Source organism: Psychrobacter sp. PL15 (assembly GCF_035984995.1).
Taxonomy (GTDB): Bacteria; Pseudomonadota; Gammaproteobacteria; order Pseudomonadales; family Moraxellaceae; genus Psychrobacter.
In genome coordinates this window covers 1-57671 of the sequence record NZ_JAXCIB010000001.1, presented here as the reverse complement: position 1 = coordinate 57671, position 57671 = coordinate 1, and the positions used below count along the sequence as shown (strand labels likewise).

At 42.8% G+C, this 57671-nt stretch carries 42 protein-coding genes; 24 read left to right on the top strand and 18 right to left on the bottom strand.

Going from position 1 to position 57671, the window contains the following annotated elements; translation table 11 throughout:
• Window positions 1-196 precede the first annotated feature (196 nt).
• Together RCH20_RS00210 and RCH20_RS00205 are read right to left on the bottom strand one after the other, a co-directional pair.
• A complete protein-coding gene (locus tag RCH20_RS00210) occupies window positions 197-1261 on the bottom strand; it encodes a porin (protein ID WP_327192171.1) in 1065 nt (354 codons plus the stop codon).
• 617 nt (window positions 1262-1878) lie between these two features.
• The gene (locus RCH20_RS00205; RefSeq protein ID WP_327192170.1) at window positions 1879-4077 is read right to left on the bottom strand and encodes a malate synthase G; all 2199 of its coding nucleotides are present in this window, start codon (window positions 4075-4077) and stop codon (window positions 1879-1881) included.
• Window positions 4078-4706: 629 nt separating this feature from the next.
• Here RCH20_RS00205 and RCH20_RS00200 point away from each other — a divergent pair.
• On the top strand, window positions 4707-5444 hold the full coding sequence (locus RCH20_RS00200) for a tRNA-(ms[2]io[6]A)-hydroxylase (protein WP_327192169.1): 738 nt from the start codon (window positions 4707-4709) through the stop codon (window positions 5442-5444).
• A gap of 415 nt (window positions 5445-5859) precedes the next feature.
• Here the strand turns inward: RCH20_RS00200 and RCH20_RS00195 are convergent, their stop codons facing one another.
• From RCH20_RS00195 to mtgA, 6 genes are all read right to left on the bottom strand, one after another.
• Complete coding sequence (locus RCH20_RS00195) at window positions 5860-6390, bottom strand: GlcG/HbpS family heme-binding protein (RefSeq protein ID WP_327192168.1); 531 nt, start codon at window positions 6388-6390, stop codon at window positions 5860-5862.
• A gap of 558 nt (window positions 6391-6948) precedes the next feature.
• Window positions 6949-7494: a hypothetical protein gene (locus RCH20_RS00190; protein WP_327192167.1), complete on the bottom strand. Its 546-nt coding sequence runs from the start codon at window positions 7492-7494 to the stop codon at window positions 6949-6951.
• 173 nt (window positions 7495-7667) lie between these two features.
• A complete protein-coding gene (locus tag RCH20_RS00185) occupies window positions 7668-7964 on the bottom strand; it encodes a hypothetical protein (protein ID WP_327192166.1) in 297 nt (98 codons plus the stop codon).
• Window positions 7965-8037: 73 nt separating this feature from the next.
• Complete coding sequence (locus RCH20_RS00180; protein ID WP_327192165.1) at window positions 8038-8208, bottom strand: hypothetical protein; 171 nt, start codon at window positions 8206-8208, stop codon at window positions 8038-8040.
• Window positions 8209-8763: 555 nt separating this feature from the next.
• Entirely contained in the window at window positions 8764-11010 is a 2247-nt protein-coding gene (gene ppk1 / locus RCH20_RS00175; RefSeq protein ID WP_327192164.1) for a polyphosphate kinase 1, read from the bottom strand.
• A 190-nt stretch (window positions 11011-11200) separates the two neighbouring features.
• A complete protein-coding gene (gene mtgA / locus RCH20_RS00170; RefSeq protein WP_327192163.1) occupies window positions 11201-11887 on the bottom strand; it encodes a monofunctional biosynthetic peptidoglycan transglycosylase in 687 nt (228 codons plus the stop codon).
• A 480-nt stretch (window positions 11888-12367) separates the two neighbouring features.
• Between mtgA and RCH20_RS00165 the strand changes: the two genes are divergently transcribed.
• The 5 genes from RCH20_RS00165 to RCH20_RS00145 all read left to right on the top strand — a co-directional run bounded on the left by RCH20_RS00165 (window position 12368) and on the right by RCH20_RS00145 (window position 18439).
• Entirely contained in the window at window positions 12368-12694 is a 327-nt protein-coding gene (locus tag RCH20_RS00165; protein ID WP_327192162.1) for a glutaredoxin family protein, read from the top strand.
• A 471-nt stretch (window positions 12695-13165) separates the two neighbouring features.
• A complete protein-coding gene (locus tag RCH20_RS00160) occupies window positions 13166-14926 on the top strand; it encodes an L-lactate permease (protein WP_327192161.1) in 1761 nt (586 codons plus the stop codon).
• Window positions 14927-15184: 258 nt separating this feature from the next.
• Entirely contained in the window at window positions 15185-16393 is a 1209-nt protein-coding gene (locus RCH20_RS00155; RefSeq protein ID WP_209956632.1) for an alpha-hydroxy acid oxidase, read from the top strand.
• Between the two features lie 98 nt (window positions 16394-16491).
• A complete protein-coding gene (locus RCH20_RS00150) occupies window positions 16492-17529 on the top strand; it encodes a rhomboid family intramembrane serine protease (protein ID WP_327192160.1) in 1038 nt (345 codons plus the stop codon).
• A 94-nt stretch (window positions 17530-17623) separates the two neighbouring features.
• Window positions 17624-18439 (top strand): MipA/OmpV family protein, encoded by an 816-nt coding sequence (locus tag RCH20_RS00145; RefSeq protein WP_327192159.1) that lies wholly within the window; start codon window positions 17624-17626, stop codon window positions 18437-18439.
• 89 nt (window positions 18440-18528) lie between these two features.
• Here RCH20_RS00145 and fumC read toward each other — a convergent pair whose 3' ends face one another.
• Complete coding sequence (gene fumC / locus RCH20_RS00140; RefSeq protein ID WP_327192158.1) at window positions 18529-19932, bottom strand: class II fumarate hydratase; 1404 nt, start codon at window positions 19930-19932, stop codon at window positions 18529-18531.
• Between the two features lie 144 nt (window positions 19933-20076).
• Between fumC and RCH20_RS00135 the strand changes: the two genes are divergently transcribed.
• Both RCH20_RS00135 and RCH20_RS00130 read left to right on the top strand, forming a co-directional pair.
• Window positions 20077-20775, top strand: a complete 699-nt coding sequence (locus RCH20_RS00135; protein WP_327192157.1) for a 5-formyltetrahydrofolate cyclo-ligase — start codon at window positions 20077-20079, stop codon at window positions 20773-20775.
• Window positions 20776-20821: 46 nt separating this feature from the next.
• A complete protein-coding gene (locus tag RCH20_RS00130) occupies window positions 20822-21106 on the top strand; it encodes a hypothetical protein (RefSeq protein ID WP_327192156.1) in 285 nt (94 codons plus the stop codon).
• 69 nt (window positions 21107-21175) lie between these two features.
• Here RCH20_RS00130 and RCH20_RS00125 read toward each other — a convergent pair whose 3' ends face one another.
• Entirely contained in the window at window positions 21176-22537 is a 1362-nt protein-coding gene (locus RCH20_RS00125; protein ID WP_327192155.1) for a Na+/H+ antiporter family protein, read from the bottom strand.
• A 349-nt stretch (window positions 22538-22886) separates the two neighbouring features.
• Here RCH20_RS00125 and lon point away from each other — a divergent pair, with 349 nt between their 5' ends.
• Complete coding sequence (gene lon, locus RCH20_RS00120) at window positions 22887-25499, top strand: endopeptidase La (RefSeq protein ID WP_327192154.1); 2613 nt, start codon at window positions 22887-22889, stop codon at window positions 25497-25499.
• Between the two features lie 128 nt (window positions 25500-25627).
• Here lon and RCH20_RS00115 read toward each other — a convergent pair whose 3' ends face one another.
• Window positions 25628-28243 (bottom strand): SDR family NAD(P)-dependent oxidoreductase, encoded by a 2616-nt coding sequence (locus RCH20_RS00115; RefSeq protein ID WP_327192153.1) that lies wholly within the window; start codon window positions 28241-28243, stop codon window positions 25628-25630.
• Between the two features lie 577 nt (window positions 28244-28820).
• On the opposite strand from RCH20_RS00115, the gene RCH20_RS00110 reads away from it, so the two are divergent.
• Entirely contained in the window at window positions 28821-30668 is a 1848-nt protein-coding gene (locus RCH20_RS00110; protein ID WP_327192152.1) for a long-chain-acyl-CoA synthetase, read from the top strand.
• 824 nt (window positions 30669-31492) lie between these two features.
• Complete coding sequence (locus RCH20_RS00105) at window positions 31493-32050, top strand: superoxide dismutase family protein (protein WP_209956623.1); 558 nt, start codon at window positions 31493-31495, stop codon at window positions 32048-32050.
• Between the two features lie 117 nt (window positions 32051-32167).
• Here the strand turns inward: RCH20_RS00105 and topA are convergent, their stop codons facing one another.
• Both topA and RCH20_RS00095 read right to left on the bottom strand, forming a co-directional pair.
• Complete coding sequence (topA, locus tag RCH20_RS00100; protein WP_327192151.1) at window positions 32168-34840, bottom strand: type I DNA topoisomerase; 2673 nt, start codon at window positions 34838-34840, stop codon at window positions 32168-32170.
• 345 nt (window positions 34841-35185) lie between these two features.
• On the bottom strand, window positions 35186-35794 hold the full coding sequence (locus tag RCH20_RS00095) for a hypothetical protein (RefSeq protein WP_209956621.1): 609 nt from the start codon (window positions 35792-35794) through the stop codon (window positions 35186-35188).
• Between the two features lie 243 nt (window positions 35795-36037).
• Between RCH20_RS00095 and RCH20_RS00090 the strand changes: the two genes are divergently transcribed.
• Window positions 36038-36562 (top strand): DUF2799 domain-containing protein, encoded by a 525-nt coding sequence (locus RCH20_RS00090; protein ID WP_209956620.1) that lies wholly within the window; start codon window positions 36038-36040, stop codon window positions 36560-36562.
• 353 nt (window positions 36563-36915) lie between these two features.
• On the opposite strand, the gene RCH20_RS00085 is transcribed toward RCH20_RS00090, so the two are convergent.
• From RCH20_RS00085 to RCH20_RS00075, 3 genes are all read right to left on the bottom strand, one after another.
• Window positions 36916-37317, bottom strand: coding sequence for an ExbD/TolR family protein (locus tag RCH20_RS00085; protein ID WP_327192150.1), 402 nt, complete (start codon window positions 37315-37317; stop codon window positions 36916-36918).
• Between the two features lie 152 nt (window positions 37318-37469).
• Window positions 37470-38186 carry a MotA/TolQ/ExbB proton channel family protein gene (locus RCH20_RS00080; protein WP_327192148.1) on the bottom strand — a complete coding sequence of 239 codons (717 nt, stop codon included), beginning with the start codon at window positions 38184-38186 and terminating at the stop codon, window positions 37470-37472.
• A gap of 106 nt (window positions 38187-38292) precedes the next feature.
• Window positions 38293-39324, bottom strand: coding sequence for an energy transducer TonB (locus RCH20_RS00075; RefSeq protein WP_327192147.1), 1032 nt, complete (start codon window positions 39322-39324; stop codon window positions 38293-38295).
• 534 nt (window positions 39325-39858) lie between these two features.
• Between RCH20_RS00075 and RCH20_RS00070 the strand changes: the two genes are divergently transcribed.
• The 4 genes from RCH20_RS00070 to RCH20_RS00055 all read left to right on the top strand — a co-directional run bounded on the left by RCH20_RS00070 (window position 39859) and on the right by RCH20_RS00055 (window position 44260).
• Window positions 39859-40929 carry a siderophore ABC transporter substrate-binding protein gene (locus RCH20_RS00070; RefSeq protein WP_327192146.1) on the top strand — a complete coding sequence of 357 codons (1071 nt, stop codon included), beginning with the start codon at window positions 39859-39861 and terminating at the stop codon, window positions 40927-40929.
• 89 nt (window positions 40930-41018) lie between these two features.
• Window positions 41019-42122, top strand: a complete 1104-nt coding sequence (locus RCH20_RS00065; RefSeq protein ID WP_327192145.1) for an ABC transporter permease — start codon at window positions 41019-41021, stop codon at window positions 42120-42122.
• Window positions 42123-42412: 290 nt separating this feature from the next.
• Window positions 42413-43459, top strand: a complete 1047-nt coding sequence (locus tag RCH20_RS00060; protein ID WP_327192144.1) for an iron chelate uptake ABC transporter family permease subunit — start codon at window positions 42413-42415, stop codon at window positions 43457-43459.
• A gap of 42 nt (window positions 43460-43501) precedes the next feature.
• Window positions 43502-44260 (top strand): iron ABC transporter ATP-binding protein, encoded by a 759-nt coding sequence (locus tag RCH20_RS00055; protein WP_327192143.1) that lies wholly within the window; start codon window positions 43502-43504, stop codon window positions 44258-44260.
• Window positions 44261-44446: 186 nt separating this feature from the next.
• On the opposite strand, the gene RCH20_RS00050 is transcribed toward RCH20_RS00055, so the two are convergent.
• Window positions 44447-46567 carry a TonB-dependent receptor domain-containing protein gene (locus RCH20_RS00050; RefSeq protein WP_327192142.1) on the bottom strand — a complete coding sequence of 707 codons (2121 nt, stop codon included), beginning with the start codon at window positions 46565-46567 and terminating at the stop codon, window positions 44447-44449.
• Window positions 46568-47402: 835 nt separating this feature from the next.
• On the opposite strand from RCH20_RS00050, the gene RCH20_RS00045 reads away from it, so the two are divergent.
• Window positions 47403-48809 (top strand): uracil-xanthine permease family protein, encoded by a 1407-nt coding sequence (locus RCH20_RS00045; RefSeq protein ID WP_209956616.1) that lies wholly within the window; start codon window positions 47403-47405, stop codon window positions 48807-48809.
• Window positions 48810-48939: 130 nt separating this feature from the next.
• Here the strand turns inward: RCH20_RS00045 and RCH20_RS00040 are convergent, their stop codons facing one another.
• On the bottom strand, window positions 48940-49614 hold the full coding sequence (locus RCH20_RS00040; RefSeq protein ID WP_209956615.1) for a TetR/AcrR family transcriptional regulator: 675 nt from the start codon (window positions 49612-49614) through the stop codon (window positions 48940-48942).
• A gap of 403 nt (window positions 49615-50017) precedes the next feature.
• Between RCH20_RS00040 and uraD the strand changes: the two genes are divergently transcribed.
• The 7 genes from uraD to RCH20_RS00005 all read left to right on the top strand — a co-directional run bounded on the left by uraD (window position 50018) and on the right by RCH20_RS00005 (window position 57450).
• Window positions 50018-50539 (top strand): 2-oxo-4-hydroxy-4-carboxy-5-ureidoimidazoline decarboxylase, encoded by a 522-nt coding sequence (uraD, locus tag RCH20_RS00035; RefSeq protein WP_327192141.1) that lies wholly within the window; start codon window positions 50018-50020, stop codon window positions 50537-50539.
• A gap of 142 nt (window positions 50540-50681) precedes the next feature.
• Window positions 50682-51050, top strand: a complete 369-nt coding sequence (uraH, locus tag RCH20_RS00030) for a hydroxyisourate hydrolase (RefSeq protein WP_209956613.1) — start codon at window positions 50682-50684, stop codon at window positions 51048-51050.
• Window positions 51051-51266: 216 nt separating this feature from the next.
• The gene (locus tag RCH20_RS00025; protein ID WP_327192140.1) at window positions 51267-52556 is read left to right on the top strand and encodes a urate hydroxylase PuuD; all 1290 of its coding nucleotides are present in this window, start codon (window positions 51267-51269) and stop codon (window positions 52554-52556) included.
• 172 nt (window positions 52557-52728) lie between these two features.
• Entirely contained in the window at window positions 52729-54222 is a 1494-nt protein-coding gene (locus RCH20_RS00020) for an NCS1 family nucleobase:cation symporter-1 (protein WP_327192139.1), read from the top strand.
• 292 nt (window positions 54223-54514) lie between these two features.
• Complete coding sequence (puuE, locus tag RCH20_RS00015) at window positions 54515-55495, top strand: allantoinase PuuE (protein ID WP_327192138.1); 981 nt, start codon at window positions 54515-54517, stop codon at window positions 55493-55495.
• A gap of 276 nt (window positions 55496-55771) precedes the next feature.
• Window positions 55772-56314 carry an ureidoglycolate lyase gene (locus RCH20_RS00010; RefSeq protein ID WP_209956609.1) on the top strand — a complete coding sequence of 181 codons (543 nt, stop codon included), beginning with the start codon at window positions 55772-55774 and terminating at the stop codon, window positions 56312-56314.
• A 299-nt stretch (window positions 56315-56613) separates the two neighbouring features.
• Window positions 56614-57450, top strand: coding sequence for a bifunctional allantoicase/(S)-ureidoglycine aminohydrolase (locus tag RCH20_RS00005; protein WP_327192137.1), 837 nt, complete (start codon window positions 56614-56616; stop codon window positions 57448-57450).
• The last annotated feature ends 221 nt before the right edge of the window (window positions 57451-57671 follow it).

Genomic DNA, 57671 nt, shown 5'->3' with positions numbered 1-57671 from the left:
TACTCTATCGGTAATTGGTAAAAGAGGATTTTACTAAAAATGTGCTATAAAATATAGGGCAAAACTCAAACTTGCTTAAAATTCGAGGTTTTAACCTTGGTCTATTATGACATGCTGAGGGTTTAAAAGGGTCATAACAAAAAAACTCACCCCGAAGGATGAGTCTTTTAGCATACTAGTTATATATAGATTTGATTTAGAAGATGTATTCTAGACCGCCGCCAACTGCAAATAAATCATAGTCAGCACCGTCAAGATCAGCTGAGTTTTGACCGATATAAGCATGAGCAATCATGTTTGGCTTATAAGTATATTCACCGCCTAAGACGATCTGATCAGAATCGACGTTATCAAAACCTCTTACGTTAGTAGTATCGTTGTACTGAAGGTAAACCGCTGCTGGTTTTGCAAAGTTGCTTAGGCCCATTTTAGCGCTTAGCATTAAGCCTTTTTCTTTTTCAGAACCTCTAGAGGTATCATCAAAATTAGTGTTATTAAAATCGAAAGGCATTGCAGGACCATCAAAGTCAGCTACTTGATATAAAGCGCCTACCGTTATTGGGTAAGGAACAAACTTGCTCATATCTACAGTAGCGGTGCCACGGATGAGCTCACCATTTAGGTTCACATCTTTGTCATACGCCAAACCAAATGTGATACCTTTGCCTGCATCAAGCATTGCTGAAGCAGCAAAGCCGCTTTCACTATTACCACCGCCATCCATATCTTCATCAGCCTTATACATAAGGGCAACATCTAATGGTATACCGTTGTATCTAGGCGCTTTCCAGATAACTGAGTTATTACGGCGGCCACTATCGGTCATATTGATACCGTTTTCATTTTCCTCAAGCTCATTCGCGCCTTGATTATCCCAAAAACCACTACCAGAGGTAAGCACGTTGTTTACGTAGTCAAGAACTGAGGTGTTACGACCAAAGCGGAATTCACCGTAACTTTCGTTCTTAAAGCCTAAAAAAGTATCACGGCTTTGAAAGTTTCTATCTGAACCATCAACAGCAACGCCATACTCTAACTGATAGATAACATCAGTATTAGCCGTTATCGCTTCAGAGCCCTTGAAACCAATACGTGAAGAGTTTGAGTTGATTTGTACCGCGTCTTCATTATTGCCTCGAACTTCATCATCTACATCAACGTAATCCATTGTAACGAATGCTTTACCATATACAGTCGGTGCTGCGTTGGCTGCAGATACAGATAGAGCCGCGATTGCTGTAGCTAAAAGTAGTTTTTTCATGGGTAGATCTCCACTTTACAATTTTAGTAATGAACCCGCTAGGATTAGCTGAAGCTCATAATGGTATCGTCACAAATCCTCAAAGATATAATGTGCAACTGCTTACCGAGATTAGTCATAAACAAGTATGGCGAAATTTTATTACCGTAAGATGAAAAAACTATTGCTTACATAATGGGATGTAACTAGGTAATCGTTATGTAATATTGAGTCTTAAACGCTCTATTCTGTAACATCAGTTACCAAACTCATACTTCGAATACAATCATAACAACTCTGACATAATTTGCAACACATTTCTGAGTTTTTAATGTCAATAATAAATAAAGACAATATGTAGTAATTTGGCTGACTTAAGTCTAGCAATACACAGAAAAATACCCCTACTTTCCTGAGAAAATAAGGGTATTAATGGTAGCTGTCGCTATGAAGGACATGAGAAATGCATGGCAATCACGTTAACAACTAGGGTCTCAACGCCTTAAATAAAGCGCTGAGCACTAGTAATAATAACTATTATTTATTTAGATATCAGTAGCCCTTAATGGTTAACACTTATTAATGCTCATAGTCATAGAATAAATATAACTTAACATTAGTTCTATCAGCATATTAAGCTAAACGCTCGCTTTTAAATCTAGACGCGCTTGATGTAATAATGGCTCGGTATAACCGTTAGGCTGATCGCGACCTTTAAGCACTAAATCGCAAGCCGCTCTAAAGGCATAAGAGTGCTCAAAATCAGGGGCCATTGGCTGATAATCAGAATCATTAGCGTTTTGTTCATCGACGATTTTTGCCATACGTTTCATGGTATCCATCACTTGCTGCTCACTGATGATGCCATGGTGTAGCCAATTGGTGATGTGCTGGCTAGAAATACGTAAGGTAGCGCGATCTTCCATGAGGCCAACATCATTGATGTCAGGTACTTTTGAGCAGCCGATGCCTTGGTTCACCCAGCGTACCACATAGCCTAAAATACCCTGAGCATTATTCTCAAGCTCTTGCTGTTTCTCTGCTTCTGTCCAATCAGTATCTTTGGCTAATGGGATAGTTAAGATGTCATCTAGACTAGCGCGTTGACGCGACTTTAGGCTGCTTTGCACCTCAGCAACATTTACTGCATGATAGTGCATGCTATGTAGCGTCGCTCCCACTGGTGACGGTACCCATGCCGTATTGGCACCCGCCTGTGGATGAGCAATTTTGGTCGCAACCATCTCCTTCATATCATCAGGACGCGCCCACATGCCTTTACCTATCTGAGCATGACCTTGCAAACCAGTCTCTAGACCAATATCGACGTTCCACTGCTCATAAGCAGACTGCCATGCTTGCGCCTTCATCTTGCTCTTACGTACGAACGGTCCGGCATTCATACTGGTGTGCATCTCATCACCCGTACGATCCAAAAATCCGGTATTAATGAAGATCACCCGCTCTTGGGCTTGGCGAATGGCTTCTTTGAGGTTGACTGTCATGCGACGCTCTTCATCCATGATGCCCATTTTTACGGTATTGCGTGGTAGGCCCAATACATCTTCTACGGCCGCAAACAGCTCATTGGCAAACGTTACTTCATCAGGGCCATGCATTTTTGGCTTGACGATGTACATAGAGCCCGTACGCGAGTTTGATAGCTCGTTTTTGCCTCGGATATCATTCAACGATAACAATGGCGTCATTAAGCTGTCCATTATGCCTTCGAAGATTTCTTCTGGACCATCGCCTAAGTCAACCATGATAGACGGGTTTTGCATCAAGTGACCGACATTACGAATGAGTAAGAGCGCACGACCCGGTAACACCAACGTGCCGCCATCTGGTGTCGTATATTCGCGGTCTGGATTTTGCTTACGGGTCAGGATTTTGCCATTTTTCTCAAAACTTTCTTGCAGATCGCCATTCATAAGGCCGAACCAGTTGCGGTAAGCGGCGACTTTTTCTTCAGCATCGACAGTAGCAACAGAATCTTCGCAATCTTGAATCGCGCTTATCGCTGATTCTAGTAACACATCTTTGATAGAGGCTGGATCATCTTTACCAATAGGGTTATTGGCATCGATTTGAATCTCGACGTGCAAGTTATTGTTCTTTAGCAAGATACCCGTTGGGCTAACCGCTTCGCCGACATAACCGGCAAACTTAATACGGTCTTGTAGCTGAGTGCTACCCTCACCTTGAGCAATCTCGAGCTTGCCATCAACGACCTTAAAGCCTGTGACCTCATTATATGAGCCTGACGCTAACGCAAAGTTGTCATCTAAGAATTTTTTGGCATAGGCCACCACTGCTGCGCCGCGAGTGGCGTTATAGCCGCCCGTGCTCTCTTGACCATTGTCTTCGCTAATCACATCTGTGCCATATAAGGCATCGTACAAGCTACCCCAGCGGGCATTAGTAGCGTTCAGAGCGTAACGTGCGTTTAATACCGGGACCACTAGTTGTGGCCCAGCAATATCAGTAATCTCTTTATCAACGTTTTCAGTGTTAACCTTAAAGTCAGCGCCTTCTGGCAATAAGTAACCAATGTCTTGCAAGAACTGCTTGTAGGCTGGGTAGTCAATCTCACCATTTTTGGTAGGATTGTCTAAATGCCATTGATCAATCTGTGCTTGCATCTCGGTTCGAATAGCCAACAGTGCCTTGTTGCGCGGGGTAAATTCTTTAATGACTTTTTCAAAACCTAACCAATAGCTGTCTGAATCAACGCCAACTTTAGGCAGCACTTCATTTTCAATAAAGTTGTACAACTGCTGGTTGATTGCAAGAATCCCTTTTTGGATGCGATTAGCGTGAGAAGACTGGCTCATATTGGTGTCCTTAAGTGTACGTGAGATTTATTGGTTTTAATTTATCGACTTGGCGCTTTACACTGATGGTAGCTCGGTATTTGTAGTCGCTTTGCACTAATGATAGCTCGGTATTTGAATGGAGACCCTGAGCAAATTCGGTGACGGCCCCTGTGTTACTTAACGACATGTTCTTAACTATTAACAACGAGACAACAATAGTAAGATAAAACCACAAAAAAGCAAATATCATCCTACTATCAAATATTAAAATAAACAATAAAACACCATTCAGCAAATAAATAACGTACTTTTATATTCATGATAGGCTATAGCCCATCTGTGTTTGGCAGTACAATAGCCATCCGGTGATAGCATGACTTATGGGTAATTATAAACTGTAAGTAATCATTACAAGAGAGCCTTATACTTAATTGTTATCTATTATGGTTGGCTCTCTCATGTTGCTATGAATTATCTTACGTGTATCACTTAAGCTAATATTACAGGGCTATTGATGGATAACACTCTTATTACTGACTATATAGATAAAATACTTCATAGCAGTAAGCTCAATAACCATCACGACCCTTTAAAACACCTAACACTACTCTGGCAACAAACCCTCTTTAATAAAGACTAAAAATATTATGAATATTAGTGATTACGATCATAAAACTGTCTCCTTATCGGCCGATCAGGACCTCAAGCAAATTATTGAAAAAACAGACCCTAACCAACCAGAAGATAGCGTCGATGTTACCCAACTGCGCACACCACTAAAGGTTGATTTGTCTCCCATTTATGAGTTTTTGGGCTGTCGGACCACCCAAACCTGGGTCAAGGCCGCGCTTAATAATTTGCCAATGATTATTCAAGATCATGCCAACTGCGAAAAAAAGGCCGCAGGTACGGCGATGAATCTGATATTTCGTTATGAGTTTTCTTATGATTTGCAGCGCAAACTGGCACAGCTGATACGCGAAGAAATGCTGCATTATGAGCAAGTACTGGGCATCATGCATGAGCGTGGTCAGAATTGGAAACACCTGAGCGCAGGACGTTACGCTAAAGGCATGCTTAAGCACAAGCGCACTCATGAACCAGCAGCGATGATAGATATATTAATTATTGGGGCATTTATTGAAGCGCGATCTTGCGAGCGTTTTGCGGCGTTGGCAGAGGTGACAGAAGATACGCGATTAGCGAAATACTATCGTTATCTATTAAAGTCAGAAAGCCGACATTTTGAAGATTATTTGACCCTAGCGCAGTCGTTAGCGGATGAGAGCATTGATGAGCGGGTGGCACTCTTTAGAGAAGTAGAATCTGAGTTGATTGCCAGTCCAGATTCTGAACTACGCTTTCATAGTGGTGTGCCTGGTTAACAGTTAATGACTGGTATTTAAAACCTATTGATTGCAAGTTACTGCTTATAAAGTACTGCTTATAAATTATTGCTTATAAATTATTGCTTATAAATTATTGCTTATAAATTACTGCTTATAAATTACTGCTTATAGATTACTGCTTATAGATTACTGCTTATAGATTACTGCTTATAGATTACTGCTTATAGATTACTGCTTATAAATTATTGTTTTGAACTTATGGCTTGTCTGTCACTGACTGATTATAGAAGCGAAAAAAAAGAGTCGCCCCAAAGCTCTCGTTTACTTTTGAGAACGTTGGGGCGACTCACAGCAGTACTAGACTTTTGCCACGGAGGCTTTTATAAAAACAAGTTATAAAAGCGATAAGCTATAAAAGCTACCTTGCCATAGAGCTAAAACCGTCTACTGACTACTTTTGTGCAGGAAGCACTTTTTCAATACCTTTAAGGGCGCAGCTTTCATCTTGTACCGCTCCGCCAGCACCGCCTGCAGCGATAGCACCTATCACTTCGTTACCAAATTTTAAGGGTACACCGCCACCAATAAGCAACAAGTCATCTACCGTGTTTAAGTTATTAGAATCTGGATTGGCACGCGCAATATCAGCAAGCTTGCGTGAAGATGTTTTGGTAGATAATGCAGTAAATGCCTTACGAATAGCAGCATCTGTATTATGCGGGCCAACACTGTCATCACGTTGTAAAGCAATTAAATTACCAGCACGATCAACGACCGCTACCACAGCTGATTTCCCTTCTGCATGACAAGCAGCCATAGTGGCATCAATCAATTCATTGGCCAGTGCCAAAGAGACATTAGGCTGTTGCAATACTAGACTGGCTTTGGCAGCAGTAGGATTGGCAGCCAAAACACTGGTTGAACAGCCTATCACGGCTACTGCTAATAACGCTTTGGATAAAATATTTGGCATTAACGTCATGAAAAATTCCTAGAGTAATATTATTTGTACACATGGTTGTTGAATCGGATAATACAGCATTCTATCTAACAGAACGTTATGTTTAGTAAAACGTTGATATAGGCCCTGACTATAGTCAGTTCACAATAAAAAAATTGTGTATAGCAATATGCCGCTGGTATAAATTTTTCTTGCGTGCTGTTCGCAAGCGTGACAGAGGCTGCAAAAAATTCATTCCAGTAGCATTGTATCTTGTTTAAATTGAATCGACTATATCAGCACATTGCTATGAACGACTGTCTTTTGTTTTGAACGGACTGGAGCAGTAGGTCTGGAGCAGTAAGTCTGGAGCAGTAAGCCTGGCTACTTTTATAAGCGCTTTAATGTGCTGATAAAAGCGTGTTTTGAAGATACCCATCAAGTTATTTATTATCATCAGTCAAGCTTATATCATCATGCGCATGATCTTTTGTGACGTTATGCGAGTCATAGTCAGGAGCGGCTATTTCAGCAACAACTGTATCAATATATTTGTACTTTTTAATAACGTTTGTACTGTTTCATACTTTGTTTATAAATTTAATCTTTTTCGCCAGAGTTCAAAATACGAGTTTGCGCATTATCAATATTGGCATAGCGATTCATGTCGGTAATACCTTCACTCTTAGGCGCGTCACTGGTCCTACTATGTTCATTAATGCCTTCGTCGAATGGATTGCCTTTTTGATCACGACGGTCGGGCAGACGCGCTTCATTGTCGCCAGCATTAACATGTACTGAACCCACTAAACTGTCTTGAAAAGTGTCCGTGCCTTTATTGTCCATGCCTTTATTGTCCATGCCTTTGTTGACAGTAGTTTTTTCTTCGATTTTATGGTCGGTAGACATAACGTTATGCTCATTATGGTGAATATCTTCGTGAGTGTGATCACCATGCTCAACATCATCACTAGCATATTGTGTACCAATGACTGTTTCTTGCAGGGTTTGGGTCCCTTTTTGCTCAGCAGTACGGTCGACATTATCAACATTGCCCGCTTTATTCTGCTCATGCACGGTATTGGCATTATTGGCATCAGTATCAGCCGTAGGGCTTTTGCTTGATACAGGATCTTTGGTTTCCATAGTCTTGTCCTTATAATATGTTGTCCTTGAAGCAGCGTATTTAAGCATACTGAACCACTGTTATTAAGGACTAAATGTATGCTTTAGTTCAAATCTTAAAGCATGGTCTCAAAAATGTATTGTTAAAATAGTTTCAGCCCTAGAAAGCTTGAAAGAGTTTTATTAATACATTTCTAAATATCATTACCTTTTTGGCTCAAGTCGTGGGCATCCAAGTCCCCTACGTTTTTACCGCCTGCTGGTAAATCCTCTTCTTTACGTGGATCAGCATAAATCTCATCCGTTTCTTGTGATTTCTGCTGCGGACCGTCTATTTCTGGATCGTACTTACGCCCTTCATAGCTGTCTTCTGTGTTTTTCGGTTTTGCGGCAGCTGAATCACTAACGGGCACTATCTCTTCATTATTTGGGCCTTTAGTATGCTGGCCTTTATGATTAACATTGTCGGTTGTCATATTATCGATTGTCATATCGTATACCTCACATTTATAGTATAAGAATCTAAGCGGTCATTCTAAAATATTAATAAATCTAGGATGACACTTACTTATCGGTGCGTACGGTCTTATCAATAAAGGGTGTTTCTTCTTCCTTAGTCAATTCTTCGGGCGCCTCAACCTTTTTATCGTCTTTTAGGTTTTTGTCGATTTGTTGTGCATTAGCAGGTTCGGCAGCTTGCTTACTATCTGAGGTGTCACTGTTAGTATCACTCATGAGACAAATTCCTATTTTTTATGATTAATTATTGGCCTAGCAGTCTCTATAAGGCAGTCTCTGTAAGTAGCAATTTCTAACCAGGTCGAGCATTTGGGTAGTCATTCATCAGAACATAGTTCTAAATTAGCTGTCAAATACTTGTCGTAAATACCTGTCGTAAATACCTATATAGTTAATGAAAAGTAATATTGATACATAACCTACTGCTGGCATAAGTTTTTCTGGCTTGCTGTGCCTACGCAGACAGAGGCTGCAAAAAGCTTATACCAGCAGTACCGTCGCGTTTTTAAGGTATTTTAATCATAGGACTCATATTAATTATAGATAGGTCAATCACTATTTCACCAGTGTACTGCCGTATCATTGTGTGAATAATTGTGAGGTTACTAGGCAGTTTGTAATTCTTATAGCATTGCAAAGATAAAAAAACCAAGCGCAGGTGAATTCCCACGCTTGGTTCATTATTAAGCAAAGACTTTAGTTTAGAGCCTCAACTTCGTTAGAATCGCACCTTTAAACAGCTTTACTAGTCCGTATTGCTAGAGAACTGAATTAAACGGAGCCACCAACATGGTTGATCGTCTTTAGTAAATAATCTTGCGCAATGTGCAATGGTTCACCTACTGCAGGCTGGGTTTGTTGCCACTGGCCATCACCACTCAGTAGCCAAGCCTGAATGTTGTCTTGTAGATAGTTTAATAGCCCATCTTGGTAAATTTGTTCGAACAGCTTTTTATCTTCAATCGGAAACGCGACCTCAACCCGGTGGAACAAGTTGCGATCCATCCAGTCGGCACTACCGCAATACAAACGCTGCTCGCCGTCATTGTAAAAATAATAAATGCGAGTGTGCTCTAAAAATCGCCCAATGACCGAACGTACGGTAATGTTCTCAGACAGGCCTTGCACTTGTGGACGCAGGCAACACATAGAGCGTAAAATCAGCTCAACCTTAACCCCTGCTTGCGAGGCATCATATAGCTTGTCGATCAGCCGGCGTTCTGTCAGGGCGTTGGCTTTGACGATGATGTGCGCTTTCTTACCAGCCTTAGCATGAGCAATCTCATCGTCAATGAAGCTCATTAACTTGTCATGCAAGGTAAACGGCGCATGCAATAACTTTTTGAGATTCGCTGGTTTGCCCATACCGGTAAGCTCATGAAAAATCTTGTGGACGTCTTCAGAAATATCAGGATCAGCGCTGAATAATCCGTAATCGGTATAAACCTTGGCATTCGCTGCATGATAGTTACCAGTGCCTAGATGCACGTAGCGGCGAATTTTATCGTCCTCACGGCGCACGATAAGCATGAGCTTGGCATGGGTTTTATAACCGACGATACCGTAAACCACTACCACGCCTGCTTCTTGCAGATAGTTGGCCACTGCAATATTGGAGGCCTCATCAAAGCGGGCACGTAGCTCAATGACCGCAGTGACTTCTTTGCCATTACGAGCGGCTGCGGCCAGCGCTTGGACAATCTCTGAGTTGGTGCCTGAACGATATAGGGTTTGCTTAATCGCCAATACTTTTGGATCGTTGGCGGCTTGCCATAGCAAATTGACAATCGGTGAAAACGCATGAAAGGGATGATGAACCAAGACATCGCCTTTACGCATAGCGGCGAACATGCTGGTGGTAGTGTCCAGCTTATCGAGCTCACGGCGAAAGGGTTTGGGAATAATATGAGTAAAAGACTTATAACGCAACTCTGGAATATTAAAATCAAATAGCAGCCGTGTTAAATTCACCGGACCATTAACCCGATACAGCTGGTTGTCATGCAACTCAAATTCATTGAGTAGGTAATCGCAGATATTAGTAGGACATTCGGTGGTGACCTCAAGGCGTACCTTGTCACCAAATCGGCGGTTTTCGAGCTCACCTTCAAGGGCCTTGGCGATATCCTCGACATCGTCGGCCAGGTCTAAATCAGCATTACGCGTTAGTCTAAACTGATGACAGCCAGTCACATTCATACCTGGGAACAGCTCGCCGACATGCTCATGAATAACGGCTGATAGCATAATATGATGTTCTTTACCCCCAGTCAGCTCATCAGGCAGACGAATCACTCGCGGTAGACTGCGTGGCGCCGGGACAATCGCCAAATTGATATCACGACCAAAGGCATCTTTGCCTTCTAAAGTGGCAATAAAGTTTAGGCTCTTATTGACCAATCTAGGGAATGGGTGCGCCGGATCAATGCTAATCGGCGTCAGTACTGGTGCGACCTGCTCGATAAAGTAACGCTTCATCCATGCCGACTGCTCGGCATTAAGCTCATCGCGCTTTAGGTAACGAATATCCCGCTCAGCCAATGCCGGTAAGATGTCTTCATTCAGAATACGGTATTGCTCGTCAATGGCATTATGAGTTACGGCTGATATCTCATTAAGGATTTCACTGGGGCGCATACCATGAGCACTGGTCGAGACATCACCGATGTTCAACTTTTGCATAATACCTGCAACCCGAATCTCAAAAAACTCATCTATGTTTGATGAAAAAATCATCAAGAAGAATAGCCGCTCAAGTAAAGGATGGTGCGGACTGGCCGCTTGCGCCAATACGCGTAGATGAAACTGTAACAAGGACAAGTCACGGTTAATATAACTATTGGGAGAGTAACTACCATCTTCTGAACGCTGCCAGCCAATTTGGGCAAAAGTGTCACTGCTCTTAACGTGGCTGTGATTAACAGTTATATTATTTTTATTATTAACACTGGCTTGGTTATTAGTACTATTGTGGGTATGGTTGTCGTTGATATCATGCTGATTATTGGTGCCTACCATGCCACTGCTCCTTTATTATTATTGATTACTATCAACAGTAACTATAATCCATATTACCGCAACTTGACCACACTTCAACTGTATATCTTAATGGCTTCACCGTTATTACTTTACTGACAGTATCTTACTGATATTACTTTATTGATATTACTTTATTGATATTACATTTTGAGTTTGAAGATTAAACAAACTAAGCAGTTTGCGGTAGTACCGCATTTTTCATACGTTTTTTGATAACGCGTTGTTTGTTACGCAGGCTTCTGTCACTGCGGTTGTCTTCGTAATATTTCGGATTGGTGAGCATGCCGATGAGTAATGCTGACTCATCACGATTGAGGTTGGCGGCAGACTTATCAAAATAATGGTGGGCGGCGGCGTCAATACCGTAGATGCCATTACCGAACTCGGCCACATTTAAATAAGCGGTCAAGATACGCTGCTTGTCCCACAAGGTTTCAATCATCACAGTAATAATAGCCTCTTCACCTTTACGTATATAAGAGCGGTGCGAGGTTAAAAATAGATTTTTGGCCAATTGCTGAGTAATAGTTGAGCCACCTGCCGACATTTTACCAGACGCCTCATTTTTTTTCATTGCTGCTGAAATACCATCAAAATCGAAGCCGTTATGTTGGCTGAAGGTCGAATCTTCACTGACAATAGCGGCTTGCTTGGCTGATTTTGCAATCGCATCATAATCAGCCCAGGTTTGGGTCACGCTACCACCAGTAAGCCGATAGGTCAGCATAAACATACTATTATTAATCGGCTGAGTCTTCCAAACGATCAGCAACCCCGCGACCAGCACATGAAAAGCTACGAATAATAGCATTGCTGCTAAAAATAGTCGTTTGATAAATCTGCCAGAACTTGTCATGCGCGCAATATCCAAATGATTAAAAAAAGTGTCAACATAATCGAGTAGATAAGATCATGTTTGGGCAAATAGAACAGTCGAACAAGTAGTATTGCGACACTTTTACTGATGCCATATTGTTAATATTATTTTGCCAATACTATGTCGCTACACTCAGACGGTAGCCGGGCTTCATGAAGTCGCTTCGTCGAGCACAGGTGACACGATAGCGGATTTATAGGTCTTTGACTATAACAATAAACAGCAGGCTATTTTACCTAATCTCACAATCACTGTCATTATTTGCGCAGTTTCTTTATCATATACCAATAACCTAGCGGTATTAATTTCTTGATATTTGGCTATAACTCACAATAAAAAAACTCTGTTTTGGGGTAATTGCTAACCAAAATAGCTACTTACCTAACATGCCTAACTAACTAACATACTTATCCATAATGTTAGTGAATCCATAATACTAGTAGAAGACTGAATCTAAACATGAGTACCAACATGAGTATCAATAGCCATGACCCTATCAAACAGCTAAGAGCACGTATAGTTGAGGCCTTACCTAATCTTGACACGCCGGAACATAGTAATGAATGGTGGTTATTGGGTACGTCTGGCTGTCATTTATGTACTGAAGCTGAAAACCTTATGTTACGTTTTCAAGCGGTGCAGCCGATTACTTACCAGCAGGTCGATATTGCCGACTTCGATGAACCATTAATGATGGTGTTTGCCACCACCATACCAGTACTGCTGACCCCCTCTAGGCGATTAAACTATCCTTTTTCAGTCATGGATTTGCAACAATTATTGTAATCTGACGTTTAACTGAATTAAAGTTTATTCGACCACTCTTGCCGCTGACACAAATTATTTGCTATTCACTTCTACCTCGTTAGTTTATTTTGTGCAGTACGTAATTATCTACTGGTATAAATTTTAGACTTTTGTTATGTTGACGCTCTAGTCAGTTTTTTATGCTGATTAGAAAAAAACCGATACCTATCAAAATCTTAACTTTCAATCAGTTCAATATAAAAAATACAAGTTTAATAAAGTCTGATAACTGGCCTATTGATAGCTACTTTTAAATCTAGACATTCTCAATATTTTAACGATATTGTGGTGCTGCGCGCAGCTGTTACCGCTAGTAACTCATGCGAAGTTGGTGCTATAGTGAGCCGTTGTAATGGATTACAATAGATTTAACGCTAAAAAATAGTCATCCTGACTTCGAGCTTAGTAACAATAATGAGCTGGTACATATATCAACAAGGATTGTTAATAATGTATACCTTTCTGGCCTTAGCGCCAATTTTAGTTGTTCTCGTGCTGCTGGTGGTCATGCGACTACCGGCCAAAATATCTATGGGCGTTGCCTACTTAGTAACCGCGCTGTTAGCCCTATTCGTATGGCAGGCCAGTGGTGCCCAAGTGGCGGCTGCTACCGTCAATGGGGTCATCGTCGCACTCACCCTGTTGTTTATTGTATTTGCCGCTATTTTATTGCTGAATACTTTAAAAGAAGGGGGTGCTATTGTCGCTATCCGTAAAGGCTTTATGGATATTTCACCCGATAGACGCATTCAAGTAATTATTGTGGCGTGGTTATTCTGCTCAATGGTAGAAGGCTCATCAGGATTTGGTACGCCATCTGCTATCGGTGCACCACTACTGTTGGCTTTAGGTTTCCCAGCGATGGCGTCAGTTATGGCGGTGCTAATCATTCAATCAACACCCGTATCATTTGGGGCTGTTGGCACACCAGTATTACTTGGCGTTTGGACTGGCATCAATGATAAGCAAGATATCACCCAGGCTATTGCGCCACTCTCAGCTGAAAATTATCTATTACAAATTACCGGTAATATTGGTCTGATACATGCGCTAGTCGGCTTTTTGATTCCGTTACTTTTAAGTGGATTTTTGACTCGGTTCTTTGGAAAAAAACGCTCCTTTGTTGAAGGGCTTAAAGTATGGCCCTTTGCTATATTCGCCGGTCTCAGCTTTACCGTTCCTTACTTTTTAGTGGCCAAATATCTAGGTCCTGAGTTCCCGTCACTAGTTGGTGGTTTCATTGGTCTAATGATCGTACTTCCAGCAGCGAAACGCGGCTTTTTGATGCCTAAAGACACCTTCGATTTTGCGCCACGCGCCAAATGGGATAAAGACTGGCTGGGCTCGCTACCTGAAGAAAAGTATGATGATACCGTTGCGCCGAAGTTTTCTTTGGTTCGGGCGTTTTCTCCTTATCTTATCGTTATTGGCTTATTAATTATCACTCGAGTGATTGCACCGCTTAAAGCATTTTTGACTGGCGATTTGACCACCATAGAGTTTAGTAATCTTTTTGGTACGACTATTTCTAGTAAAATACAGCTTGCCTACTCTCCAGGTGCCATTCTAATTATTGCTTCCTTAACCTGTATCTTGCTGTTCAAAATGAACGGACAAGCTGTAAAACGTAGTTGGAGCAGTTCGGCAAAAACCATGGTAGCGGCTGCACCAGCCTTGCTGTTTTCGGTACCTATGGTACAAGTATTCATCAACTCTGGTTCAGCCGCTGAAGTAGCGACAGCGCTACCCGCAATGCCCATATTACTGGCTGAAAGTGCTGCGGGTGCCTTTCAAAATGCCTGGCCATTAGTGTCGCCATGGATTGGTGCGATGGGTGCGTTCATTGCAGGCTCCAATACCGTCAGTAATATGATGTTCTCTTACTTTCAGTGGTCCACCGCCAGTCAAATTGGCTTCAATACCGACCTTGCGGCACAAGTGGTAGCCCTACAAGCGGTAGGCGGTGCAGCTGGTAATATGATTGCGGTACATAACGTAGTTGCTGCTTGCGCAGTAGTTGGCCTGATGGACAAAGAAGGCTATGTTATTCGCAAAACCTTGATCGCAATGACCTACTATGTTGTTCAGGCAGGATTGATCGGCATGGCTATTATCTTTGGTCAAATGTGGTGGTGGGTCTTGGCTGTCATCTGGCCAATAGCATTCTTTGGACTCATGGCCATGACCAGTAAAAAAGCCGTTGCTCAATAAGAGAACGCTATACTGGAAAACCAGTTAAACCGTATTAATTCATCATAAACCCTTAAACAGACGCTATTATATTCATTGTGATAGCGTCTGTTTTATTTCATAGATACATCAGTTTTATATAATAGTCATATCGGTTTTATTTCATAGATACCATAGTGTAGTTCAATAATTAACGATAGAATATCAATGACAACGACAACGACAACGACAACATCATAATTATTAAGTAGTCACCACATCAGCACCAAGGAAGATTCCATGAAAGATTTGAGCAAAATTACTGAAATTGAAGACTTACGGCGTGTGGCACAACGAAAAATACCGCGCATGTTTTATGATTATGTCGACTCAGGCTCATGGACCGAGACCACCTACCGTAATAACGAAACTGACTTTGACCGCATTAAACTGCGTCAGCGGGTGTTGGTCAATATGGAAGGGCGCTCACTTGCTACTGAAATGCTGGGGACACCAGTAAAAATGCCGGTTGCTATTGCACCGACTGGCTTTACTGGCATGATGTGGGCAGACGGAGAAATCCTCGCAGCGCAGGCAGCAGAGAAGTTTGGCGTACCGTTTTCACTATCGACTATGAGTATTTGCTCTATTGAAGATGTGGCAGAACATACCAGTGCGCCCTTTTGGTTTCAGCTATACATGATGCGCGATATGGACTTTATAGCCAATCTGATTCGCCGCGCCAAAGAAGCCAATTGCTCAGCGTTAATCCTGACCGCCGATTTACAAGTGCTCGGCCAACGTCATAAAGACATCAAGAATGGTCTGTCTGCGCCACCAAAACCAACGCTTGCCAACATCTTAAATCTGATGACCAAGCCCGAATGGTGTATGAATATGTTGGGCACCAAGCGTCGTACCTTCGGTAATATCGTCGGTCACGCTAAGAATGTCGAAGATATCTCATCACTATCAGCGTGGACGGCTGAGCAGTTCGATCCTGCGCTGAGCTGGGACGATGTTGCCCGAATCAAAGACATGTGGGGTGGTAAGCTGATTATCAAAGGTATTATGGAGCCGGAAGACGCCGTACTGGCAGCTCGTAGCGGTGCCGATGCGCTAGTGGTCTCCAATCACGGTGGCCGTCAATTAGATGGTGCGCCCTCTTCCATTTCATCCTTAGCCGATATCGTACAAGCGGTGCGCGCTGAGGACAGTCAGATTGAGATTTGGCTCGATAGTGGTATTCGTTCTGGGCAAGATGTACTCAAAGCGATGGCGTTAGGCGCAAATGGTACAATGATTGGCCGCGCATTCTTATATGGTCTTGGCGCCTATGGCGAGGATGGCGTCCGCCGAGCACTTGAGCTGATTTATAAAGAATGCGATATCAGCATGGCATTTTGTGGTCATACCGATATCAATGAAGTGCGCGATGATATCTTAGTCAAGGGTACCTACGAGCACCTTAAAACTGCCTTGCCTTATGTGGCACCTATGCGCTGGTAGCTGTAAACAAGATAGGCACTGAGACGTTTTGATAGCTTTCTTTATACTATCCATACCCTTTATACTCTACCTATACCTTTTGATTGATATCTCGTTTTATGACTATCCAGCAACTGTTCAAAACCGCACCTATCACTACTTTATTATTAATCAGCTTTGTCGGATTATATATCGTACAGGTGCTGTCTGGTGTTGATGCTAATAATCCGTCAATAGCGGCATTATTGAAGTGGGGTGCCAATGCCCTACCTTATACTATGGGCGATGAGCCTTGGCGACTGGTCAGTAGCGGGTTTTTGCATATTGGCTTGATGCATCTACTGTTCAACGGCTTTGCCATGTACTTTTTTGGTCAGATTGCAGAGCCGATGTTTGGTTCAGCTAAGTTTTTGGCATTGTTTTTATTGGCAGCAGTTGGTGGTAATCTGCTCAACAGTTATGTCACATGGCAAGGTATTTTAGACGAAACGGCGCAGCCCGGTATATCTGCTGGTGCGTCTGGTGGCATCATGGGTATCGGAGCGGCGTTATTGATAGCGACCTTCTTTAAAATGTCTGTGAATGGCATGATACTGAATCTAAGAAGTCTTATTTTTATTATGGGTATTAACCTAGTTTATGGCTTTGCAGTGCCCGGTATCGATAATGCAGGGCACATTGGCGGGGCGATTACCGGTCTGGTAATTGCGTTATCCGTTGGTATTGCTTATCGACAGCGTGCGGCTGCGCTACAAGCATCTATAGTGAATTATCAGACCTATTATAGAAGTCATTCGTATAGTAGCAATATTGATAATGACTCTATTGATAATGACTCTGTTAATAATGAATATAGAAACAATAGTACTATTTATGCTGATACTGACAGCAATATCCCTGTAAACTTGGATGACAATACCAGTGTAAATACTCAGTTTGATGCGGTTACTGTTAATAATATTTCTGTTAACAAAGACAATAGTGCCGATTTTAATATCAACAGTAACCCTAAAACCATAACGGCTGCAGCAATCAAGCCTGCCATCGTTTGGCAGATACTTCCTTGGATAACCATGCTACTAGTCACCATCGGTTTTATCTGGTGGTGGCAGGACATTCACAACCAAATGCTACAAGTACTAGCAACCATTAAGTAAGTAACTGCGTTTAATTATTACTGCTAAGCGCTCAATATTGAGTAATAAAAGAAGCCTAATTTAATTTTCTCCTACCTGCTTGTGAGACCTGACTATGTTTAAACTATCACTATCAACACCCTCTATTATGAGCAATCGCACCTTGTTTGCTACTTTGACAGCAACTGCCTTGTTAAGCGCGACGGGTATGGCGAATGCTGCGCTCTTTGACAACAACCTACCGGCTGATCCCGATGCAGAATTAAGTGTTGGATTAAATGTCATGGTCACAGACTCAGCCTATGATACAGACGGTACAGAAGTACGTGTACTGCCGAGTGTATTCTATGATAACAACAAGATATACGCACGCGGTGCACAAGCTGGCGCGTACCTAATCAATGATGGTACCAATGAGCTGTCCGTCTACGCCCAACTTGCTGGTAGTGAGTTTGATCCTGATGATGCTGATGGCGCACTATCCGGTCTTGATAAGCGTAAAGCGTCAGCTGCTGCCGGTATAACCTATTTGCGCCGCACGCCTATCGGTGGCTTCCGTGGTCAAATTGCTACTGATATTTTAGGACGTAGTGATGGTAGCATTGGCCGCTTGACCTACCTTACTAAATTCACTAGAGATAAATTAACCGTTTATCCAAGCATTGGTGTTGAGTGGAATGATGAGAATTATAACGAATATTACTATGGTGTTAGTAACGAGGAGTCATCACGTACCGGTGTAGCCGCTTACTCACCTGATCAAAGCTTTAGTCCCTATATTAGCGTCAGTGCCAACTACGATATCAACGATAAATTGGCAGGATTTGCCAGTCAGAGCTTTAACTACCTCTCTGATGAGCAATACGATAGCCCTATGGTTGACTCGCGTACTGAATCAACGACTACGCTTGGTTTGCTTTATAAGTTCTAAAATATTTTTTAGATACTTAGCATAAAAAAAGACCTTGCCGTAATAATTGGGGCAAGGTCTTTTTTGTGCTCAATAAATTATTAGATAGCTTAAGAAGGATGGACCATATCTTCAGGCGTTACCCACTCATCAAACTGCGCTTCAGTCAGCAAACCTAATTCTACGGCCACTTGCTTAAGCGTTTTATCTTCTTTATAAGCCGTCTTAGCGATTTTTGCTGCATTTTCATAACCAACATGACGGTTCAATGCCGTTACTAGCATCAAAGAGTTGTGTAGATAATAGTCGATTTTTTCTTTAACAGGCTCAATACCGGCAGCACAGTTTTCATTGAAGCTATTGCAAGCATCACCCAATAGCTTAATAGACTGCAATAAGTTAAAGGCAATCACTGGTTTAAAGACGTTTAGCTCAAAGTTACCAGACGCGCCAGCCATATTAATGGTGGTGTCATTACCCATTACTTGAGCGACAACCATGGTCATGGCTTCTGACTGAGTTGGGTTCACTTTGCCCGGCATGATTGATGAGCCTGGCTCATTTTCTGGAATATTGATTTCGCCAATACCGCAGCGTGGACCTGATGCCAACCAACGCACATCATTAGCGATTTTATTTAAGCTACCCGCTAAAGTTTTTAGAGCGCCTGAAGCAAATACTTCAGCATCACGAGCAGCCAATGCTTCAAATTTATTCGGTGACGTGACAAATGGCAAGTCAGTCAAAGTAGCTAATTGCTCAGCTGCTTTTACCGCATAATCAGGATGAGCATTCAGACCAGTACCAACCGCTGTACCGCCTAGTGGCAATTCATACAGGCCTTGTAAGGCGTTATCGATACGCACTAATGAATGGTCAAGCTGGCTGACATAACCACTAAACTCTTGACCTAAAGTCAAAGGCGTGGCGTCTTGTAAATGCGTACGACCAATTTTGACAATGCTCTCGAACTCTTGAGCTTTTTTGTCCAGAGTATCGCGTAGGGCTTGTATCGCAGGAATAAGTAGGCCGTTGATTTCACGGGCAGCAGCCACACGGATAGCAGTTGGGAAGCTGTCGTTGGTTGATTGCGCATGGTTAACATGGTCGTTTGGATGAATCGGCTGATAGCTACCACGTTCAGAACCAGCAATTTCATTGGCACGATTCGCCAGCACTTCGTTCATGTTCATGTTCGACTGAGTACCAGAACCAGTCTGCCATACCACTAAAGGGAATTGATCAGTCAGACCGCCATTAATCACTTCATCAGCCGCTTGCACAATCAAATCGCGCTTATCATCGTCGATACGATTAAGGCCAGCATTAGTAATTGCAGCCGCTTTTTTGACTAAAGCCATCGCTTCAATCATAGGGCGCGGTAGAGTCTCACCACCAATCTTAAAGTTTTCGCGGCTACGCTGAGTTTGCGCGCCCCAATAGGCGTCAACCGGAACTTCCACGTTGCCCATGGTATCTTTTTCGGTACGAGTTGCCTGATTCTGTGTCGACATAACTACCCTCTTTGCTGGTTTGTTAACGAATGATTTATCCGCGAAAAGTGCAACTTCTGCTGCACATAAAGGAAAATAGGATGTAAAGCGCCATTATGATAGCATGACTTATCATAAATTTCTCAATGTCCGTGAGGGTAACTGATGTCTAAGAACACCAGCCAACAACAATCTGGCCCGCTGCCATCAGGCTTATCGGATGATACAAGCGTCATAACTGATACCTTGATAAACACGACTGCCAGTAGCGTAATGAGTAACCCATCCAGACGACAATTTATCCGCCAGCGCAGACAACTAACCGCTGAGGAGCGTCAACAGCGCGCACGTGATGCCAGCTTACATTTGATCAAACTACAGCGCTTGCCTGCTAACGCGCGTATTGGTTTATATTATGACGGCTTTGGTGAACTGCCAACTCAGCCGTTATTAGACTGGTGTCAGCGTTTAAGCTATCAGCCTTATTTGCCAGTAGTCGGTTCATTAGGTAATAAGGATAAGCGGCTGCGTTTCGTACCCATTTATCATACAAAATTTCTAAACATACCAACCCGCATTCATAGCTTAGGCATGAAACAAAATCATCATCGTAGACTATTATGGGCGCGCGAATTGGATGTGATCATCTGTCCATTAACAGCGGTGGACAAGAATGGCAATCGTATGGGTATGGGTGGTGGTTTTTATGATACCACCCTTGCTAAGAGCTATCAGTCAGGCTATAAAAAACCCTTAAAGATAGGCTGGTGTTATGATTTTCAAGTGGTCGAACAACTTCAGTGTCAGCCTTGGGATGTGCCACTTGATGGCTTGATTACCCCAAGTGGCATAAGGTGGTTTTAATAAAGCAATTATTATAAAGGTTAAAATACAGAGGTTAAAAATCATTATGAATAAATCAGTCGCCGACTATGTGGATGAGCATCTTAAAGCTCAAGATGAGGTCTCAGAAACAGATACTAAAAGTATCAACACGAGTAATAATAGTGGCGACTTTAGCGATACTGAATTGGCGGCTAGTATAAATCCTGAGCGCTTGAATGCCCTACTACATGAATGCGATAATTTTTTAGCTTTAGCTGAACACGATATGGCTGATTTTGATAATACCACTGTCAAAAGTGTTGAAAATGTTATAAATCTAGATAAAAAAACGAGTGTAAGTAATAAATAACTCACACCCGTTAATAGCGATAGTATTTAAACTCAAGATACTTGGGCATTCACAGTAGAAAGATAAAAACTATAATACCATCGCCGCAATCCAACCAAAGACCAATAACGGAATGTTGTAATGGATAAAGGTCGGTACCACGCTGTCCTTGATATGGTCATGTTGCCCATCAACGTTTAGACCAGACGTTGGCCCAAGGGTCGAATCCGAAGCTGGAGAACCCGCATCCCCTAGTGCGCCAGCAGTACCGATAATCGCGACCGTCGCTAATGGTGAAAACCCTAAAGAAATACATAACGGGACGTAAATCGCTGCTAAAATAGGAATGGTCGAGAATGACGAGCCAATACCCATGGTCACGATTAGACCAAGCAATAGCATAATAAATGCTGCCATCGCCTTATTGCCTCCGAATAATGTGGTCGCACCGTCAACCAATGGCTGAATCTGCTCGGTCGCTTTCATCACTTCAGCAAAGCCCTGCGCGGTTATCATAATAAAGCCAATCATCGCCATCAGCTTGATACCGTCGTTAAAGACCGTATCTGCCTCACCCCATTTGACTACGCCAGTGGCCATAAAGACCCCAAAGCCAAACATAGAGCCGAGCAATAACGAATCAGTATAGAGCTGCACCACAAAGGCGGTGACAATGGCCACTATGGCCACTAGGGTTTTTAATTTACTTTGTGTTTGTGCAGTTGCTGCCGTTTTACTTAATGCATCGCCCTCTACGACATTATCCTGTGCCGCTTTATCGATTGCCAGTTGCTTATACTCACGCGGTTTGCGATAGCTAATGAATATCGCCGTCAGCAGACCCACGAACATACCCAATGCCGGTATCGCCATCGCTTTGGTGACTGAAATATCAGTAATATCAATCCCCGCTTCGCCCACATTTTTGAGCATGATTTGGTTGAGATAAATATCGCCAAACCCATACGGAATGAACATATAAGTGGTTACCAGACCAAAGGTAATCAAACAGGCAATTAGACGTCTATCAATTTGCATGCGGTTAAACGCCAATAATAGCGGCGGTACTAATAATGGAATAAAGGCAATATGAATGGGAATTAAGTTTTGGCTAAAGCAGCTCATCATCACCAGACCAGCAAACAAGGTATACTTAATCATACCGCTCGTGCCGCCAGCATCAATACGCTTGATAACCGCGCCTGCCAGCGATTGTGGCAATCCTGAATGAGCAATCGCTACTGCAAAGGCTCCCAATAGTGCATAAGACAGCGCAATTTGTGCCCCATTTCGGATACCTTCCTGAAACGCCGCCAAGGTATCTGTCACACCTAAGCCCGCTATTAGCCCACCTGCCAATGCCCCAATAAGCAAACTTAGCACCACGTGTACCCGCGCTAGTGACAGCCCCAGCATGATGACTACCGCCAGTAATACCGCATTGATTGTCATGTTCTCGTCCCTTTTCCTTTAATCTCTAACCAGCTCTTTAATGTATGGCTTATTTGTATGGCTTATCAATGTGTCGCGCATTGTCTGACCTGTTCGCTTCGCCCTATGGTCTCAATACTTCAAACTGCTATAGTTTGTAACCACTATTAGGACGCGCGCCATTTTACCTGATTTTCGCTGCAAAGCCTATGCGCAGAGCTTAATAGATATGCGCCAGCAGATGGTAGCCAAACGCTATTTTCTATACTGTTGAATGGCAAGCCTTGCAATTTTTTATGGGGACACCATTTATATAAACATGAGCCACGAACTTGACTTTACAAGTCTGGTTAACGAGGAAGGGATACATATGAGTAATAATGAAAATAACCTAAAAAAAGACGATCTTGAACAAGAAATCGTCGATCAAGAAAACAGTGATAAAGACATTATTGAACAAGAAAATACTGAAAAGAAAGACACTCAACAAGAGACCACTAATCCAGAAAGCGCTGACTTTGAACACTCGGCTGAGTCGATAAAGGACGCTGAGCCAGATAATGATATAGACAGCTATCTGCCGCTACTGGCGTTGAGAGACGTGGTCGTCTATCCGCATATGCAAATTGCATTATTCGTAGGGCGTGCGCCTTCAGTCAAAGCCGTTGAGTTGGCACAAGCTGAATATGGCGATAAAGTGCTAGTCGTTGCGCAAAAAGATTCGCTGACCGAAGATATTGACCAAGACAATTTATATCAATACGGTACCGTTTGCCGCATCGTCAGTACCATGCCGCATGACAGCGATGAAAATTGCATTAAAGTCCTGATCGAAGGTCAATACCGTGCGCGAGTCGATACCCTAGAAAACCACGACGAACTATTGATGGCCAGCTTTGAGCGTGCTGATATTAGCGTAGCGATGGACGACAGCCAACAAAAAAATACCATGAAAGCGCTGACCAGCTTGTTTGAAAGCTATGCCGATGCCCGTCTGCGTAATGCCCGTGAGCTTACGCGCGTCGCTAAACGTATCGATGACCTGCTTGAACTGGTGTACTTTGTCTCTACCCGGGTCTCGATGGATCTAGACGTCAAGCAGTCATTTTTAGAAAATGATGATCTAAAAACGCATATTAATACTTTGACAGAATACTTGGTTAAACAGAGTGCTGAACAAAATATCGAGCAAGATATTCAAGATGCCGTCCGCCAACAGATGGAAGACAATCAGCGCGAGTATTTTTTAAATGAAAAAATGAAAGCCATTAAAAACGAGCTGTCGGATATGAGTGACGGCGCGTTTGATAACGATGATGATGTTGGCGAACTTGAGCAACGTCTTGAAAATGCTGATTTGCCCGACGATGTCCGCAAAAAAGCAGAGCAAGAGTTTAAAAAACTTAAAATGATGCCACCCGCGTCTTCTGAATCTTCGGTAGTCCGCAACTATATTGAGTGGATTTTAGACACGCCGTGGAATGCAACCACCAAGGTATCTATCAATCTAGAAAAAGCCAAAACCACTTTAGATGAAGATCACTACGGCTTACAAGATGTCAAAGACCGTATCTTAGAATACTTAGCAGTGCAGTCGCGTGTGAAAAAACTTCGTGGTCCGATTTTATGTCTGGTCGGTCCTCCAGGGGTTGGTAAAACCTCACTGGGTGAGTCAATTGCTCGGGCAACTGGTCGCAAGTTTGTACGCATGGCGCTTGGCGGCGTCCGTGATGAAGCAGAAATTCGTGGTCATCGCCGTACTTATATCGGCGCAATGCCAGGTAAAATCGTGCAATCACTGGCGAAAGCAGAAGTCAAAAACCCGCTATTTTTGTTAGATGAAGTCGATAAAATGGCGCAAGACTTCCGCGGCGATCCTGCATCAGCACTGTTAGAAGTGTTAGATCCCTCACAAAATGATAAGTTTAACGATCATTACTTAGATATGGACTTAGACTTATCGCAAGTGATGTTTATCTGTACCGCTAACAGTATGGACATTCCTCCAGCGCTACTTGACCGGATGGAAGTTATTCGTCTGCCAGGTTATACCGAAGAAGAAAAAGTTAATATTGCGCATAAATATCTAGTGCCAAAAGCCATCAAGCAAAATGGTCTCAAAGAAGGCGAAATTGAGATTGTTGAAGCGGCTCTACACAGCATCGTGCGTAGTTATACTCGTGAAGCGGGTGTGCGTAACCTCGAACGTGAAGTCAATAAAATCTGCCGAAAAATCGTTCGCGGCTCAGTTGAGAGTCATGGCGCACGCGCACCGAAAAAAGATGAGCGTAAGCTGGTAACGGTCGATGATACCAATATCGATGACTATCTTGGTGTGCACCAATATGACTACGGTCTGGCAGAAGAAGAGCCCGAAGTTGGTCGCATTACCGGTCTGGCATGGACGCAAGTGGGTGGCGAGCTGCTCACTATTGAAGCCGTTGCCATGAAGGGTAAAGGCGAACTTACCTTTACCGGCTCGCTTGGCGATGTGATGAAAGAATCAATTCGTGCTGCCATGAGCGTGGTTCGTGCCCGTGGTGATAGCTTAGGTATCGACTATGAAACGGTCAAAACCACCGATATCCACGTACATATGCCAGAAGGTGCCACACCAAAAGATGGTCCATCTGCTGGTGGTGCGCTAACGACAGCGCTGGTATCTGCCTTGACTGGTATTGCTATTCGCCCAGATATTGCTATGACTGGTGAAATCACCTTGCGCGGTAAAATACTACGCATCGGTGGTCTTAAAGAGAAGCTATTGGCAGCGCATCGCGGCGGTATCAAGCACGTATTGATTCCAGCGAGCAACGAGCGCGATCTAGTAGATATCCCTGATAATGTTAAGGCCGGCCTGACTATTCAGCCAGTAGCGACCATTGATGAGATATTAAAAGTCGCATTAGTAAGTATGCCACAACCGCTTAAGCCTGCTAAAGTGACTGTAGATACGACCTCTAAAAAAACGCTACATAGCTAATGTTATAAGTAATCTAAAGCTTAATAACGTTAATACTTTAAAAAGGCCGCCTACTATAAATAGTAGGCGGCCTTTTTAAATGAGCTTTTTCAAAAAATTTTAAATGTCACAATATCTTAAGTCTAAGATTAAGACTTGACTGTCACTTTTGACTTAGGTGTTGCTGGCTTATCATCCACTTCAGCCGACATTTTGCTGTCAGTTTTTGTGGCCACTTTTTTACCGGATTTTGAGGGTTTTTTACTCTTAGCTGTTGATGGGTTAGTGCTACCGCCATCTGTTTTTAGCAGTTGGCTGTCAAACTCTGCTTGCGACTCTTGTTCCTGTATTGCCTTGCTTTTGGGAGACTGCACTGCATCAGTATCGGCCATATTATTGTTTATGCGCTTGATGTGGAAGTCTGACTCAACAATCGTGGTAAGACGGCGGGTGAGCTCGTCTAGTGGCCATGGCCATAGAATTGGGCGTCCATCATCATTAAGATACCAGCTATTACAGCCACTGGTCCATACGGTCGTGCCCAAGGCTTCATTGACTTCTTCATAGAAGGCATTGGTGGCTTCTTGAGTCGGTTCAATCTCGCTCAGACCCTCACGGCGCATACGATCCATCCATTTAATCACGTACTCAGCCTGTGCTTCAGCAATCGGCACCAATGATGAGTTACCAATCGGGCTGTTTGGACCCATTAGGGTAAACAAGTTTGGGAAGCCCGGAATCATAGTAGTGTTATGAGCAATAGGGCCTTCATTCCATGCCGTATCTAACGGTAATCCGTCGCGACCAGTCACTTGCATCGGACGCATATAAGATTGCGCATGAAAGCCAGTAGCAAATACTAAAATATCAAACTCGTGCAATTGGCCGTCGGTAGTAACCACGCCTGTTGGCTCAATACGGTCAATATGAGCCGTGCAGATGTCAACATTGTCCTGTTGTACCGCAGAATAAAACTTGGGTGACGTAATCATGCGCTTACACATGGGTGCAAAATCAGGCGTTAGGTTTGAACGTAATTTATCATTATTGACTTTAGACAGGCTAAGTTTCGCGCCTATACTGAATATACTGCGCTGCCAGCCAGGGCTTAATGGCGCACGGAATAGACTGGTGAATAGCTTACCAGAGGCGTTATAAGCTAAACGCTGTAAAGCCGGTACTTTTTCAGCGAGCTTGCGCAGTGATTTGGGAATCACTGGGTTCGGGGCACTAAATACCCATTGCGGTGTACGCTGAAATAACGTGACTTGCTGACATTGCTGAGACAGTGCGGTTACGATCTGCACCCCTGTTGAACCATTACCGATAACCCCAACACGTTTGCCATCTAGGGGCACATCATGATCCCAGCGTGCGCTATGGAAGCTTGCCCCTTCAAAGGTATCAATGCCTTTAATATCTGGTATGTTTGGGTGATGTAAAACGCCCGTGGCACAGATCAAGACATCTGCTTCATCAGTGTCCCCTGATTTAGTTTTGATCTTCCAGCGACCCTCTTCGAACGTGGCTTCATCAATCTCACTATTGAACTTAATATGTTCCGTTAGCCCACGCTTTTCAGTGACATTTTCAAAATATTCACGTAACTCGCTGCCTGGTGCAAAGACGCGGCTCCATTTTGGTGACAGGTCATCTTCGTAACAATAAAAATGCGCAGGCACATCACAAGTTAAGCCAGGATAAGTATTATCCCGCCAAGTACCGCCAACTGAATCAGCTTTTTCATAAACCACAAAATTATCTGAACCGGCCGTTTTCAGGGTTTTTGCCATCGCAATCCCTGACATGCCGGCACCAATAATGGCCACACGAGGCAGTGGTTTTTCTGGCTTATACTTCGGGAACTCGCTCGCCTTAAGTCTCAGCATCTTAGTGGTGAATAGACGGTCTATTATACCTAAGGTTAAAATACCCGGATGCCATACACGAACCGGCTCATAAGCCACCGCATATAGCAACATATGCACACCCGCCTCAAGCGATAGCTTGGGATAACCACTCCACGCGTTCTGAGCGGGCGCAATCATCGCAGTCTGAGTTAATGGCAAGTGAACCGTGGTCCAGTTGATACCATCATTATAAGTCTCAGCGGCAACGCTTTCAGCGAAGCCGTCCAACGCAGACTTTGAGCCAATGTAAGCACTAAAACGTGGGGTACCTGTCAGCTGGGTGCCCATGGTTGAGATATTAATCACATGCCCACCAGTACCCGCAATACGCATCTGATCCACCAAGGGAATCGTTAGATTGATTGCACCAAAGTAGTTGATACTCATGACCCGTTCATAATCATGGAGACGATCAGCTGATTCGTAAATAGAACGGCGAATCGACCGACCAGCGTTGTTAATAATGACATCAACACCACCATGCTCATTGATGATTTGCTTGATCAGTTTTTCACGGTCTTCATCAACACTAAGGTCACAGGTATAAATAAAAGCCTTACCCTCATAATCAGCGGCTTCTGCGGCCACTTCTTCTAGTAGGTCACTGCGACGTGCCACTAACAAGACATGCGCGCCCGCTTCTAATAACCCTAATGCTGCACCGCGACCAACCCCAGAGGAAGCACCAGTCACTAATATACGTTTTCCTCGAACTTTATGGCGCAGATGGTCCTCAAATGAGTGCCCTGCTATTATTCTCTTCAGTCGATTGAACTGATAGGTGGGTTCTGCGGTCAAAAGAATATCTGCTAGACGATCCTTGGTAGAACGTTGAGGTGCCTCTTTAGTATCCATATTAAAATTTCTCCATGCGTGTTCATTAGCAGCTGCCAAACAAATAACTGCTAAACAGTAAAAAAGCAAAAATCCTGAGACAAAAGAACAGGGAAACCAGACTTATTGGCATGTTAGCAGATCAGCAAAATAAAAATAATGAACAGTAGTTGAATAACGTAAAAAAGGGTTTGTACCAAATTATAGAATGATATGGACCTTACCTTGTGATAGATTAGAGTTTAATTAGTAACTATTTGTTGAGTAAATTACTCAAACAATCATCCAGATAACTTAGTATAGGTTAGCTGTTTTAATTAAACAAGTTATCAACTTGTCCGCTTAAGTATTGCCTGACAGAGTTGACTATAAAATAAGTGTTATTAGTTACTATTAACTGACATCGAGCTTCAACATCCTAATAGATACCCTTAATGCCAATTATAGCTAAGGTTAATAAAACTCATGCTAGCTATAGCAATAGTCTTATTAATATTCTAATATGCTTAACAGATACCTGCTTGAATAACGCACACAATGTTGCTGTAGTACTCGCTTTAACTTCAGAAAAACGTCAAAACATATATAAGGATAATATATGATAACGCCTCATCAGGATATGATTACACTGCCCAAAATGCTTGCTAAAGCGCCAAGCATGATAAAAAAAATACCAAAACTATATCGAGGAATAAAGTTTATTACGGATAATCGCACTGATGTCCATACTGGTCTCGGTTTTACCTTTGCAAAGGCTGTAAAAGCCAACCCCAATGCGACTGCGATTAAGTTCGAGGATATGCAGCTCACCTATAAACAATTCGATGAATGGTCTAACCAGTTTGCCAACTATTTACTAAATAAAGGCCTTAAGAAAGGTGACGTCTTTAGTGTGGCGCTTGAGAATCGGCCAGAATTATTATGTGCGTGCATGGCCGCTGCTAAAACAGGCACGATTGCTGCGCTCATCAACACCTCGCAAAGTGGAAAAGTACTTATTCATAGTATTAATTTGGTAAAACCAAAGCTGGTCATCGTTGGCGCTGAAATGACTGATGCCTTTCAACAAATTAGAGCAGAGATAGATATCCCTGAAGGTAGCTATTTATGGTGGGAAGATAAAGACACTTATCATAACCAGCAAGACACTGATCAAGCACCCCAAGGTCTAAATTCATTAGGACCTTTGATTCATGAGCAGTCAAAAGTGATTCCAGCCACTAGCAAAAATGCCTATGCTAAAGACGGTTTGTTGTATATCTTTACCTCTGGCACGACCGGACTACCTAAAGCAGTGGTCTTCAATCACAGTCGCTGGATGAAGGCCTACGGAGTATTCGGACACACCCTAAACCTCACTGACCAAGATACGATTTATGTTCCTTTACCTTTATATCACGGGACAGGAATTATCGTATGTTGGAGCAGCGCCATAGCGGGTAATAGCGCCATTGCGCTGCGACGTAAATTCTCTGCCACTAACTTTTGGCAAGACATACACAAGTTTAATGCCACCAGCTTTGGTTACGTGGGCGAGCTATGCCGGTATCTGCTCGATACCCCACCAGATCAATTTGAAAAAAACAATCCAGTGACTAAGATGATCGGTAATGGACTGCGCACCAGTATTTGGAAAGAATTCAAGGACCGTTTTGGTATTGAAGAAGTGCTTGAGGTCTATGCTGCCAGTGAAGGTAATATTGGCTTCAGTAATATTTTTAACTTTGATAACACTGTTGGATTCTGTCCACTGCCGTATAAGCTAGTCGCTTACGATCAAGAAGCAGACGAACCAGTCCGTAACAAAGACGGTTTTATGCAACAGGTTAAGCTCGGTGAAGTCGGTCTGCTATTAGGCGAAATTACGCCCAAAGCACCGTTTGAGGGCTACACTGATCCAGAAAAAACCAAGTCTAAAATCTTCGATGATGTACTGGTCAAGGGCGATTCATATTTTAATACCGGTGACCTAATGCGCGATATTGGCTTTAGGCATTGCCAATTTGTCGACCGAGTCGGAGATACGTTCCGCTGGCGCGGTGAGAATGTATCTACCACTGAAGTTGAAAACATCATTGCCGAATGTGAGGGTGTCGGTGAAGCCATTGTCTATGGCGTTGAAATCAAAGGAACCAACGGCCGCGCAGGTATGGCAGCTATTACGCTTCATGATGGCATTAACTTCGATGATACCTATCAAAAATCCTTATTAACGGAATTGACCAGACACCTACCTACTTATGCTATTCCGGTATTTATTCGATTACAAGATAGCCTTGAGACCACAGGTACCTTTAAATACTCAAAGAATAAGTTAAAAGAGGTTGGATTTGATTCGTCTAAAACCGATGACAAACTCTGGGTGCTCCTACCAAAAGATGAGCAATTTACACTAGTCGACGACGCCGAGTACCATAGAATCCAAAGTAATGAGTATCGTTTTTAAACTGTAAAATTTATTGATAATTAATGAGAACAACGCCACTCTATAGCTAAAGTGGCGTTGTTCTTTGCTACTAAGTATGTTTTACACTCAACTTATTTGAGATAAAACTTATTATATAGCAGCATATTTTGTTAAATTTTCGGCTCTATACCGATTCACATTCTTCATGTGGCTAGAACCTTAATATAGTCAGTTCAAAATAAAACAGCGTCGTTTATGGCAACGCGCTACTGGGATAACTTTTTGCTTGAGCGTCACGAGCATGTAGTAAGACTTGGGCTTATTCAGTACTTAAATCTAGTGAGTTGGTACCGTAAAATAGAGGATATGAGTCGTAGCTGCATTTTGTCATGTGCGATTCCTTGACACCGTAGTCTGCCGAATAATGCAAATCACCAGTTTGTGATACTGCCGAATCCGTGCTTATGCTCCTGCTACCCGCTCTAAAATAAGTGCTGTAGATCTAGCTCACTTGAATAATTCATGCACACTAATTCCTTATATCAGTTGCTCACGTTATTTATATGAGTCATTATGTATATAAGACACGCATTCTGCAGCACGCCTTACCAGCTAACTCTTTTATTTCGTTAGCTTCTGTTGAGCTTTTTGTTAAAATATTCTCTTTATATGTTATCAGTGACTTACATATATTAACGCTTTGTTGCGCTTCTAGTGAATATCTGAGTTCAAGGCTTAGCTATACTAACTGCGAGTTTGATAAAAGTTACAGCAGGTTTCGAGACAACTGTCGCTAAAAAAGTTAAATATAAATGTTAAATACAAATGTTAAGTATGATAATTGACTATAAATGGAGAGATCAATGAAAAAGCTTATGCTTGCAAGTGCCCTATTATGTGGCTCTGCCTTAGCAATAACCGGTTGCCAGAGTACAGAAGGACAGCTAAAAACAGGTAATCCGCTTAACCAGCCTGTGCTGAAATCAACCCTCAATACTACAGATGCAGACCAACGTGAAGTCGGCCAAGTCTATTTACGTCCTGTTGATGGCGGCGTACAGGTCTACGGCAAACTGACGAATATGACGCCCGGTCAAACGGTCGCCTTGCATATTCATGAGACTGGCAGCTGTGATGTAATGGGTAAATCAGCAGGCGGTCATTTCAATCCTGATAACCAGCCACACTCTAATCCCGATGATATGAATGGCCACGCTGGCGACTTGCCAAACTTAACAGCAAATGATAACGGTGTTGCTACTATCAACTATGTGAATAAGAAGATTTCTGCTGCCGAAGCTGGAAAATATAGCGTCAACCGCCTTGCGTTTATTGTTCATGCTGGCGCTGATGACTATACCAGCCAGCCATCAGGCGCTTCAGGTGATCGTATTGCTTGTGGTATCATCGAAAAAAACTAATGGCTTATTCAGTACAAGCTAAAGTTAATATAATCTAAGTGTGGATTTTATTGCTGATATAAAAAAACCTCTTAGCTATTCTAAGAGGTTTTTTTACGCTTGGTTTAAACAGGATAGTTATTCTTCTACCCACTCGCCCTTACGCCAGTAAACACCCCAACGTGAGGCCTTACCGTTTTTTTCAGAGCCGATATACTGCTCTTTTTTCTTCCGTGACCAGCGCAAAATAGTTGGGTTACCATCCGGATCTTCATCTGGACCCTCAAACAGATACTGGAATTTATCTTCCATCTTATCTTTGATAGTCCGCATCTCAGCCAGCTTAGGCGCACGGGTTTCGCGTACCTTGGGAAACTGAGACGCTGCTAAGAACATGCCAGCCGCCCCTTCACGTAAGATAAAGTAATCCTCGTGCTTAACCGATTTTAGCTCCGGCATATGGATGGGATCCATACGTGGCGGTGCAGCCTCACCAGTTTTGAGCACTTTACGAGTATTATCACATTGCTGACAGGCAAAGTAAGGACCAAAGCGTCCAGTCTTTAGCTCCATTTGTCCATCACACTTATTACAATCAATCGTAGGAGAATCAGAACCTGGGACTTCAAACTTACCTTCTTCTAGGATATAGCCCTCACAATCAGGGTTATTACCACAGATGTGGAGCTTAAGACCACCATCTACGATATAGCCGTCCATAGCTGTTGCACACTTCGGACAGCGCTTTTTCTCCATCAAGTCTTTGACTTCAGCCGCTTCATCATCGCCTTCTGCATCATCAAGATTGGCAAAAGCTTCGACCGGCATTAAGTTTTTGGTGCCTTTGCAACGCTCTTTGGGTGGTAGATTATAGCCAGTACAACCTAAGAACACACCGGTTGAACCAGTACGTAACTGCATCGGACGATCACATAAATCGCAGTGTACGTCAGGCACGTCGGTAGGGTCATTAGGACGCATACCATCTTTGTCTTTGGCATGTTCAAGCTTAATTTTGAAGTCGCCATAAAAATTATCTAAGACATCTTTCCAATCTTTTTCACCTTCAGCGACACCATCAAGTTTATTCTCTAAAGCGGCAGTAAAAGTATAATCCATCAAGTCTGGGAAGCTGGCTGTTAATCTGTCAGTGACGATGTCACCCATTTTTTCAGCAAATAAACGTTTATTCTCCAGCTTTACATAACCGCGATCTTGAATGGTTGAAATAATAGAGGCGTAGGTTGATGGACGACCGATACCTTTTTTCTCCATCTCTTTGACCAAGCTGGCTTCAGTATAGCGCGGTGCTGGTTTGGTAAAGTGTTGACTGGGATCTAGGTTGTCTAAAATCAGCTCATCACCTTTTTTGACATCAGGCAGTAAGCTATCGTCGGTTTTTGCTGGCGCTTGTATCCTAGTATAACCATCGAAAGTCATGGTACGACCACGGGCTTTTAGCTCAACGTCGCCCGCCTCTACGAATAAATTTACTGATAAATACTTTGCAGGTGGCATCTGACAAGCGACAAACTGACGCCAAATTAGCTCGTAAAGGCGGATAGCATCGCGCTCTACCCCTTTAAGCTGATTAGATTTCATATTGACGTTTGATGGACGTATGGCCTCATGTGCCTCTTGCGCGTTTTGTTTATTACCATAAAAATTAGGTTTTTCTGGCACATATTTAGCGCCAAAACTGTCTTCTAAATAACCACGAACCGCAGCTAGGGCATCACCCGATAAAAAGGTAGAGTCAGTACGCATATAAGTGATATGACCCGCTTCATAGAGACGCTGTGCCAAAATCATGGTCTTTTTCACGGAAAAGCCCAAGCGGGTACTGGCTGCCTGCTGCAAGGTCGAGGTGATAAATGGCGCGCTCGGTTTCGACTGAGTTGGTTTCTCTTCGCGCTCTTTGACCAGATAGCTTGCTGGTTTTAGGACGTCGAGTACTTTATCAGTCTGCTCTTTATTAACAAGCTTGAGGGTTTTGCCACCTTGTTTGGTGGCCTCTAGGCGAATACCGACTTGCTCAGCATCCTTCTTACTCTCCACAATATGAGTATCTGCAAAAATCTGCCAATACTCTTCAGGGATAAAGGCGCGAATTTCGTGTTCACGCTCGACCACCAACCGCATGGCTACTGACTGCACCCGACCTGCAGATAAACCGCGGGCGACCTTTTGCCATAGCAGCGGCGACACCATAAAGCCAACCACCCGATCTAAAAATCGGCGCGCTTGCTGAGCATTGACCCGGTCAATATCAAGTTTAGAGGGTTGCTTAAAGGCATTTTGGATGGCGGTTTTGGTAATTTCGTTAAACACCACCCGCTCATACTTGCTATCCGCGCCGCCGATGACTTCTTTGAGATGCCAGGCGATGGCTTCCCCTTCTCTATCCATATCCGTTGCTAGATAAATTTTATCAGCGTCTTTGGCTAAGGCTTTTAGCTCTTTAATGACTTTGGTTTTATTAGGCAGCACTTCATAGACTGCCGCCCAGCCATGCTCTGGATCAACACCCATGCGCCGTACCAGCGCTTGCTGGGTTTTTTCTTCTTTGGTCAGGCTCTCATCTTTTTTGGTAATGGCTGGTTTTTTAGCACCTTTATTGGCACCCACCGGTAAATCTCGCACATGCCCAATACTGGAGCGTACGATGAAATCATTACCAAGGTATTTATTAATCGTTTTTGCCTTGGCAGGTGATTCGACAATCACCAAAGATTTGCCTTTGGAATTAGTGCTAGTGGTAGAAGATTCCGCAGCAGGAGTTGACGTTTTTTTACTTGGGGTTTTTGCCATGTGTTACGACACCATAATAAATGGATTAAATTCGAATAAAAGATTAGTAGCGTAGCGATTTATGATAACTAAGCGATTTGTTGTAGCGAATCAAGTTGTTAGAAGCCCAGCTATCAATGAAAATGGTCACAATATATACGATAAACACAATATAGACGTAAACTTATAAGGACGTTACACTGCTAAGAGTTGAGCTGTCAACTGTAAAAAATAAGCAATGACGCAAAATGACTTAAACCTCGTGCGTAATTTACCTATTAATATGAGCTAAAAAGATGCCTAGCACCTTTATGCTTAGTCTCGGAATTAAGTCTCGGAATTAAGTCTCTGAATTAGACCTCTGAATTAAATTTCTTGATTTAACATTTTACTGAGAGCGATGCCGCCATTTAAATTAACCGTGCTGCGCGGACTTGCCTGCATTTGTAGCGCCCACTGTTCCATCTGTGCCTTAAGAGCCAATAAATCAGGTTCAATGATACTCGACTTATAATTTGGATTGGTCAATGGACGCACATAATCAATATCTTCCCAATAAATAACAATACTATTGGCTTTAATTAATAATGCTTTTACAAAGGGCTCAATAGATGCCGGCAATGCTAGCGGTACTTTGTCTAAATTAAAACTAGCAGGCGATTTGGTCATGTTGGCGGTAGCATTCGTATTGGCAGAATCACTATCGGGTCGCCATTGCCCATCAATGACCTGATAACGAGTATGAGGCATCTGTACATTATCTAGCACTAGACCATATTGACCAATCATCCCACGCCCATGTTCATTGTTTTTACCCCTGACCCAATCGGGACAAGCGACTAGCTTTGGGTTCATTTGTAAACAGCGCGCAGTCATACGCAGCTTATCCAAACGCTGATCGACACCGTTAGGTTTGAGTGCCATCATACTTCCTAATACGAATAGTACAATGGCAATGGTAATCCATACACCCATGACAATCTAACCTTGTAGCTGGATTAAAAAATGATAAAGCATACTCATAATGAGCACGAATGATTAAAAATCAAGCTTGGTGGCGCTATGAACGGCAAACTTGCTAGTAGTAGATTGACTATTTATAGTGTTATATCAAAAGCTTAATGCCAGCTAAAATAAAAATGATAACAAGATGTAAAAAATAGCTGATCCTAAAAAATGCTATGATAAACCATAATTTTAAACGCGCGCAGGTTTATTATGACTTATATTACAAAAGCCACCACCATAACCTTTACTTCGGCAGTTAAAACCACTTCTGCTTTATCACTCATGACTGCTGCATTATTTGCCCTATCAGGCTGTGCAACCACTCAAAGTCTGACCCCGCAGCAATGTCAAACCAATAACTGGCAAGAGGTTGGTTATGCAGACGGCATGCTTGGTCGCTCAGGTGACCACTTTGGTCAGTATACCAATAACTGCGCTAGCGTGGTCGGTGCGACCCCCAATCGTATACAGTGGGAACAAGGTCGACAGCAAGGACTCAGAAAATATTGTACCGAGCTCAATGCTTATAAGCTTGGCCGTGAAGGCTATGATTGGCAGACAGTCTGTCCACTGGAAGGCATTGAAAAATTAGAGGAAGCTTACTCTCAAGGGCGTTACTATTACATACGCCAACGTGATCTTAATTACCTAAGCTCACCATACTTCTCACCCTCTCCGTTTGGTTATGGCAGATATGGGCGTTATAGTTACGGCCCATTTGGTTATCTACGCTAATATACCGATATTTACCCCCTAAAGAAAACCTCGCAGGGTTGCCTCTGCGAGGTTGGAGATAAGCGTTATTATTTTATTTATTTTTCTTATTATCTTGGTGGTTTTTTTGCTGATATGGCTGCTGGTTTATGTTGGCAGCCTATTGTTATAGATATCGTTAATACCCAATAAAACAATTAAGCTATAAGTAAAATCGTTGTGCTACAAATAAGATTGTTAAGCGGATAGTCAGATGCGGCTGATAAGAACTTTCTTGCTTGCTGTACAGCGATGCCCCTCCAGAAGCTGTAACAAACTCTCCCAACCATACGGTAGTCGTTTTAAAATAAATCAACTATCGCTTATATACCACGTCATTCATTTACAAAGGCTATCTTACTCAGTCCTGCTTGACTGGCAGCGGCCAATACTTGCGCGACGGTATCGTACTTACTGTCTTTATCCGCACGCAATTGTACTAAAGGATCTTTGCCAGTAGCGCTCTGTTGTTGCAAGCGTCCTTCTAACTCTTCCATACTAATCGGATCACTATCCCAAAAAATACCAGCCTCCTTATCAATACTGATTTGAATAACTTCTGGTGGTTGCTCGTTAATAATGGCACTGGTCTTGGGGAGATCTAACGGCACTGTGGGATTCAAGACCGTCGCTGTCAATAAAAAGATAATCATCAATACCAACATCACATCAATAAGCGGAATGAGGTTCATCTCATTCATACCTTGGACGTCATCATCACCTAACTGAAATGCCATATTACTCTCAATAGTATGCTTAAATTACTCTTAATCGTATTGTTATTGGTCTATGGAGTGATCAATATCAATATCAATAGGTTAATAGACAGTCGTCGTAACCTATTAACAAACAACTAATTTAGCCTTTTTTTGGCTCTTCTATACTTGATTTATGAACCAGAAGTAGAGGTGCTCTGCTGGTAAATATCTGGTTTGTCAGCACCAGTATTACTATTACTATTACTATGGGCACTTTTATTGTCATAACTGGTAGCAGTCGTGTGGGTCTGTGCATCTATAGCATGTGGTTCAAATGAATTCTTTGCAGTGATTAAAGCCGCAGATTGCTCTAATAAGTCATGCGCTCTGTCATTAGCATGGTACATAATCTGTCGATTGATACGTACTACAACGTTATAAAAAACTACAGCTGGGATGGCCACTGCAATACCCAGTCCCGTCATGATCAGCGCTTCACCAACGGGTCCTGCCACTTGTCCCAGTCCTGCTTGACCGCTGATACCAATATTATGTAGCGCATGAAAGATGCCCCACACTGTTCCAAACAATCCAATAAATGGCGAAATTGCCGCAGTGGTGCCTAGGATAGGTAGCCCGCGTTCACTGGCAAAGCGATAGCGACCAATATGCTTTAATAACGTTTGCTCAGTAATTAAACGACGAGTAGCCGCATCAGCATCAAGCAAAGCAGGACGTTTGGCTTGCACCTGCTGACTTAAGTCATCCGCAACGCCGGCCGCTAGTTTGCGACTTTGTAGGACGCGAATAATACCCGTCATCCAAGAAACTATAGATAAGGCCAGTAGTATAAAAAACAGGCTTTTGGTCACCATGTCGCTATATTGCCAGTAGCTTATAAAGTCCATTTCAGACTCCTTAATATTTTATGCAATCATATGAACCCGCTGCGACTAGCACATCTGATTTATATGAAAGGATTATAGTTGACGGTTCTTTATAGCAGATTGACTTTTAGGGTACTGCATAACTGATTGGCAAGGTGACATTGCCCACTACTGGTACATCATTTTTCATAAATGGTCTGAATTTACCAGAACGTACTTGCCGCTGCGCCTCTCTGTCGAGTAAGGCATTACCAGAAGATTGCGCCAAACGCACACTATCAATGCTACCTTGCTTGTTGACTTGTAACATCAAGACCAGGTTAAAGGTATCTCCTGATTTGGTACCGCGTTTGGCACGATCAGGAAAATTAAAGTTGGGTTTAGCTGTCCAATTGGCATTGCTGGCATTAAAGCTGACGGGCGTATTACTTGCAGCTGCAGCCGCTTTGGCAGTAGCGGCGGCTTTGGCATCACTAGCAGTTTTTGCGCGCGCAGCGGCTTGCGATGCTTCTTTTGCAGCGTTAACTTGTTGCACAGCTTTAGCATCGGCTATCTGTTGGGCATCATCACGAAGCACTTTAGCATTCGCTGCTGCCTGAGCGTCTCGCATGATTTTGGCATGGGCTTCTTGGGCGGATTTTTCAGCCTGTGCTGCCAACATTTTACCTTCATTAATAGCGGTTAAACTGTCTGCTTGAGCGGTTGTCATTGAGTTTTGTTGTATGTATTGGCTAAAAGGCTCATTTTTTGCAACGTTAGAGGTATTGGCCTGGGTCTCCAGCTTAGGCGTTATATTTTTTTGCTCTGATTTGACTGCTGCTTTGACCACTGGTTTAGTAGCCGTCACAGGCTTGGAGGTTTTGGCTGTTTGAGGAATCGATTTTGCTTTAGATTTTAAGACAGCAGCAGGTTTTGACAGTGGCTTAAGCGCTTTTGTAGGCTTAACAGCATCGGTCGTAATTTCTGACCCTTCAGTCTCAACAGCAAGGGTAACCAATTGTATTTCTATAGCTGGTTCAGCTTTAGCTGGCTGTATGACAGGCGTCAACGGTCTGATGGACACTAATGCCATCGCTGTGAGCACATGTAATGCAACCACGGTGCCAACGACAATTAGTATCAATTTAAGTGACGGCGCGTTAAAACTCGTTGAACCCATAACACCCTAACAATTGGCTGAAATCGAAGTGGCCTAATAATAATACAAACGATAACGATTATCAATCATAAATAAAGACTTATTGTTGCTATCAGTTATTATGCCTTTTACTTAGGGCGTGCTTATTTATGAATGTTCAACACGCCCTAGCCTATTATAAAATAAATTCGACAGTATGATACCGCTATAAAAGCTACTACTGCAGAATAAGAAACGACTAAAAGCAGTCTAAAATATAAAACTAAGAATGCTATCATCAAAATAGTTACTTTATGAATACTAATAACAATAATTATCATTAGCATTGATAAAAATGGCTATTTCCTTTATTATCATGGTTCTCTATTTCGCTTATTGTTTCAAAAACCATCAAATTCAATCCTAAAATTATAAGTCTTAAGCTTACTAGTCACACCCGACGAGCATTGTATTAGCGCCTCTATCGATCACGCTAAGTACGCTCTTTTTTATTTTCATATTTTGCTAGCGTTTTATAAACGTACTGCCTATAACCTGTAATATACCGAGTGTTTTATGTCTACCAATACCTTACCTGCTACTCATTCTGCCAACCCTTCGTCATCTAAACGTCCTGCATTATTCAAACGTCCTCTGTTAACGGCCATAACTGCTACGTTGTTCGCCAGTATTGGTTTAGTCGGTTGCACATCATCTAATGACACTGAATTAAATAATAGCAAAAAAGAAAGCAACACCGCTGATGCGTCGTTAAATGTCGCCAATAATGATGCAGTTTCTGTTGCTACAGTTGATGTCGATACGGTTAAAGGTAAAGTAACCTTAGCGATGAATCCATCCCCTATTGTGGTTTATGACATGACCTTGATGCAGGATTTGGCAGCGCTGGATGTGGCTGTCGATGGTAAACCCAGTGGTCTACATTTAGATAATTTACAATCAAAAAACCAGCCTGATCCAAAAGAAGTAGGCACAGTGTTTGAGCCAGACCTTGAAGCGCTAAACGCTATGCAGCCGCAAGCTATTTTAGTCGGTTCACGGATGGCAGAAAAGTATAATGCGCTATCCAGCATTGCGCCAACGCTAGATATGAGTATCGATACTGCCGATATCTATGAATCTAGCAAGCAACGCTTACATGATTTAGGTGCCCTATTTGGCAAAAGCGAGCAAGCACTGAAATTACAACAAAATATCGATGGCCTAATTGAGCAAACTCAAGCGCTGACCAAAAATAAAGGCAATGGCTTAGTGGTCATGGTTAACGGCAATAAGCTGTCAGCCTACGGTGATAAATCACGCTTCGGCTTTGTCCATACGGTACTTGGCGTACCTATGGTTGATAGTAAAATTGAAGACGCCCGTCACGGTCAGCCAGTATCGTTTGAATACTTGCAAAAAACCAATCCAGACTGGTTATTCGTGATTGATCGCAGTGCCGCTATTGGTGAAGACAGTGCGGGTGCACAAGCAGTATTGGACAATCCATTAGTGGCACAAACTACCGCCTGGAAAAAAGATCAAGTGGTCTATCTGAGCCCTGATTCTTATTTAGCATTTGGTGGCTATAATCAATGGATACAAGATTTAACCGCTATCAAAACGGCCTTTAGCGCTGCTCAGTAATGTCTTATATAGCTACAAATAATCGTTTTAATAAGTACTGTCTTAAGAACAATGACGGTGGCCAACAAAGCTGTAGGTTATAATTCGTTATGTCGTTATTTTCTCATCGTAGCAGTAATAGCGTTACTGCCAGCCCCAATGACAGCTCTTCCCTACCAACCGCGCCATCATGGCAGCGCAGCAGCAGAGGTGCTAATAATAGTCGCCGCACTGCCCTGCCTCCTTGGTTGATAAACACCGGCAGCCTTATTGTCATGGGGCTTTTAGTGTTGCTGAGCCTCTCTATTGGGGTAGCGGACTTTTCGTGGTCAGGTATCTTCCATAGTTTAATCAGTGGCAGCGCTAACTCAGACAGCTCGCTGATGTTAGTCAGCCGCCTGCCTCGTACTATCGCCATTATTTTGACTGGTATTGCGATGGCGGTTGCGGGCATGATTATTCAGGTAGTACTCAAAAACCGTTTCGTGGAACCCTCCATGGTTGGCGCTACCCAAAGCGCAGCACTGGGATTATTAGTGGTCAGCCTATTCTTTCCTGCCAGCGCGTTGATTATCAAGATGAGTGTGGCAACCATAACAGCGGTGTTTGGCATGATGCTGTTTATGCTGCTCATTCACCGTATCCCACCGACTGACTTCTTAATGATTCCACTGATCGGTATTGTCTTTGGTGGGATTATTGATGCCATAACCACCTTTATTGCCTATCAAACTGAGACCTTACAGATGCTCAGCGTTTGGCAATTCGGTGACTTTTCAGCCGTACTAGCCGGCCGTTACGAGCTGCTGTGGTTAACCGGAGGTTTATGTGTCATTGCTTATGTTATCGCTGATAAGCTGACTATCATTGGTTTAGGTGACAATATTGCTTTGAACTTAGGCGTCAGTAAGCGCCATGTGACCTGGATTGGGGTTGGCATGGTAGCGATGATGAGTGCAGTCGTGGTTGTTACTGTAGGAATGATCCCTTTTATTGGTCTGATTGTCCCTAATATTGTCAGCCGCATCATGGGTGACAAGCTCAGGCGCAGCTTGCCAGCGGTTGCCTTGCTTGGCGCTTCAGCAGTTTTGCTGTGCGATATCATTGGGCGCTCTATTCGCTATCCGTTCGAAGTGCCGGTTGCTACTGTATTTGGGGTGGTAGGTACGGTAGTGTTTTTATGGCTGCTATTACGTGCCCCTGCTCAGTCTTAGCGCCTATATAGTCAGCACTAGAATAATCAGCACTAAAATAATCAGCATTAAATAAAATGCATATACACATAACTGCGTATAAATGGCCTTATTGCCTGTAAATGGCTTTATGTAGATAGTGTCGTATAACTGGTAAAATTTTTCTAGCTTGCTGTGTGACGTTATCACTCCAGAGGCTGCGAAAATTTCTCCCAGCCATACCGGGTCTATTTTAAAGCAGCTCAACCTTAGCTGACTATACTTTTACCCTTGTCTTCGTTTTATCTGTCCTTTTTTTATAAGATCAGCATATGCTTTCACCTTCTGCTTCTAGCACTACAAATACGGATAATAATGCCAAGTCTTCGCATAACAACAAGCTATCAGGATTTTTGGCAAGGCTGTGGGTAACGATAGCCGAGCATCCAAAGTCGGTCGCCACAATCCTCTTGCTTATTTCAGCCATATTATTTTTGACCGTTAATGTCAATGGTTACTGGGATTTTGCGCTACCATTACGCGGTAAGAAACTACTGGCACTGATGGTAGTTGGCTACGCGATTGGGGTTTCAACCCTGCTGTTTCAGACCTTAACCCACAATCCTATTTTGACTCCTTCCTTATTAGGCTTTGACTCGCTATATGTCTTGCTACAAAGCTTATTGGTCTTTTTCTTAGGGTCAATCAGCTATACCAGTATTAACCCGATAGCAAAGTTTGGGCTGGAAATTGTATTGATGTTTGGGGCGTCGTTATTGCTGTTTAAACTACTGTTTTCAAAAAGTAGTCAGGATTTAACGCGGCTAATACTGGTAGGTGTTATTTTTGGGGTGTTGTTTCGTAGCCTATCAGCACTGATTGCGCGGCTGATTAATCCAGATGACTTTGTGGTAGTACAATCAGCCAGTTACGCGCAGTTCAATACGGTGAATCCTGACCTACTGAGCATTAGCATTCTCATTTGTGCGATTAGTGCGGTATTTATTTGGCGCTGGCGTTATCAATGTGATGTCTTAATGTTAGGTAAAGACCAGGCGATTAACTTAGGTATTAATTATCAACGTTTAGCCTTTGGGCTATTAACGGTTATCGCTATTTTAGTGGCGACCGCTACCGCATTGGTCGGTCCAGTGACCTTTTTTGGTCTGTTAGTCTGCGCTTTGACTAATCGACTCGCCCGCAACATGGCCCATAGCGAGCGCTTGATATTGGTCAGCTTAGTGGCGATGATTTGCTTGGTACTCGGTCAAACAGTATTCGAGCAAGTCTTAGGTATGGCTGGAGTATTATCGGTAGTCATTGAGTTGGCTGGTGGTTTGGTATTTTTAGTATTGATATTTATGACCCATCGCCGCTAGTGTTTAAAACTCCTTAAAATTCAGCTTAAAATAAGAACGACTATGATTAAAATAAATAACGTCTCGCATCATATCGGTAAGCAGCAAATTCTGCACGACATCAGCTTATCGTTGCCAAGCTCACAAGTGATTGCCCTTATTGGCCCTAATGGCGCGGGTAAATCGACTTTGTTTTCGGTGATGGCGCGTCTGCAACCGTTACAAGTGGGGGATGTTAGCTTTGCTGAGCACGATATTGTCAGCTGTAATACGCGTACGCTTGCTACTACCGTTGCTATGCTCAGCCAAGATAACCAAGTGCAAGGGCGGCTGCGCGTTCATGAGCTATTGATGTTTGGACGCTACCCTTATCATCAAGGACGGCCTACTGCCGATGACCAGCAAAAGGTCGATGAGATTATCGAGCGCTTTGAGTTAGAACTGCTAGCCGATCGTTTCTTATCAGCGCTATCTGGTGGACAACGCCAGCGGGTACTGATTGCGATGATTGTCTGTCAAGACACGCCTTATTTACTACTTGATGAACCCCTTAATAATTTGGACATGTATCACTCTGGGCGCTTGATGCGTGAGCTGCGCGAGTTAAGTCATAGCCAGCAAAAAACCGTGGTGATAGTCTTACACGATATCAATCAAGCCGCGCAGTTTGCGGATACTATAGTCACCATGAAAGAAGGGCGAGTGAAGGCAACTGGTCGTCCTATGGATGTTATCACCCAAACCACTATGAAAGAGCTGTATAACGTTGACGTCACCGTTCTTAATCATCAGGGTCGCCCGGTGATTGTCGATAGCTTTTAACCTCTTACTTTCAACCTCTTATAAGTAAAAAGCAGTATTAAACTCTATAGAAAACACCGAAATCTATTCTAAAATTAGATCTGTAAAAAAGACCACCTATAAAATATAAGTGGTCTTTTTATTATCAATAGTTAGAGTATAAATAATAATGGTATCGTTCAAACCCGTACCATCTAGAACTGGTGCTTAAAATTGATAGGTTAAAGACGCTTTAATATTACGGCCTGGCTCAAAGTCAGTACGCAAGTAGCCATCTTCAGGGCGTGGCTCAATGTTACGTGACGCATGGCTGGCATAAGTTTCATCAAATAAATTGTATACCCCAAGCGTGGCTTTTAGACCGTCGACTTGTTTTGGCTTATAGCTCATAAAAATATCATGCACATCATAGTTAGGCTTTTTCATTTCTGCTTTTTCAGTATTAGGGGTCAGCTCGGTAACATAAGTACTGCGCCAGCCAAGCTCGGTAGTATCCGTTGGCGCATAAGCTAAGTTAACCATATATTTATCACCAACGTCAGAGCTACTACCGCTGACTGAAGAGATACTATGACCACTCTCGTCGCCCTTGCTACGAGCACGGGCGTAACTTAGACCCATACTGAAGTTATCGACTTTATAATCGGCTGCAAGCTCTACGCCTTTAATCTTGTAGTCTTCGTCTTTATTAATGACACCCTGACAATTACCATTCAACTGTCCAGTATCACAATCTAAGCCAGGGTGACGACCACCTGCTCGCACAAATTCAATGTAGTTTTCAATATTGGTCTCAAAGTATTTGGCACTCAGTTGTAACGCGTCCTCAGCTGTGGTCAAGCCACGTAAAGTAGTCGCAATACCTACCTCTGCGTTGTCACCTTCTTCAGCTTTTAAGTCGCCATTAACAAAGGTGTTGGCACCGTCTGAGTTAAAAATAGCTTGGCTTAAATCTGGGCCATTAAATAACTGGGTATAGCTAGCAAAAACTTGGGTACGTGGCGCGATCTCATAGCTGGCAGCCAGTCCACCGACGACATTGTTATAGGTTTTTCCGGCAGAGACAAATTCAGGTGATTCATAGCGATCATAGCGTATACCAGGGGTTACCGTTAATTTCCCCATCTGCCATTGGTCTTCTAGATATACGGAGGTATTGTTGGCCTCGTCAGTACCACTAACGGGCGTAGTTGTACCGCGCTCAACACTATTATAATCAGACTGTTTTTTATAATGCTCAAGGCCAGCGATCAGCGTATGGGTGCCGGTTATGCCATTGATGACACTGCTATCAATAACACTGGTATTTTGTATCTTAGCACCGGTAGTTTTTACCTGTGCATCAAACTCATAGCCAGGGTTTTCAACATAGTCAGAGTCCCGTAATATTCGAGTTTTTGATTGATACACATTGGTGTCAACATCGATCAAGCTGTTTGCTGGATTATAAGTATAGTCTAGCGCATAAGTATCACGTTTTACTTCCTGCGGGATAATTGGGTTCCAGCTTTTAGGACCTGGAGCACCTGGGCTCGATGGAAAATCTGGACGTAGCGGAAATCTTCCTTTATTTTCAGTACTACTAAAGCTGGCGCCAACGTGATGATCATCTGCAATATAAGCACCGGCTTTTAACAGGATATTCTCACCCTTACTGTCTTCAGTTTGAATGTTGCGACCGTCGCCATCTTCACCAGCATTAGCGTCACGCTTGCCGTAATAAGCCAATAAGTCAATATTTTCTGTTGGCGCCGCAAAGACAGTTGCTGAGGTTAATAGCTCATCATTATTACCAGCATAACCAACATGTACCTTAGCCCCAATTTTTTGGCCTGGTTTAAGCAGGTCTGCAGCGTCGACGGTTTCAAAAGCCACCGCGCCACCTAGAGCGTCATTGCCTAAAGTGACTGAGTTATTACCAACAGAAACCGTCGCTTGCTTTAATAAATCTGGATCGATAGTGATGTCGCCCATATGATAGAACAAAGCGCCCTCTTGACGGGCACCATCGATAGTTATCTTTAGGTTGGTATCGTCCAGCCCGCGTATTCGTACGCGCTGGTTGACTGCCGAAGTGCCTCCCACTGTGGCCCCAGGTACCACATTCAAAAAGTCACTTAGATGGCTGGCTTGCTGCGCTGGCGTGTAGTCGTCGACATAGACTTCGCCTTCTTGTGCTTCTTTTGTATAAGACTTATTTGCCGTTACCGTAATGGTTTGTAGCGAGGTGTGCATCACTTCTTCAGCACTGGCCATTTGTGACCCCAAAATAGCAGCGATACCCACTGACAACACCGTTAATTGACTAGAAAACTTCCCTGCACGCATAACCCACTCACTTTATCTGACTATTGAAACCTAAGAGATGTCTGCAATACTACTCGTCCATCGATCCCGCTATTGCCAGTCCTCACCCCTTTACTACTCACTAACAGGCCCTTTTGCAAAAGACCAGCTGTTATCACTATGAAAAATAAAGGTAATATAGAACCGGCAATTGAATACGAATAGTATTGTAAACACGAATGATAATAGTTAACATTTAAATAAAAAAGTATCATAACCACTCGGTAACAATTTAGCAATGCTAAGAGGCAAAAAATATTAATTTAATCTTTCAGAGCTACTGGCTAGTAGTAATAATTAAGGTGTAAAGTCAGTTTTTTTATCTCATTTTGGTCATTGAATAATCCTTATTGCTTAACTTATTTTTCTTATCATACCTATTATTTTGCGCCTATTAGTTATTGACTGATTGAGTAGACAGTCATATTGACTTTGATATGCCTCATTGATTCAGATTATGTGAATGTAGGTAACCTTTAATTTTTTACGCTTCTGTACTGTTAAGTAATTTTATTTCGCTGACTAAAGCAAAATAACCTCAAAAAAATGTTGCAATAGTTGCCACTTTCACTATACCCTAGGGAATAGCTGACTAAGTAGTCAAGTTTTAATCTGCGATGATTGATAAAAAGAATTAATATTAATCGATTGTTTTTAGTGATCAGCACAAGGACAAGTGCGTATCTGTATTGGATGGATAGATAATACGGCAGGCTAAATATTAAAACGGAACTTAATATTTACCTGCCTATTCACCTCGTTATCTACGATTCCTAGCACAGATAAGACTTAGAAATTACTCTAGGAGGAAGTCATCATGAGTGAAAACACTCAAGGAAACCCTGATTTATTATATGGACTGAACGACCGTCCTGCCCCTGCAAAAGCATTCTTAGGGGCAATTCAGCACGTACTCGCCGCTTTTGTCGGCATCATTACCCCCTCACTAATCATTGGCGGTGCTTTAGGCTTAGGGGAACATATTCCCTACCTCATCAGCATGTCTTTGATGGTATCTGGGGTGGCGACCTTCATTCAAACCCGTAAAGTTGGTCCAGTGGGATCCGGCCTTATGGCACTCCAAGGAACCAGCTTTGGGTTCTTAGCTGCCGTACTTGCCGCAGGTTTTGTGGTAAAAAATAAAGGTGGTAGCCCAGAAGAAATTCTCTCTGTCATCTTTGGGGTCTCGTTTCTCGGGGCATTCATTGAGATATTCTTAAGTCAGTTCATTACTAAGCTCAAATCCTTGATGAGCCCTATCGTTACTGGTTGCGTCATTGTCACCATCGGTCTGTCATTGACCAAAACCGGTCTGACCGATTTGGCAGGCGGCGTTGGTGCTGAGAACTTCGGTAGTATGGAAAACCTATTACTAGGTGGTGGAGTGCTGGTGAGTGTGGTGCTGATCAGTATCATCAATAACAAGGTAATTCGCTCTAGTGCCATCTTTATTGGTCTGATGCTGGGTTTAATTGCCGCCATGTTTATGGGACGTGTTGACTTCTCATTAGTCTCTGAAGCCCCTGTATTTACAGTGCCAATCCCTTTTAAATTTGGCTTTGGTTTTGATTGGCAAGCTTTTATTCCTATCGCCTTTATGTATGTCATTACCAGTATTGAGACTTCAGGTGACTTAACTGCAACTTCAATGATCTCAGGAGAACCGATCAAAGGGCCTGTATACGAAAAACGCATTAAAGGCGGTGTCTTAGGGGATGGTGTCAACTCATTGATTGCCAGTATCTTTAACACCTTCCCAGTAACCACCTTTAGTCAGAACAACGGCGTGATCCAAATGACCGGTATCGCCAGTCGCTATGTCGGCCTTTATGTGGCTGCTATCATATTCACCATGGGTCTGTTCCCTATCCTTGGGGCTATCTTTACTCAGTTACCTAAGCCGGTTGTTGGCGGTGTGACGCTATTGATGTTTGCAACGGTAGCGACCGCTGGTATCCGTATTCTATCCACGGTGAACTTTACCCATCGTAATATTTTGATTATTGCGACCACGCTAGGTCTGTCAATGGGTATTGCCTTTGTCCCTGATGTACTGGCACAAACGCCGCAGCTGTTCCGTAATATCTTTGGCTCAGCCGTAACCATGGCAGGTGTGGTCGCTATTACGCTTGATATGATTTTGCCGAAGAATTATGGTGCTGAATATGATACGCCAGAGCAAAATGCGGAAGAAGGCGTAGTACTGATTAAAAAAGCGTCTTAAGCTGATTTGAGAAGGGTAAATCAAAAAAAAGCCCGTTCAGGCTTATTAGGTTTCGTTATGGCCAATATCGTAAGCTCAATATAATAAGTATATTGAGCTTAACGGGCGGTCTTAGTGGTTCAGACTATTATTACTCGAGTCCACAACCCCGTAAAATAAAGGGTACTAAGAAGTCAGCAGCACGGGCTTCATCATGCTCATCATAAGCGTCTTTTTCCATGAGTCCGATAATTTCAGTCTCAAACTCCGCATAACGCTGGGTCGTCGCCCAAATCAAAATTAGCAACTGTAATGGATCAGCGATTCCTATCTTACCTTGCTCATGCCAGGTCTTCATAACATGGGCCTTATCAATCGCCCAGTCTTTCATCGTTGTTGACATAAAGTCATGTAAGTGAGGCGCACCGCCAATGATCTCGACTGCAAATAGTTTATGGCGATTAGGATGGGCAAAAGCTTGATGTAGCTTAGTACGGACGAATTTTTCAATAACTGTCTTGGGATCGCTGTCCACAGTCATAGTGATTAAACCTTCGTTCCACTCTTGAATAATAGAACGCAGCACTACCTTATATAGATTCTTTTTGTTTTTAAAATAGTAATGCACATTAGCTTTGGGCAGTCCGGCGCGATCAGCAATACCCTGCATAGTAGCGCCGCGATAACTTTGCAGCACAAACTCTTCTTCAGCAGCCGCTAAAATAAGCGCCTGATTATGGGCTCGAATATCGGGTTGAGTGCGATGAATTATTAATTCATCACTGGACAAATCAATTTTTTTCTTATTTTGAATTATAGCAGTCATAATTTAAGCCATTGGCAAGTTTAATAAAAATACGCTAATTTCCAGCTATAGTCTGCTCATTATAAAACCATTACATTTTTATCGACGCAAACTTATGCGTGGTATGGCTTGCGCTCGAATTTACTGTATAAGCATTAGATTGATCTGACTATAAAAATTGTAATAAATAATTCTTTTTATGGAACATAGCACGACAAATGAAAATATTTTGTATAAAATAGTTGACCATATGGTCAGGTTTTAGCACAATAGACAACATAAACCAAATACAATTTAATTAACATCACTTTAACACATCATTTGTTCAGCCAACAACTGGCAAACTAAACCACACGGATATTGTTAGAAGGTCATTGCCTGATAGGCTAATTAGGCTTTCATACCAAAAGAAAAGGATGTCATCATGAGCTTAACGTTACCGCAATTTAACGAACTTTCCGCAGCGGATGCAGCCTCACAATTATTAACCTGTTGCACCAGTAGCAATTGGGCACATAAGCTGGCTAACACACGCCCCGTCAAAGATCTTGATGGCTTATTAGCCAAAAGCGATGGCATCTGGGAACAAGTGCAAACCAACGATATCGATTTGTTGGAAGCATTTGACGGTCATCCACAAATTGGTAATGTGGATTCTCTAAAAGAGAAGTACCGCAATACTCAAGACAACGCTGCCCATGAGCAATCAGGTGCGAATGATGCCGAAGACCAAGTGTTAGAAGCGCTAGCACAAGGCAATCAAGATTATCTCGATAAATTTGGCTTTATCTTCATTGTCTTTGCCACCGGTAAAAGCGCACAGCAAATGCTGGATCTATTACTTGCACGTTTGCCCAATGATCGTGCAACTGAGTTTGCCAATGCAGCAACTGAGCAAAATAAAATTACTCGTTTACGTTTGAATAAACTGTTCAGTAACGCCTAGCTGTTTGGCAACAATTAGATACTGTAGTTGAGGTAGAGTCAATAAGATTACCACAGTGGCTTTATCCTACCGTTCCTACATTACAAGAGAATTACCATTTATTATTAATTTTAGCCACTTTATATCATACAAAGGAAGCCTTATGTCCGCCACCTTATCGTCACATATTCTAGATACTCACCTTGGCAAGCCTGCCGCTAATATCGCTGTCACCCTACATCGTGTTCAAAGCGGCGGTGAAGCAACCTTATTAGCCAATGGTGCCACCAACAATGATGGCCGCGTCACACCTGATAGCTGGCAGTTCGATGCCGCTGTCGCTGATTCTGAATGTAATTTAAGCGTCGGTCGCTATACTTTAACCTTTGATACTCAGTCTTATTTTGACGCTCAGCAACTGACCGCTTTTTATCCGCAAGTTGTGATTGACTTTGTGGTGGGCGATACCAGTCATTATCATGTGCCGCTATTATTAAGCGCCCATGGCTATGGCACCTATCGTGGATCATGATTTCACAGTTCCCGTTTCATAGCTCCATATCAAACTAAAAAAGTGTTTTAAATCCTAAGTAGCAGACCGTTAAACCCGCTATTTAAGACCGAAAATATAACGCTGGTATCACTATCTTGTACCTCCATTTTATACGACAGTCTTGTATAACAACGAAGGTGAGCAAAAGTCGTTACGAGTTAACAAGTCATAGTAATATAAAAGGACATTAACAGCATGGGTGCATATCTTCTCGATTGGTTAGGTTTATTCTTCCGCTGGTTTCACGTCATCGCTGGAGTGGCATGGATTGGCGCCTCATTTTACTTCGTATGGTTAGACATGAGCCTACAGAAGCCGCCAAAATGGAAAGCTGATAAAGGTATTTCAGGCGATCTTTGGGCAGTACATGGTGGTGGTTTCTACGAGATTGCTAAATATAAGCTCGAACCAGAAGAGATGCCAAAAACGCTACATTGGTTCAAATGGGAAGCTTATACTACATGGCTGACCGGTATGGCGATGATGTCCATTGTCTATTACGCCAATGCCACTGCCTACCTGATGGATCCAAGCAAAATTGACTTTGGCAGTAATATCGGTGCCATTTCGACCAGCTTATTGTTCTTATTTGGTAGCTATTTTATTTATGAAGTCATTGTACGCAGCCGTATCGGCAAAAATAAAATGGTTTTTAGTATCACTATCTTTATACTAATAATTATTGCGACATGGGGCTCTTATCAGTTATTTAGCGATCGTGCGTCCTTTATCCACGTCGGTGCCATTTTAGGTACTATAATGGCGGGTAACGTATTCTTTGGTATTATGCCTGCTCAGCGTGCACTAGTAGATTGCGTACGCCGCGGTGTCAAACCGGGTAAAGAAGTGTCAGATTTGGCGCTAATGGCCAGAAACCGCTCAGTGATGAATAATTACTTTACCCTACCACTAATCTTTACCATGATTAGTAATCACTATCCAATGATGTATTCATTTGGAGATGGTCAGGGTTGGTTGGTACTAGTATTCGTGGGTATCATCACCGCAACTGCTCGTCATTACTTTAACCAAAAGCACTTGGGTCATCATCAGCCAAAATACTTAGTGATTCCTGCAATAGCTACGGTACTATTGATTATCTGGATGCGCCCTGCACCCATTGAGCCGTTGCAAATTTCTCCAGTAGCCGCTGCTGTGCCAGCAAGTCCGACTACCGATGCAACACCACCAGCTGCTGCCGCCGGTAGCACCGCTGCTGCAGCCGTGCCCGTTACCGCCTCAGCTGACGACGCTATCATGGGAGTTGTACAAGCAAAATGTAGCGTTTGCCATATGGCCCAGCCAACGCAAGCAGGCTTTAATGCGCCGCCAGCAGGCATTATCATACAAACACCTGAAGACATGAAAACTTACAAAGCTAAAATTATTACTGCAGTACAGACTGGCTATATGCCACTAGGTAACATCACTCAGTTAACGGATGAAGAACGTCAGCAACTGGTTGCTTATACCGCAGGCTTATAGTCTTGTAGAACTTATAGTCTTGTAGAACTAAAGCTTTCATCTTTCAGTACTTTTTGTAGCGCCAAGCCGATTATTAATTTAAATTTAATAATAGGCTTGACCAGATAGTCATATAACGATTAAAGTAAAAGCGTTTCAAAATATGACTATCATCTGCTACAAGGAAGAACGGATGTCTAATAATGCCGAGCGTACACCTAGCCAAACTGTGTACGATCACAGCAAAATCAACCCTGACATCAAGCACTCAAGATTGTACAACGAAGATTTAGCACCACTCAGTCCAGAAGATCGTACTTGGGGCTGGTTTGCTATATTTAACGTTTGGTCCAACGACATTCAAAGTTTATTCGGCTATACCCTCGCCGCCTCGTTATTCTTAAGCTATGGCCTGAGTGGCTGGTGGGTCATGGCAGCCATTATTTGTTCCGGCTTCATTGTAATGGTTATGGTTAACCTGACTGGCAAGCCCAGTGTTAAATACGGTATCCCCTTTCCCGTACTGATACGGGCCAGTCTAGGCATTAATGGCGCCAACCTACCGGCGATCCTACGCGCTATTATTGGAATTTTTTGGTACGGGGTGCAGACTTACTTCGCCTCGACCGCAGTCGCTATTTTATTGACTATTATCATGGGCAGCTCGGATGCGACTTTCTTAGGTCTCAACAGTACTGCTTGGATCGCCTTTGTTATCGTTTGGCTGTTTCAAATCATGCTGTTTTGGGCGGGTATTGAAACTATTAAGCACTTTTTAAATTGGGCAGGTCCATTAGTATATGTGGTCATGATTATTCTCATGGCGGTGATATGGTATCAATCCGGTGCTGAATTACTACCAGCAATTAACTCTATTTTTAGTAGCAACAATAGTTATGATGGCAATCAAATACAAGCATTTACCGCTATTGTAGGGACCATGGTCGCCTACTTTGCTGCGGTAGTCATCAACTTTGGGGACTTTTCGCGCTTTTTACGGAGTGAACGAGACATGCGCTTGGGCAACCTACTGGGTCTACCTATTAACATGTTATTTTTCTCTTTTATTGCGCTAGTCATTACAGCGGGTACGTTAGTTATATTTGGCGAAGCATTAACCAATCCCTCAGATATCGTTGAGCGAGTGGATTCGCTACCATTAACTATCATTGCTGCGCTGACCTTCTTTGCTGCTACCGTTGGTATTAATATGGTCGCAAACTTTATACCACCCGCTTATGATTTGGCTAACTTATTCCCTAAGCATATTAACTTTCGTATGGGTGGTTTGATTACTGCCGTTATTGCCTTTTTTGTGGGCGCATTGTGGTTATCCTTCATCAGTCAGATTGGGATTGTCGGTTTTGTTAATGCAGTTGGTGCCGTAATTGCGCCGTTCTTTGGTATTTTAGTGATTGATTATTATCTTATCAAACGGCAACATATTAGTATGGATGACTTATTCTCTGATCAGCCCGATGGTGCTTACTACTATTATAAAGGTTGGAACATTCGTGGTCTGATTGCCTTTGCGATAGGGTCTATATTCTCTATATCCACGATCTTGGTGCCCGTGCTAACGACACTTGAAGGTTATGGCTTTTTATTAGGAGCCGCATTGGGTGGTATCGTTTATTGGCTGTTGATGCGCCAATTTGCCGTAAAGCCAAATGAAATTTTAGAGTAAAAAAGATCAGTAAAGTACATGGCTTTATTAAAGTCGGCAACCTTAAATTGAGCCTCTTAATCGATCTTTGGTACTCGTTAAAAATCGTGAACACTTAGACCAGTCAGTATGAATTTATCATGCTGACTGGCACTATTCTGACTGGCGCTGTTCTGATTGACGCTATTCTTATTAGCGCTATAGCGACATCTTTATACCCTCGGTTAAGAACGTCAGCAGTACCCATCTAAAAAATTTATTCAATAAGTCTTGAGCATTACTATTGCTCGATTTTCATAAAGGAATGTGTACAATGACCCAAAAAATCACTAGCGACTTTGACCAGGCCGCCTACCCTCGCGACCTAAAAGGCTATGGCGATAACCCACCCAAAGCAAACTGGCCAGGCGGTGCAAAAATCGCCGTCCAGTTCGTACTGAACATTGAAGAAGGCGCAGAAAATAGTGTGCTGCATGGTGATGGCCAATCGGAGCGCTTTTTATCTGACGTGCTAGGTACGCCTGAATTTAACAATCGCCATCAGTCTATTGAGTCTGCCTTTGAATACGGTAGCCGTGTCGGTGTTTGGCGGGTCCTCGATGTCTTTAAAGAATATGGGTTACCAATCACCACCTTTACTTGTGCAGCCGCGGCTGAAAAGACACCGCATATCGTTGAGCGTATTTTAGAAGATGGCCATGAAATAGCGAGCCACGGACTGCGCTGGATTACTTATCAAGATATGTATCGTGAGACTGAACGCGAACATGTCCGTGCTGCCACTAAAATATTTGAGCGGATGCTTGGCGGACAGCCATTAGGTTGGTATACTGGCCGTGACAGTCCTAATACTCGTGAGTTAGTCGCTGAGCAAGGCGGTTATATTTATGACTCCGACTCCTACGCTGATGAGCTCCCCTACTGGCTCGATGTCAAAGTACAAGACGGCAGCAGTATTACTCGCAAGCCGCATCTGGTTATACCTTATACCCTTGAAACTAACGACATGCGTTTTGCTTCAAGCCCTGGATTTACCCACGCAGAACCCTTTTATCAATATCTAAAAGACAGCTTTGATACCCTATATGAAGAAGGCGAACATACGCCAAAAATGCTAACTATAGGGCTACACTGCCGAATGATTGGCCGTGCAGGTCGTATCAAAGCGCTCAAGCAATTTTTACAATATATCACCAACAAGCCCGACGTTTGGGTATGCCGCCGCGATGAAATCGCTAAGCATTGGTATGAAAACCATCCAGCCACTGCAGACAACACCTCAGACTGGATGTAATCCTAGACAGTTCACTGCCTCAGTGATCCAATTGCTCAAAAACCACATCTTGTGTCCCTACTTGTTTGGCTCAAATAGGCAAGTATGGGCGACACTTGGTCTGATCGTTTAATAATATCTGCAGTAAACTGCCTAACTGTAACGATCGTGAAGCGCTAGAAAAAGCTCACGAATAAAAAAAAGCAAGACAGTTATCGACCACTGACGGTCTATCACTTAATAAGTTGCTAAAACAACTGAATAAATGACCTTGCTAACTAACCTAAAGGGGAACTTATGACTACCACAATCATTGCCAAGCCTCTAACTAAAGCTGCGTTTGCTCCTTATGGCTCAGTGATTGAGCCTTATGATGATCAAGAAAAATGTCCTGAAAACAGTTGGGATATCAATCGCGGCTACGCCTGTCGTCATAATGCCATCTCAAAAGTTGGTCTAGACGGTGGCGAAGTTGGTTTTAGTATTTTTCGTACTAAAAGACGTGATTGCCCAATTACGCTATCGGTTATGGAATATCATCCGTTTGGCACGCAAGCCTTCTTTTCTATGAATTCCACAGACTATCTAGTCGTTGTGGCCAAAGCTGGCGATGCGCCTAAATCAGCTGACGATTTAGAAGTGTTTTATGCTCATTCGCATCAAGGCGTGCAGTATGACGCTAACGTTTGGCATCATCCGCTACTCGCACTAAACGCTGATTGTGACTTTTTAGTGGTCGATCGCATCAATGGTGAAGGCAATAATTGCCATGAATTCGAGATTGATGATTGGGAAGTTTGCATCGATGTATCTGCTGAGCAGGCTAAAGCTCAGGCTTAGTTGCTATAGTCAGATGATTAATAATTTTGGTAGTGTTCTAAAAAGTATGCTGGCAGCAATTGTCGATACACAAAATAAAAACCATCCAAACCATCCAAACCATCCATACTACCGGGCTATGTCTAACGTCTAACGATTTTGACAATAGCTTAGCCTTTCAAGCTGCGTTTGATTTAGTGTTTAAAGGGAAATCCCAGCCAAGCGCTTTAAGATAATTACCGAACCTTTGCTCCACGATTCAAACTCAAAGGTTCAGACACAAATTTATCGCGGCACAAAACCACTAAGGAGCATTAACAATGACAACAAAAAGTACTTATTACGCACCAACTGGCGGCTTACCGCCACAAACACAGTTACTATCTGATCGCGCTATCTTCACCGAAGGCTATGCGATTATTCCTAAACGTGTACTAACCGACATTGTTATTAGCTACTTACCTTTCTGGACAGGTATGCGGATGTGGGTGCTTGCACGTCCACTTTCAGGTTTCTCTGAAACCTTCTCACAGTATATCGTTGAAGTTGAGCCTAATGGTGGCTCAGAAAAGCCTGAGTTAGATGCAAATGCCGAAGGTGTTATATTCATCGTTGAAGGTGAAATGGACATGACTATTGAAGGTGAGTCGCATCATCTTGAATCGGGTGGTTATGCATTTTTACCACCTGGCTGCAAATGGACACTGAAAAACAATAGCGACAAGCATGTTAAATTTCATTGGATCCGCAAAGCTTATCAATTTGTAGATGGTATTGACGCGCCCGAAGCCTTTGTTACAAGCGATCACGATGTTGAAGCTATTGAGATGCCGAACACAGGGGGCGTATGGACAACCACTCGATTTACAGAGCAGTCTGATATGCGTCACGACATGCATGTGAATATCGTCACTTTCCAGCCAGGTGGCGTGATTCCATTTGATGAAACTCATGTTATGGAACATGGTTTATATGTACTAGAAGGCAAAGCCGTCTATCACTTAAACGGTGAATGGGTAGAAGTTGAAGCGGGCGACTTTATGTGGCTGCGTGCATTCTGCCCGCAATCTTGTTACGCTGGCGGACCTGGTCCGTTTAGATACTTACTATATAAAGACGTGAATAGACATATGCCGTTCATTCGCCCAGTACGATAATTAATCTAAAATAATGACCAAAACAATAATAAATAGTATAGAGGCATAATCGTTAATTCGAATAGGTCATTTATTACATGTAATAAAAAAGCCAGCTAATTGCGATCAGCTGGCTTTTTTATGTTTCCTAGATTAACACACCAAGTGCAACGCTAAATGATGTTATAGAATACCTGATTTGGTGTTTTGAATCCCAATCGTTTTCTTGGTCTGCTATTTAA

Coding starts and splice junctions, on each gene's coding strand:
- RCH20_RS00070 (WP_327192146.1), top strand. CDS start 39,859: ATGTCTACCAATACCTTACCTGCTACTCATTCTGCCAACCCTTCGTCA.
- RCH20_RS00145 (WP_327192159.1), top strand. CDS start 17,624: ATGTTTAAACTATCACTATCAACACCCTCTATTATGAGCAATCGCACC.
- RCH20_RS00090 (WP_209956620.1), top strand. CDS start 36,038: ATGACTTATATTACAAAAGCCACCACCATAACCTTTACTTCGGCAGTT.
- RCH20_RS00130 (WP_327192156.1), top strand. CDS start 20,822: ATGAATAAATCAGTCGCCGACTATGTGGATGAGCATCTTAAAGCTCAA.
- RCH20_RS00040 (WP_209956615.1), bottom strand. CDS start 49,614: ATGACTGCTATAATTCAAAATAAGAAAAAAATTGATTTGTCCAGTGAT.
- mtgA (WP_327192163.1), bottom strand. CDS start 11,887: ATGACAAGTTCTGGCAGATTTATCAAACGACTATTTTTAGCAGCAATG.
- RCH20_RS00095 (WP_209956621.1), bottom strand. CDS start 35,794: ATGGGTGTATGGATTACCATTGCCATTGTACTATTCGTATTAGGAAGT.
- RCH20_RS00005 (WP_327192137.1), top strand. CDS start 56,614: ATGACAACAAAAAGTACTTATTACGCACCAACTGGCGGCTTACCGCCA.
- RCH20_RS00045 (WP_209956616.1), top strand. CDS start 47,403: ATGAGTGAAAACACTCAAGGAAACCCTGATTTATTATATGGACTGAAC.
- RCH20_RS00160 (WP_327192161.1), top strand. CDS start 13,166: ATGTATACCTTTCTGGCCTTAGCGCCAATTTTAGTTGTTCTCGTGCTG.
- RCH20_RS00055 (WP_327192143.1), top strand. CDS start 43,502: ATGATTAAAATAAATAACGTCTCGCATCATATCGGTAAGCAGCAAATT.
- lon (WP_327192154.1), top strand. CDS start 22,887: ATGAGTAATAATGAAAATAACCTAAAAAAAGACGATCTTGAACAAGAA.
- RCH20_RS00115 (WP_327192153.1), bottom strand. CDS start 28,243: ATGGATACTAAAGAGGCACCTCAACGTTCTACCAAGGATCGTCTAGCA.
- RCH20_RS00150 (WP_327192160.1), top strand. CDS start 16,492: ATGACTATCCAGCAACTGTTCAAAACCGCACCTATCACTACTTTATTA.
- RCH20_RS00185 (WP_327192166.1), bottom strand. CDS start 7,964: ATGACAATCGATAATATGACAACCGACAATGTTAATCATAAAGGCCAG.
- RCH20_RS00205 (WP_327192170.1), bottom strand. CDS start 4,077: ATGAGCCAGTCTTCTCACGCTAATCGCATCCAAAAAGGGATTCTTGCA.
- RCH20_RS00180 (WP_327192165.1), bottom strand. CDS start 8,208: ATGAGTGATACTAACAGTGACACCTCAGATAGTAAGCAAGCTGCCGAA.
- uraD (WP_327192141.1), top strand. CDS start 50,018: ATGAGCTTAACGTTACCGCAATTTAACGAACTTTCCGCAGCGGATGCA.
- RCH20_RS00155 (WP_209956632.1), top strand. CDS start 15,185: ATGAAAGATTTGAGCAAAATTACTGAAATTGAAGACTTACGGCGTGTG.
- RCH20_RS00190 (WP_327192167.1), bottom strand. CDS start 7,494: ATGGAAACCAAAGATCCTGTATCAAGCAAAAGCCCTACGGCTGATACT.
- uraH (WP_209956613.1), top strand. CDS start 50,682: ATGTCCGCCACCTTATCGTCACATATTCTAGATACTCACCTTGGCAAG.
- RCH20_RS00210 (WP_327192171.1), bottom strand. CDS start 1,261: ATGAAAAAACTACTTTTAGCTACAGCAATCGCGGCTCTATCTGTATCT.
- RCH20_RS00110 (WP_327192152.1), top strand. CDS start 28,821: ATGATAACGCCTCATCAGGATATGATTACACTGCCCAAAATGCTTGCT.
- RCH20_RS00195 (WP_327192168.1), bottom strand. CDS start 6,390: ATGACGTTAATGCCAAATATTTTATCCAAAGCGTTATTAGCAGTAGCC.
- RCH20_RS00075 (WP_327192147.1), bottom strand. CDS start 39,324: ATGGGTTCAACGAGTTTTAACGCGCCGTCACTTAAATTGATACTAATT.
- fumC (WP_327192158.1), bottom strand. CDS start 19,932: ATGTCGACACAGAATCAGGCAACTCGTACCGAAAAAGATACCATGGGC.
- RCH20_RS00060 (WP_327192144.1), top strand. CDS start 42,413: ATGCTTTCACCTTCTGCTTCTAGCACTACAAATACGGATAATAATGCC.
- RCH20_RS00125 (WP_327192155.1), bottom strand. CDS start 22,537: ATGACAATCAATGCGGTATTACTGGCGGTAGTCATCATGCTGGGGCTG.
- RCH20_RS00065 (WP_327192145.1), top strand. CDS start 41,019: ATGTCGTTATTTTCTCATCGTAGCAGTAATAGCGTTACTGCCAGCCCC.
- RCH20_RS00105 (WP_209956623.1), top strand. CDS start 31,493: ATGAAAAAGCTTATGCTTGCAAGTGCCCTATTATGTGGCTCTGCCTTA.
- RCH20_RS00165 (WP_327192162.1), top strand. CDS start 12,368: ATGAGTACCAACATGAGTATCAATAGCCATGACCCTATCAAACAGCTA.
- RCH20_RS00025 (WP_327192140.1), top strand. CDS start 51,267: ATGGGTGCATATCTTCTCGATTGGTTAGGTTTATTCTTCCGCTGGTTT.
- puuE (WP_327192138.1), top strand. CDS start 54,515: ATGACCCAAAAAATCACTAGCGACTTTGACCAGGCCGCCTACCCTCGC.
- RCH20_RS00020 (WP_327192139.1), top strand. CDS start 52,729: ATGTCTAATAATGCCGAGCGTACACCTAGCCAAACTGTGTACGATCAC.
- RCH20_RS00085 (WP_327192150.1), bottom strand. CDS start 37,317: ATGGCATTTCAGTTAGGTGATGATGACGTCCAAGGTATGAATGAGATG.
- RCH20_RS00050 (WP_327192142.1), bottom strand. CDS start 46,567: ATGCGTGCAGGGAAGTTTTCTAGTCAATTAACGGTGTTGTCAGTGGGT.
- RCH20_RS00200 (WP_327192169.1), top strand. CDS start 4,707: ATGAATATTAGTGATTACGATCATAAAACTGTCTCCTTATCGGCCGAT.
- RCH20_RS00135 (WP_327192157.1), top strand. CDS start 20,077: ATGTCTAAGAACACCAGCCAACAACAATCTGGCCCGCTGCCATCAGGC.
- ppk1 (WP_327192164.1), bottom strand. CDS start 11,010: ATGGTAGGCACCAATAATCAGCATGATATCAACGACAACCATACCCAC.
- RCH20_RS00080 (WP_327192148.1), bottom strand. CDS start 38,186: ATGGACTTTATAAGCTACTGGCAATATAGCGACATGGTGACCAAAAGC.
- topA (WP_327192151.1), bottom strand. CDS start 34,840: ATGGCAAAAACCCCAAGTAAAAAAACGTCAACTCCTGCTGCGGAATCT.
- RCH20_RS00010 (WP_209956609.1), top strand. CDS start 55,772: ATGACTACCACAATCATTGCCAAGCCTCTAACTAAAGCTGCGTTTGCT.